This window comes from Metallosphaera javensis (ex Sakai et al. 2022) (genome assembly GCA_021654415.1).
GTDB classification, from domain to species: Archaea; Thermoproteota; Thermoprotei_A; order Sulfolobales; family Sulfolobaceae; genus Metallosphaera; species Metallosphaera javensis.
The window spans coordinates 1,228,644-1,284,067 of record AP024487.1; the positions used below are offsets into that span (position 1 = coordinate 1,228,644).

A 55,424-nucleotide genomic window follows, 5' to 3' on the forward strand; every position below is an offset into this window, starting at 1 on the left:
TGCCAGGGGTAATAGGGAGTCATGGGATAGGAAAGGGGAATAACCTCAACCGAGAACCCTCTGGTCTGAGCCTCTCTAGTGATGAGGTTTCTGGAATCAGGATTACTCTTGTGTATGGAGTATATGACCTTCGCCATATTCATTGCTGTTCTAAGAAACTTAAGATCGATTCCCCTCTTGACCTGTCCAAAAGGAGGATTCTGCACAACGGTGTCAAACTTACCATGAAACTCGGTGCAGTCAGCCTCCACGAAATCAGCCTCTAGTTCCAGTTCTCTAAACGCATCCCTCCCCACCTCAAGGGAATCCCTATCCACATCCACGCAGGTACAGTTCCCCCCAAGCATTGCCACTCCGGCGCAGAGCCTGCCTGTTCCGCATCCCAGGTCAGCAACTCTCCTTTCCTCGATCGCCCCCTGAATGAACGCTGTCCAAACTAGCGCAGATGCAATGGGAGAGGGAGTCAGGTACTGCTCAAGCTCCCATTTGGGCTTTGGATGAGCGGGTATCCTTTCCATTAAAATTTCAATTTTTCTTTTATTAACGCTAGAGCCTGATATAAATCACTCACCTTGTTCTCCCTTACTTCCGGATAGAATCCAAACCTGTCCACTAGAATTGCGTCCAGATAGGCCCTCCTTGCCCCTATGTAATCAATCTCGTAAACATCACCTATATGAATCCCCTCCTCTCCAGCCTCCTTAATTGCGTGATGGAATATCTTAGGATTTGGTTTCATTACTCCCACGTCGCAGGATGCAATAACTCCGTCCAGATACCTGTAGAGATCCAGGGTCTTCAGTATGGTATGAACTTTCCTGGTTGTGTTGGTAACTAGTATTACCTTAAAGCCCATTTTCTTTATCTCGTTCAAGAAGGGCAAGGCATCCTCGTAGAGTTCGAAATGATCTGAGAGGTAATTCCTAGAGGAGAGCCTTTTCACCACGTCAGGATTTGCGGGCTTCCCTATCTCGTAAAGAATGTCATAGAAGTCGAGCTGGGACAGTCCGTCGTGATCTGGATGAGGGAAATTAGCCTTACCCATGTGCTTCATGAGGGCCCTATAGACATCTCTCTCATTTACTTCCAGCCCCTCCTCCATCATGGCTTTGGCAATGCTCTCGTGCATCCTTGGAACGAACTTCACAAGGGTATCTCCCATGTCAACGAAAATCGCTGTCATATCACATCTCATCCCTTCCTCTTATTAAAAACTTAGGCTGAGATATCCTCTCCGACTTGCACTTGGGGCATCTGCTGGGTCTCTTGGGCTTCTCAAGGGATATCTCAGCACCACAGGATTCACATCTGGGAGGATAAAGTATTACCACGTAATCCTTTCTCTTAGATGACAGGGCAATATGGTATATATGGTCGTAAACCTCCTGTTCCCTTCTTATCCCCGTCACCTGCATTATATCCCTGGCTGTTAAGGGCTCTGGGGAAGACCTAAGTAATAACAGTATTCTCTCCCTCGTTGTAAGATATTCCTCCGGCAAAGAGCTCCCTAAACTCATTTCTTAAGGAGAGTTTTATACCAAACGATCGGAGAAGCCAATCATCCATAGAAAAATCGAAGTGTCCTCCCTCCTTCTCCACAACCTGGCCTGGAAAGTACCTGGACATTTCCCTCACGATCTCGCACTGGTTCACCCTGTTACCCATGTTTATCACCCCTGTGGCGCCCTTTCTGAGCAGGGTAGAAACCACTTTACCTATCCCCTTTGTGGAGATGAAGGAAAGGTAGAAGTTTCTGTTACAGATTGCCCTACCCCTTAACACGAGACTTCTCAATTGATTATACAGGAGACCCCTGTAGGAGAGGGAGAAGGGGAAACCTAACCTGAGAACAAGGTAATTACCGAGGGACGCAATACCCGTCTCCCCTGCCAGTTTGGTCATTCCGTAATAGTTAAGAGGGTCAGGGGTGGACGTCTCTCCGTAAAATCCTTTCCTTCCGTTAAATATCATGGACGTAGAAAGGTAGACGTTGAGGGCTCCCACCTTATGTGCAGCCTTACCTATGTTTATGGCCAACCACGTATTAATGTTCCAGGCCCTTGCCCTATCCCAATTTGCCTCGAAATAGGGAACCTCGTAGGTGTGTATTACCACGTTGGGTTTCTCTTGAAGGACCCTGTACGGGGAATCGGTAACCAGTACCTCCCCTGAAAGCTCCCTAGCAATCTCCCTAGCAATCTCCCCTTCATCAGTTACTATGACCTTCATTCATTTAAATTAATGCCTTGCATTAATAAGATCGGAGTAAAATTCATCTATCCTCTTTGCAAGTTCTCCAGAGCTGATGCCGTTTGCCATAGCTAGCGCCATTGATCCTCCTGCGCCTACTCCTTCCTTGACGAATCCACGTTCGTAAACCCTCAACCCCTCATATTGGCTTTGGGATAGATCCACGCTGGCGTGAGACAGCTTGACTCCAAGTGTCTTAGCCAGCTCCACCAGCTTGGCCGTACTATCGTGAATTACCCACTTAGTGGTGATTATTCCAACATTCTGCAGTTTTTTGGGATCGAGCTCCCTTATTAGCGCAGATACGGCAGCCATCTGCGTTCCTCCAGCCAGAATCGTCATACCCCTAAATCCTAGGGCCAGACCGGCCACCGCCAGAATTACCGGATCGGAGAGCCAGTAGATCCTTTCCCTTCCATTTGCGGGGGCGTTCCTCAACGCTTCCTCTATCACTCTCCGTTTAAGGTCCTTTGGGTTATTTGGGGAAGAGGAACTCACAATCTCAACCCCATCAAAACCCAGTCCGGTTAGCACGGCAGCCGCCGTGGTCGTTCCCGCGGGGATAGATTCGCCCACTACAAGAACTTCATCTCTCTGGCTCTCTCCCAGAATCATTGCATTTTCCAGTATCCTCTCCGCTATCTCCCTTCTTATACCTCCCCTTCTTATATCCCTTCCGGGTTCCCCATGAAGTTCCATGAAGGGAATCATGGGAGCAACCCTAGCCCCCGCATTAACTATGATCCTGTTCACGTTTACAAGTGACAGGGATGCCCTCGATAGAAGGGCAGGAGTAGGTATCCCGTCAGGGGTCACGGGTACACCCCTGATCACCCTGCACGCCCCTGTGATGAGGTACTCCGCATCTGCAGCTGGAGTGAACATGGTCAGCTCAGGAGTGGCTCCAGCCACAGTGATCCCGGGTATCAGGCTGACGTCAGTTGTTCCTATCACCAAGACGAAACTTGTTCTTTTTCCTTTCAATTTCTCAGACAGATTACCTATGTGATCCACAATCACGTGCTAAAATTTTTGAAATCCTTAATATCATTTATGTGATGTGAGCTTTAGGGAGCATTACTCTGTCCTGGAGAGGGCTTCTAAAATCACTTTAGAAGATTTCATGAGGGATGAGAAATTAAGAAATGAGACCAGAAGAGCTATAGGTGAGATGCTGAGGGAATTGTATCTGCTGGGTTCCCGGTTAGTTATTGGAAAAGGGGAGGACATAATATGGAACCTTGCCAAGTCAGGGCTAATACAAGCTCCCCTGGCCCAGGAGCTAATTGACGTAATCAACCTTTATAGGTCAGGCTCTGACGAGCTAATTTACGCCTCCTTGGTCAGAATAATGGAGGATATCGAGGAGGCCTATCTGGTTCTAAAGGCTAAACTTGGTTCTTGATCTCGTCTATTGCCCTATCCACTTCTTCCTCCTCGTTGTAGAAGTGGGTGGATATCCTTATCCCTGACCCCCTGGGAGAGACAATTATCCTCTTGGACATGAGATTCTCGGCAACCTTCCTGGGATCCTTGACCTTCACTATCACTATTCCGGCTCGTTTTTCCCTGGGAGTCACCACCTCCAGTCCCTTATCCTCAGCTACATCCATGGCGTGGGCAGAAAGATCGAGCACCCTCCTCTCAACCTCATCGCGTATTGGTGTAAGCCTCTCTGCCACCTTGGTCATTGCCAAGTTGGCTGAAACATCCATGGTCCCTATCTCGAACCTTCTGGGTCCCGTCTCTAGGGAGAAAGACTCAGGGTTAAACTCCATGAAGGTGGAACTGGTTTTCCATCCGTAAAAGGGAGGATCCGGAATTAGGCCCTTTCTCACGAACATGAAACCTGAGCCCTGAGGGGACATCATCCACTTATAGCCTCCAGCCACAAGGAAGTCGACCCCCATTTCCTTGACGTCGATTTTCACTGCCCCAGCAGACTGTATTGCATCCACCAGCAGAAGGGATCCGTTTTTCTTAGCTTTGTCCGCTATTCTCTTAACGTTCAGTCTCACTCCGGTGTTAAAGCTCACGTGACTTATCACTATGAGGCGGACATTATCCGTGATATGTTCCAGAATTGAGCCCTCCAGCTCCTGAGGAGAAGACTTAACCATCTTTATCTCAACCCCACGTTTCGCCAGCTTATACAGCGGGTACACGGTAGCAGGAAACTCCAGGTTGTCAGTAAGTATCTGATCCCCCTTGGAAAGTGGTAATCCGTGGACTATCATGTTTATCCCGTAGCTTGTGTTGGGAATGAAGGAGATCTCCTCAGGAGACGAATTGATGAAATCCGATATTACCCTCCTCATGGAATAAAAGTCGTTGTACTCAACAGCGTTCACGTGCAGGCTTCCCCTGCATGAAACCCCGTAAAGGTAACCAAAACTCTCCATGAGGGCGAAAATGGGAGTTGGAGAGATTGCAGCGTGATTAAGGTAAATATAATCCCGGGTAACAGGTATCTGTTCCCTGAACTCTTTCATGTTAGTCCATATCCAGTAAGCTCATAAAATGTTATGTGTGAAAGTTGTCCTAGGTACTAGTACTCTTTTCTCTTTATAATCCAGTTTGTTAAATCATTTTTGAGAAAGAATACTATAAAACGAGGTATTACTAGAAAATCTTATGAAGATGTACATGTAAATCTAACGTGTCAGTAAAAAACCAGCTCCTTGAACTCATGACAAGATATGGGGGGAATCCCAGGTGTCTGGCCAGCGTTGTTGGTGAATCCTCCAAGATAATTGCAAGGGAAATTCTGGAGATGCAAAGGGAGCATCAGCTGGCTCTCTTTCCCGCCGTGTTTTCGGAGGGGCTTGGGTTGGGTAAGTACTTGATCGTTGTACGTAATTGCCCCATAAAATATGAGACTGCATCCAGACTGTTTCACCCCATAATGAATCTGTTCAGGGGGGATATGGAGGAAAACTTGTTCTCAATCACGCTATTCGCTGATGGGGGAATAGTTGAAGATATAATAAAAGCCCTGAACGCGTTATCCTGCTCCCTCGTCATTGCGACCAGAATTAAGCAAACTAGAAAGTTCGTGAGGGATCCCACATGTTACGACTTTGAGTCCCACAGGTGGATCTGTGTTGATAAACTGGAGATTAGGCAAGGAGAATTTTTGAGGAATCCGCACGAGCAGGACATTAAGGGGGTGGTAAGTCTGCAGGTAAATCCCTTCGCCGACATAAGGATAATAAATCATAGAAATCATGTTTTCAAAATTGTAACAGGTTTCATGTACGTGCTCGGTAAATCCGATTTCGTTGTTCAGGTTATATCCAAGGAGGAGTTGACGGAGTATATACCCGATGTGGTTTGGACGGCCGAGGGAGAGGATATTTTTATCTCTGAGATGCACGTTAATAAGCAAGGGCTAGAGGCGGCGATGAAGAAGGTGAGAGATAGGGCGTCAGAGATCATTATCTCACCAAAATCACCTCTGTACGCCCTGGGCTACTCTTTACCCTATGAAATCTTTAGGAATGGAAAATGGGTTTATCCCAAGATTGAGATAAATAAAACTAGAGCTACGTAGGTTCACTTCTCCCAGTCATTTTCCTCTCTGCTCGGTTCTCATTACACTTTTTCTTACCTTACCACCACAAACAGGGCACTCCTGTTTGGGCTCCCTGAAAGTCCTTCCACATCCCTCGCAGATGTAACTAAAGGTCTTAATCTCCTGTGCCGTCCTTCCAAGTCTCACAGGATTGAACTTTATCCCAAGCTTCATTAACACGTTCTGAACTGCGAAATCGTCCGTGAAGACCACTGCAGGTGATAGATCTATGGCAAGGCCTATCACCGACTTGTCTGTCTTGGTTAGACTGTGATCGTTTATCTCCCTTAGCACCTTCTCAACTGTTTTCATGGCCGATGGAGAGGGTTCCATTGCAATAATCTTGTTAGTTATCATGGAAAGAGAAAGACTCCCCATGGAGTGTAGATCCCTTACCTCCTCTATAACGAGTGGCGTTGTGAATACCTTATCGAAGGAGTTCTGCAGTCCGCTCAAGAAACCGGCGGTATCAAATATCACTTTCTCCAAGGCGCGATACCTCTCAGGGGATCTATTTTAAAGAACCTATACACGATGGCGTTCCTGGAGGGAGCAATCTCCACAACATCTCCAGGCTTAACGTGCCCAATTACGTTTCCATCGGCTACAATTCTAGCCTTTTGATCGTATCCTTTGCTTTCCATTACTAATTTAATGGTAGTTCTGGGGACTATTAAAGATTTTACTGCCGAGAGTATAGGGCTAACCAAGGAAATTTCGAGCGCATTTGGAACACTAAGGTAAACTCCAGTAATGGACATACTCCACCCCGTGGAACCTTGAGGCGTGGAAACGAGGATTCCGTCTCCCTCGGAAGTGAAGCTGGTTTCCTGAAACATTGCTGTCACAATGATACTTTCAGGTTCGTCGTAGAGTACTCCTGCTTCATTGAACACTTCCTTGGATAGGTCGCCGAAGTTAACCCTCAGAAGAGGATACTCGTGGATGTAGTAATCGCCATCCTTGAGCCTCCTCAATATATTCTCTATTTCCTGTGGCTCAACGTCCATCAGAAAGCTTCTTCTTCCAGCCTTAATCGTGACGATGGGTTTCCCAAAATCTATGGCCCTGAGAAGGGTTCCATCACCCCCTATGGCCATCACAACGTCCGGATTCGAGTCAACTATCGTGTATCCCATGGACTCGGCCAAGCTTCTGGCCTTGCTGACCAGAGGGTAGACCTGCGGAGACTCCTTGCTAATGATTTTAAGTTTCATTCATGTTATGGTCACCAGCAACGCATAATAACTCTTTTTTGTCCACTCCGTATGTGAAAGGAACAACCATTCTGTTTTCAAGGACAATTTATGCCATAAGCTGGTTCTACTTGGCCCCCGAGATACCTAGATTACTTGAAGAATTTCATGTGTCCAGCTCCCTGTCTGGGGTAATACCCCTATCCTTCTTTCTGGGGTCAGGTCTCATGCAAATACCCTCAGCCTATCTAGGGACCAGGATTGGCCAGAGGAACTCCCTTATTCTAGGTCTCCTGATCATGTCAGTATCAGCATTCTCTGTTGCTCTCTCGGGTTCATTCGTCTCCATTTCATTGTCCTATTTTCTAGGAGGTATAGGTGCGTCCATGTTCTTCTCTTCGGGCGGAGCAATTCTCTCGGACCTGAACAGGGAGAGGCTGGGCTTCTCTTTAGGTCTCTATAACGCCCTGTTTTGTGTTGGAGGATTTCTTGGGCTGAACTGGGCTCTCATTTATAATATTGTAGGGTTCACCCTAGGCGCCATACTCGTGGGGACTCTCACCCTCATCTCTGCCCTCCTGAACTTTAGGTTACCAAATCCCAGACCCTCATGGAGGGCCATAAGGAACAGGAAGGTCATTATTCTTGGGGTGGCGACTGCAGGGGTATGGGGCGTTTATTACGCTGTTGGAGAGCTATTACCCTCTTTTATGGTGTTTTACGAACATCAGAGAGCCCTTACCAGTTCAGCCGTAACGAGCCTCCTCCTCGTATTTTCAGCCTTAGGAGGGGTTATGGGCTGGCTTGGTGACAGGACAAGTAAGATGAGATTGATGATCGTGAGTGCTGTGATTACCTCGCTTTCTCCACTTCTTATTTACACTCCCTTCTACGTGTTTGCCCTGGTGATTTTGGGAATATTTAACGAGCTAGCCATATCTCTTCTCTACTCTGTGACTGCCCTTGAAGGGGGAATAAGGAATTCCAGTATTACCCTCGCTGTGGTTAATTCCCTAAACATTAGTCTGGGAACTTGGCTCGAATTCCTTGCAGGTTATTTAGGCTTCTCCGCGTGGGCAGTTCTCTCCCTCTCAGGTCTCGTTCCCCTCCTGCTTCTAATGGGTCTTAGGACTCGCACCTGATCAGGAGGGAAACCTGAAAGACCTTGCTCTCGTTCTTCACCTCCACCGTTCCCCTCGCGTTCAGTAACCTAACCTTGAATACTCTCTGGGGAGGACCCCCGTTAACTCTCATGGTAACCCAGCTGGAAACCCCACTAACCACGAGGACGCATTTCCCTTCCACCTTGAACGTCACGGATTGAGAGGGCATGAGGTGTATGGAGTTCTCTTTGAAACTTGTACCAGGAAAGCTCAGAGCCTCCAGCATTATTTTCCTGTAATATCTGAACCATAAACTGCTCAAGGTAATCAAGGGAAGCGTGAGGAGTAAGAGTAATTCAGCTAACATCACGATGAAAGTGCATTATTTGCTAATATCATTTACTTGTGTTGTACAAAAACCACACATCTTTTAAAAATTGATGAATAAGTCATATTTAAACGGACATGAATGCTTTCATTACTATTCATGATTAATGTCGGAAAGTTTAAATAGTATAAATGTCTGAGTCACATGGTTATCATGGCTGAATACGATGTCATAGTAATAGGAGGAGGGCCTGTGGGTCTTTTCGGAACCTTCTACAGCGGGCTCAGGGATATGAAGGTTTTACTCATAGACTCGCAAGATGAGTTAGGAGGACAACTGGTCACCTTGTATCCTGAGAAAATGGTATATGACGTGGGAGGTTTCGCTGGGATACAGGCCTATGATCTTGCGCAGAGACTTATTGAGCAGGCAAAGATGTTCGGCCCCGATATAAGAACAAGGGAGTGGGCGGACATCCTTGAAAAGACCCAGGATGGAATGTGGGTTGTCAAGACGGATAAGGGAGGAGAGTATAAGACAAAGACAGTCATGATTGCTGCGGGAATAGGTAAGATAACACCGAGCAGGCTGGGTGCCAAGGGAGAAGTGGAGTATGAAAACAAGGGAGTTTACTACACTGTGAGGAGGAAGAACGAATTTCAGGGTAAGAGGGTTCTAATAGTGGGAGGAGGAGACTCAGCTGTGGACTGGGCACTTACTCTCGCGCCCATAGCAAAGGAAGTTACACTGATTCACAGAAGGGATCAGTTCAGGGCTCACGAGCGTAGCGTGAAGGAGATGTTTGAGGTGGCTAAGGTATATACCTGGCATGAGCTCAAGGAAGTAAAGGGAGACGGCAACAAGGTTACACAGGCAGTGATATTTGATAATAGGACCAAGGAGGAGAAAACCCTCAACGTTGACGCCGTCATCATCAGCATCGGGCACAAGGGTGACTTGGGTAACATGCTGAAGTGGGGCCTCAACATGAAGGGGAGGGATATTGTGGTGAACGGCAAGATGGAAACTAATCTGCCTGGCGTTTATGCAGTGGGAGATATAGCCTCAGTTGAGGGTATGCCCAAGCTTGCATTAATAGCGGTGGGATTCGGGCAGGCAGCCATAGCGTCCAGTGTGGCGAAAAAGTTTGTGGACCCCAATGCTTCCGTGTTCGCAGGTCACAGCTCCGAAATGGATAAGTTCAAGAAGTGATTTTTCCATCTAGATGAAATGCCTCAAGGTACCCAGGAGGCTCATGGGAGAGATCAGAGTTAAGAGTGTCCCTGGGTACGAGATATTATATGAAGGGGATTACGCACTCATTCCGGTATCAGAGGTTAGGGAAGGCCAAGAGGTGGTGGAGTGTAATCCCCCGGTCAAGAGGGGAACGCCTAAGTTGAACGAAATAGTTCCAGGGGTTTCCTCCTTTTACCTAGTCGGGGATATCATGATAATTTCACCTAGGAGAGAGCTGACTCAGGAGGAGTTAGGAAGGATAATGCGAACCTACAGCAAGGTTAGGGCAATTTACCTGAGAAAGAAGGTAAAGGGAGAGCTTCGGGTGAATGAACTTGTTCATGTGGCAGGTGAGAAGAGAACCACCACAACGTTCAATGAGGGAGGATTGAAGTACTTTGTGGACGTCGCAAAGGTATACGTGAATCCCTCCATGGCCACCGAGAGGTTAAGGGTAGTGGAGAGCGTACCCTCAAGTAGCAGGGTGTTGGATGCGTTCACTGGATATGGGGCACTAGCCCTTCAACTTGCGAGGAAACTGGGGTATGTAGTGGCGGGAGACCTGAACTTGGATGGTCTCCTTATGGCCTCTCTTTCAGCAAAGATGAACTCCAGCAAACTGGTGTTGGATCTGGTTCATTTTGACGCTCAGTACCTTCCCTTCAGGGAGAAGGCTTTCGACCTGGCAATTGGTGATAACCCCACGATGATAGACAGGTTTGTGGAAGAGCTCTGCAGGGTATCACGCTCCGTGATCCTCTACAAGTTGGGAAGGATTCAGGACGGATGGGAAAAGGTTAACGACTATTCGAAGGACCTCGTTATCATGAAGCGGGTCCTGAGATGCAATGAGTAATACCTTCACCTCTCCACGTCTCAGCTTCGGAATCATATCTCTCCTGAGATCCCTGGCAGACTTGTTGGCCTTGATAAGGATTGTTCCGTCAGAGATAAAATCGGACTTCCTAACTATCATCTTGACATCAGAACTGAAGGGTAGATCCCTAGATCCCCTGCCTGTAACAATTTCAATGAGTCCATCCTTCATAATAACAAGGTGGCCATATCCCTCGTTTCTCAGGATGCTCTTTACTTCACTGGACAGGTGAACTGCTCCCTTGTCCGAGTTGATACATATGATGCAATCTCCCCTCTTCGTCAGGAAGTTTTCCCGGGTGATTTCCAAGGTCGTTCTGTGCTTTGCCAGCACGTTCTCGTGTCCATAACAGGTGATGATATCAGTGGCTATCATCTTTCCTCAATATGAAGGTTCTTCCCCTTACCTCAACCAACTCGCTTTCGGTTTCCCTTGCCACCATCTCGGCTAGCTCCCTCCTGTCCATGGACTTATCCAGTAGCCTCACCTTGATGGTACCGTGATCCTTGAGATGTCTCCTTATTTCCTCCTTCATCCCTTCGGTCAGCCCCCTTTTTCCTATCCTTATTTCTGCCCCTCCTCTCACTACGTCCTTCAAGTTTCTTCTCGTCTCTGGTGTCATATCTCCTTATCCAACCACACACTAGGCATGTTCTAATTAAAATCTTTGACTTAATTCTCCTTCTCTCCGTGATTCCCGGTATTAGCGGAGTTAGACACCTTCTACAATACTTTCTCTTGTACTTGAGGGGTAGTTTAACTCTTGCCTTGGACGTATACTGAACCGCCAGTTTCACATATTCCCTGGAGAGGTCCAGTTTTCCCTCTTGTCCCATTTCCACTGCCATGTCCACCAGTTTCATTGCCCTTTCCAGAATTGCGCCCTTCTTCAATGGGTACAACCTGTGAGAACTATTTTTTATCTTTGCGTCAACTCCATGACAAATGGACATCATTCTCCTGGAATCGTCGCTTGAGCTAGTGCCCCCGCAGATTAGGAACCATCCAAGCGTTGTGAAGAATGCGGAGAGGCAGGGAAAGGACCCCTCGCAGGTCCTCCTGGACATTTCCCTTCACTATCACGCGATGCGTAACCTGCCCAACAGGGAGAAGAGGGGCAGACCAGATATAGTTCATACCGCGTTACTTGTGGTGTTGACAGACCCGGAATTTGAGGGAAACCTGTACATTCACACTCTCGACTCTAGGATTATCAAGGTATCCCGGGAAATGAGACCACCAAAGAACTACGCACGATTCGTTGGACTCATGGAACAGCTACTGGTTCATGGTAGGGTCCCCCTAGATGGAGCACCATTAATGGAGGTCACTTCCCTGTCCCTCCGCGAGCTCATTGAAGAAAGGGGTTTAATACTCTTGGATGAGCGAGGGACGAAGGTTTCAAGGAGCTCACTCTGCGAACGAAAGGAGTATATAGGCATTGGAGCTTTCCCCCATGGAGATTTCAGTCCTGAAATCAGGACACTATCAAAGCAGATTTTCTCGATCAGCGATCACGTGCTGGAAACCCAAAACGTTCTTTGCAGGCTGATCTCCTCCTGTATTCAGGATTGACTGGATATTCTTGCCTTGGCGTATATTATTCCTCCAGGCGAAGGTGTAAGTTCAAGAATGGTGAAGCCGTAGCTCTCCACTATTTTCTTAAAAACCATGGATGCACAGAATGTTGACTCAAGACTGAAACCTGTCCCTGCAAGTCTTAGTTCGAAGTCGTCATTCTCCAGCTTCTTTATTTTCAGGTCCTTTATGGGCAGTGCCGATTTCACGCTCTCATAGACACTCATCAATTCCTCCAGCGTAGATGCCCTGGACTTCAGATATGAAGCCACCTGTAGTCCAGCTCCCTCGCAGATTGACTGGAAACCCTTCTGGTCCTTCTCGTAGGCCAGTTTCGCCAAGCTCTCAATATACCACGACGTGACGGGCACTATGTCTAGGTCCTTGAACACCTTGTATAACTCAACAATATCCTGTAGTTTTGTGGAGTCCTCTCCCATTTTTATCATTTCTAGCATTGCCTTCAGCGCTAGGTTTGTTAGTGAGTAAATAGTGTAGCCTCTACTCTTAGCCTCCTTCTCTATCTCCTTAATCAACTCACTATCGGCGGCTATATTTACTCTGCCCAACTATGTTCACAAATATGTACATAATGATACTTTATAAAATCTTTGTAATGTATTTTACTAACGCTATCTAGTTTAGATCTATCTAGTGAGGTGTGAAGGCTATTATATCGAATATAATAAATAATATCAGAGCTATAATGAAGCCTCCTAGATACCAGTTACCATCCCTAAAGAGTGCCTTTATCAAGTCCAATATCCCGTTTATTTCATTCTTATTTTTTTCAGTCATATGTTCTAGTCTGATGGACTCATTAAAAACTTTTCCTCATTAATTCTATAATAACACTATTAACCATGTGAAACGTGAGGTCTGCGAGCTATGTTTCATTACATGTTAGCTTGGTCTTGATAGGGCGATAGCATGCAAGATACCTTGTTCGTCTTTCAACACTTTTTTATATCATTAGCACTGCATTAGTCTTGATCAGGGATGAGTCTTTGACAAATATCTCATAAGTAGGCAGGAACTCAAGGTTCTGCTCAGGGAACTAAAGAAATGGAGTGCACCCGCAACTGTTCTACTCTCCCTATACATTCCTCCAGGTAGACCTGTTTCAGACGTAGTTAACATGCTTAGACAGGAAGCCTCTATCTCTCAAAACATTAAACTGAAGAGAACTAGGGACGCGGTGGAATCTGCCATAACTACAGCAATAGATAGGCTCATAAGTATTAACAAGATCCCAGAGAACGGTCTTGTGCTTTTCTGCGGAGAGAACTTCGATACGGGGGAGTTCAGGTGCTATATGTTCTCGCCTCCAGAGAAGGTCACAGTGTACTTCTATCGCACGGACAAGCAATTTCATACCGAATTCCTTGAGGACATGGTGGAGGTATCGGAGGTTTACGGTCTGCTAATTGTGGAGAGGGATCAGGGAACCATAGGAGTCTTGAGGGGTTCTAGGATAGAGGTTCTGGAGGAGATGGAGGGATACGTTCCAGGGAAGCATATGATGGGAGGGCAAAGCCAGCGCAGAATTGACAGGATCATTGAGGAACTATATCACGACTTCTTGAAGAGCTTCGGAGAGAAGGTGAACAATTACCTTCTACCCTATCTGGAGAGTGGTAAATTGAAGGGAATCCTGCTTGGAGGTCCTGGATACGCTAAGAAGGACTTCTACGACTCAGATTATATTGACTACAGGTTGAAGAAACTGATATTGTTGCCATTGGTTGACATAGGCTATCAGGGAGAGGCGGGGCTTAGGGAGATGGTTATGAAATCCAAGGATTTGCTCAAGAACCAGAAGTACATAGAGGTGGAAGACCTAATAGAGGAGCTCAAGTATCATCTCGCAAAGGATGATGGTCTGGTTGTTTACGGCAAGGAGGAGATAAATAAGGCCCTGCAGATGGGGGCAGTGGACAAGCTCATTGTGTTCGATGATGGAACGGAGGAGAACGAGAAAATGGTTCAGGAGGCAGAAAAGTACGGAACCAAGGTCTACCTAGTGGGTGAGGAAATACCTGAGGCAGAGTGGGTAAGGAAAACCTTCAGTGGCATGGTAGGAAAGCTAAGGTTCAGGATTTAGTTATAATAACGTGAGGCCAGAGGTCAAAAAGGTTAAAGACGTTAGGCCAATGAGAGAAGCGTCAATCCAGTATTTTCCTTCTCTTCATCTCAGATAATATTTTTTCTAATGGAATGGGAGGCGTTATTCCGTAATTCTCCTTGAACCCAGCCTCTATAATCCTCCCATCTACCGAACCCTTCTCGTCAATCAATTTCTTAACCAGGTTAATTTCGTCCTCCCAGTAGTTCCAAGGGTACATGAACCATGCCCAATCAGTAACCAGCTGGGCAAAGAAGTCAGGCTTGAATTTAGATGATGTTTCAATGTGCTGTAGAGTAGCAGTTTTCATTACTCTTGGAGAGAAGTTTTCACCAACGTATTTACTGGTCAGGATCAGGCTATCGCCTGTGTCAGTTATGTCATCCACAATGAGAACCTTCTTGTCGCTAAGGTCAACCTTGTAGGGATACTTAATCCTGGCTTCGGGTGTATGTGATGCGGTGACAATCCAGTGCTCCACCTTAAGGGATAATACATCAATCACGCCCAATGAGTCAGCTAGGAGCCTAGCGGGAACTAGCCCTCCCCTAGCCACAGCGATTATGATGTCAGGAGTGAATTCGGCTTTAATCTTCTCGCTAAGCATTTCGGAAAGCTTAACTATCTCTTCCCAAGTCACCACTTTTACTGGGATTTTAGGCAAGGTTTCAGGAACCCCCTACCCTTTTAGCTCAACTCCTTAATCAAGTTTACTACCGCGGGACATAAACGATCGAAAGGTACCAGGAAGCAACGAGTGATCAAGTTGTATCATGCCCAGACCCGATTGATCTTGGATATCTTACTATCTTTGTATCATTCACAGAACGGGCTTGAAATACTCCAGAGACGTGGTGGTCAATATTACATCTATGTGATTCTTAAGATCGTGGAGCACCTCCATTATTTCCTTTAGATACCTATCTGGGATGGAGAACTCCATAAGGAAACTGGTTCCTTCCCCAAAGCTCAGCCATGCGGTATATCGAATGAAGGGAATGGTCTCCAAGTTTTCCTTTATATCCGTGTAGGGCGTCCTGACCAACAGGACGAAATCTCTTTTCCCGTAATCTACGATGAACCCTTGTATTATTCCCTGATTTAGTGATACCATCATCATCTCGTTCAGCGTTTTGTAGCTCCTGAACCTCGAGAAGGGAAGGGGTTCTGTCTCTCCAGCGTACTGAAACTCGTATACCAAAGGCTCCCATTTGGAGTCGAGAGTCATATCCCACTGGTCTTTCTTTTGGTCATAGGCAAATGGGTTGCCTGAAAAGTTTTCGATCTTGATTACGGGTACTCCCTCTTCCACAAGCGAGAGGGATGACTTACCCTTTAGACTCTGCCTAATGTACTTACCAATCTCACGCTCAAAGGAAATCTTCATGAAGCTGTTCCCTGGGATCGGGGTGAAACACAGTTCCCTGATAGACTCCATGTGCGACAGTAGTTCCTCCTTCCTCTCTCCAAAGATGTTGGCCAGTAGATCTAGATTGGGACCAAATCTGCGCAGGGCTTTAACTAGCTCTGGAAACTTAAGCATCTGAGAATTTTACTCTAAAAAAGATTAAAACCTTGCCACTATCTTAAACCCAATCGAGGACGCGGTCAGCGTAAAGGCAAATCCTCTGCCTTGTGGATCGTCCATATCCGGTCAAATACGAAAACGTTATTATTTGATTTCTGAGGATTAATCAGTAAGCGCGGGGGTGCCCGAGCTAGGCCAAAGGGGGTGGACTGAGGCTCCACTGGAGTAGTCCTGCGCGGGTTCAAATCCCGCCCCCCGCATCCTCTTGTAGGATAGGAGACTTGGAAAACAGAAACTAGGCTAGCTCGCGGGGATAAGGGAATGGTCTACAATACCCATAGCGTCAAGCTCGCATAAATTCGTCTTATAGCATTGTGAGTTAGTACTGAAACTGCTTGAAGCTTAAAATATGCCAACATGACGACACTATGGCTAAATCTCAGAGTTTCTTCCTAAATGGGTAATTAATTACCCACTGGTCTGGTCAGTGGGGCAAGGGCCCTCTCCTCTACCGTATTAAAGAAAAGGTCTTACTTGATTACGTGAAAATCAGCGGGTCTGGCTAGTTCTTCTATGCTGTAAGGATCATTTACCCTGTTGAACCGTCCCCTGTCCAGATTGAGGCTGTGAGGCCGTTTGCTTAGGATAGAGGTATATCTTGTTTCCAAAAACTACGTTGTTGGGTATAATGGCGATTGTATTGTCGTTCTTGGCTATGTAGGTGAAAAGGGTCGTAATCTCCTCTACAATTCCTTCATCGCCAGTAACGCTGATGTGGTCCTTTATTTTGAAGGGCCTAGATAGTAGAAGAAACAGCCCCGATACAGCCTGACCCAACACCTGCTGTGAGGCGAAGCCCACTACTATCCCTATGAATCCGCCCAGAGCAACACCGCTGGCACCACCCGCTACTGCCCCAGCGATGGCTGCTACAAGGACACCCACTCCCACAAGCCTGAATATACTTCTCATTGAGGCTGAGGTGGAATGGTCGTATTTCAATCTAAGGTTCCAATATATTACCGATATGAATCCCTGAATTATCAGATATCCAAAAGCCAGGGATAGCAGGATGTTAACGTAGGGTTGATAGCCTGAAATTGATTGGTTGGAGAGTGAGATGTAAGGTAGCTGAAGCCTTATGGATGCTAGGAACGGGAAGAGAAGATTATTTACCAAGGCCTCTACTACAACAAAAAGAACAATGTAGAGAACCAGTTTTCCTGTGCTTTCTGCGATCTTCTTCCTTATCTCGTTAATTGATGTAATATTTTCCTCCTTCATATCTTTCCCCAAGAAATCTGTTATTTTATATGAGAGAAAATAATAGATCTATCTTTTAAGTTCTCGTATGATTGAGCGAGGTAGACTCAACGTGTAACTTCATGTCCTACAAAAAGGATCAACTGTTGTATAACCCCTGTTATTCAGTTGGCTAACCCCTGGAGAATTTATAATAATGAACTTGGAAGTTAATTAAGATGAGAAATACAGCCCTTGGAGGCGTTCTTCTCGCAATAGGGGTTATACAGTTCTGGATTTTGATGTTGATCGCGGAGGAGCTGTACCCTGGGTACAACTTGGATCATAACTACATCAGCGATCTGGGAGTGGGCAGAACAGCGCCCATCTTCAACTCCTCCATCATAGTTCTCGGGGTGCTGGTTGTAGCCTGCGGGATTCTGATGTCCAAGAGGTCGATTTCTCCACTGTTAATCATAGGCGGATTGGGAATGATAGGTGTGGGGATATTTCCAGAGACAACCGGTACACCACATCTTATCTCAGCGTTAATAGCCTTCCTATTCTCCGGTCTGGCATCATTTCCAGCTTTCAAGCTCTCCAGCACTCCCTTGAGATACTCCTATCCTATCCTAGGGATCATTTCCCTAGTGAGCCTCTTCCTTTTCGTTTCTCACAACTACCTTGGCCTAGGGCCTGGTGGTGTGGAGAGAATGATCGTTCTTCCTGACATTATCTGGGCTATCTCATTTGGTTCTTCGGTGGTGAAGGAAAGATGAGACTAAGGCAACCTCCAAGGATAAAGGTTCTTGAGGCGCTGGGGGCAATAGCTGATCAAAGGGTGAAGAAGGTTAATGAGCATTACGAAGTAGTTTCGTCAGAGGGTGACAGGAAGTACACAGTGAAGGTAGAGGGAGACAATGTGTCCAGCGACGATAACGGGACTAGGTACAGGAACTACGTAGGTTACCCCATCATTGCGGTGTTAATGCTTGAGGGTAGACTTCCATACGACGATGAGCTGGCAAGGGCGTTGGCGGGTATACCATGGAGGAAACTTAATGAGGAGATGAAGGACTACTCCAAGGTTGAGGAAATTGTGTTGGAGAAGGCCGAACAGAAAGGCGTAAAAAGAGAAAGGATAGAAGATTTCGTGAGTAAGGTGATGGAGGACGTTAGAAGACTTAGACTCAACAAAGTTACCTGAACCTCTGCAGAGGATAGATGAGGATGTCATTAGAGAGATTGAATTCTCAATATAACGCCTTCATCACTTTCCAGGAAATGAGAGGAGGGCAGGGACCCCTCTCCGGTTTAACCTTCGGAATAAAGGACGTGATTGAGACTGCTGGAATTAGGACCACGGCAGGATCCAGAATACTCTTGGAATACGTTCCCAGAAGAAGCGCTGACATCGTGGATAGGATTCTGAAGGCCGGGGGAACCATCCTGGGGAAGACTAACACTCACGAGTTCGCCGTTGGGGCCACCAACACTTCCTCCGTGTCGGGTCCCGCAAGGAATCCCAGGGATAGGGAAAGAATTAGCGGAGGGTCAAGCGGAGGTTCTGCGGTGGCAGTTGCCCTCAGGATGATAGATGTTGGGGTGGGGACGGATACTGGTGGTTCAGTCAGGATACCTGCTTCTCTCTGCGGGGTTATAGGTTTCAAGCCCTCCTATGGAATTTTCTCCACGAGGGGAGTTATTCCCTTCAGCTGGTCTCTAGATACCCTCGGCTTTCTCACAAGGGACCATGAGACCCTATGGAGGGTTCTAATGGCCTTAACTCCGGTGGAGAGAAGGAAGGTTTACTTACGCTCTCCGAGGACAAAGCTCCGGGTGGGAGTTTTCCTCTTTGATGAATTCACCTCGGACCTACTGGAAAAGGTAATGGAGTATTTCCCGCAGGCTAAACCTGTTAACCTTCCTAACATGCTGAGATATGGGAGGTGGGCTAGGAGGGTGATAGCTACCAGTGAGGGAGCTTCCTACCACTTAACTTGGATTAGAAGTAAGGAGGACATGTACTTTCCTGACGTAAGGGATCTCCTGAAGTCTGGACTAGATATTAGGGCTGTGGACTACTTGAATGCATTAAGGTTAAGGAGAGTTATCCTAGAGGAATACGTCAATGCCTTTAAGGAAGTGGACGTGATACTCTCCCCTACAACCAGAATACCTGCCCCCAAGATCTCAGATGTGCAGGGAAAAGAGAAGGAGTTTAGGGAGGATCTGGTCGCCAACACAGAGCTGTTTAACCTAGTTGGTGCACCCTCCATAAGTATTCCCTTCTTGGAAAGGGACGGATTGCCCATGGGACTCATGGTAAGCGGAGAGCCGTATAAAGACGGTGTTGTTTTAGAGGTGGCCAAACAACTATTATAAAGATTAGGAAGACCTCGCCTTCAGAGCGGAGTAGTTCATCCAATTGACTTTCTTATTACCGCCATTTCCCTTGCATACTGCTTCACTTCATTGTACTTCTTTTCCTTTAGGGATAGCAGAAGGAGCTGTGACAGCAGGGCATGCTTTTTGGACTCATAACTCCTGGGTCCTATCTTTACGCCCATGCTTTCCAAGTATTTTATGTCCTCCTCCAGCTTCTTGGAGATCTCACCATCCAAGAATCCATACGATACAAGGGTCGAGAGTCCCTCAGGGTTAATGAACTCCGAGGCCTTCTGGAGGTCGTTCTTAAGGAACTTATAGTTCTCCTCCAGGACATTCCATTGAGCCTCGTTTAACCTGTTTAGCGAGGAGATGCCGATTACCTCTGGAGGTAAACCTACGCTGTACAGGGAACCCACGAAGGTGATAGCTCTCGGTAATATCACCTTTCCTGTGCTCCTTGCGTAACCAAACAGACTGATGTGAAGCTTCCTGGCCCTTCTCCTGGGTAAGTGCAGGGCTACCGTGTTGATAAGATTGGCCATACTCTCTATCACTGGTTGATAGGATGAGGTGTAACTCTCGATAATATCCCTTATAACCTTCTTTTCCTCGTCGCTAAGTATTCGCGGTTCCTTCACCTCCTCCCTATTTATGTGGGAGATCGCCCCCTTCACCTGTTCCTCGCTATAATCGTACTTGAAGGCTGATTGAATGGTGAACGTGTAAACGCCTTCATACTCCTCCATCACCCTCTGGTAATTCTCTGGACTCAGGTGGCCCCTGAAGGGTAGGGAACCAACGCCAATAATAGGAAAGATCGGGATTCCCAGTTCCTCCGCCAGTTTACCGGCCTCACTCAGGGCATACTTGGCCAGCAAAACTGCCGTCAGCATGCCGTAATTCATCGCGGGATCAGATCTGGCAACGAAAAGCCTCATGTATGACGGTTTAATGGCGTGGTAATAGCCCTCGATGATGCTTCTGGTGTTGAGAAGGGAGTCCTTGTCCTCTATGAGCGGGATGACCTCTATCCTCTTGGGGTAGATCTCGCCCACCAGATCCCTCACGTAAACCCCATCCTGAAGCTCTATGTTTTCCTCCATGGCGACGGCTCTCTCGTAATATCTAGCCACGGAGATGATATCGCTCGCGTTGGTGGTGAAGGGAAGGATAACCTCAAATACAGGTACAACTTTCCTACCGTAAAACTTCTCAGCAACGTCAAAGGTAATGGGTATACTCTCCATGGTCTCGGCAAACACCTTCCTCTCTGCTCCCTCTATCTTGGGATTTGGCAACCTATAGGTGAGGAAAAGGTCCTCACCTAGGACGTTGGCCTTGAAGTATTCGTCAAAGGATGAAAATAACTTTCTGACCACGTGGGTATCAACGTCCTTGCCCTCAGCATCCCACATTACCTCTTGCACGTTGAGGTTGGAGAAGGCGTAATATGCCTCCACTACTTCTGCCTCTCCCTCAATAACATCTCCCTTTGCCCACTCCGGCACCGTCGCATTATCAGGGTGTTGCGTGGACATAGTCCTGGGTATGGGTCGCATTTCTTGAGAAATACTTATCAATGCTTTTAAGGTTTTACAGTTAAACAACTTAACATGGTGGATGTAGGTCAGCCCGCGCCTGACTTTGAGGCTGAGGGTTCAACGGGAAAGGTTAGCCTCTCCAACCTGAGAGGCAAGAAGGTGGTACTCTATTTCTACCCCAAGTCCTTTACGCCCGGATGTACAAGGGAGATACAGAGGTTCGTGGAACTTTACGATGAGTTCGTGAAGGCCGGGGCGGAAGTTATAGGGGTTAGCGTTGACTCTGTGAGCACCCAGAAGAGGTTCAGCGAGAAGTACAGTGCTAAATTCCCTGTAGTCTCAGATAAGGAGAAGAAAATTTCGTCTTCCTATGGTGTTCTGAACGAGAAGGGAACCAGTGCACAGAGGGTCACATTTGTAATAGACGCACAAGGTGTGGTCAGGGCAGTTCTAAGGAACATGAAGAAGGCCGAGGATCACGCCGACAAGGCCCTTGAGGAAGTTAAGAAGATTTAGATAAATGTAACGTGAAACGCTTCGTGCATGAAGTCACGTTATTTTCTGGTTCGTAGGGCAGGGCTCTGAAGACATGGTGTCTTGGCTATACCTCATGACTATGGAATAGGTTAACCATAATGTTTTGCACGAAGCGACTCAACGAAAGGAAACCAAGGGCCAGGAAGACCTTCTAATCCAAGGATTTTTGCGTAAAATGTCCCGAAGCCCAGTTAACCGGATATTACCCTCCTGTAAACCCTTTCCCTGAAAGCGTTCACTGGATCATTCAACACGTGGGGAATCTTAGACACAACGTCTGAGGCAGTTAGATGTGCGCCCAGCTCCCTATATGCCAGTGTGCCAGAGAGGCTATTCACCAGTGCTCCCAGGCTAGCCGAGGTGAATGGGGGGTACCCCTGGGCCATAAAAGTAGCTATTATCCCGGTCAATGTGTCTCCGGTTCCTCCGGCTGTCATTCCAGGGTTTCCAGCCTTGTTCAGCCTGAATGCATACCCATCACTAATGATATCCAGATAACCCTTCAACAGCACGACGCAGTTACAATCCCTGGCCTTCTCCATCACCTGATTTATCCTTTCCCTTTCACTCTCCCTTGGCTCCTCACCAAAGAAGATCTTGAACTCCCCGGGATGTGGAGTTACTACCACGTTTTTTGAGAGCTTGGAACCCTTCATTATTTTTAGACCGTCTGCGTCCAGCACAAGTGGCTTCCCCAGTTTCATCACCATCTCTACAAAGGTAGGAGTTGCCTTAACTGTCTCCTCCTCTAGGCCCAAACCCGGTCCAAAGACCACCGCATTAGCCTTCTCCACCCACTGTTGCAGTTCCCTGATATTGCCCTCGTTGAAGTTCCTCCCCGAGAGTTTAATGGCGATCAGATCTGGCGAATAACCGGAGATAGCCTCAGCCGTTTTCTCGGGAGACGCCACGTAAACCAGATCTGCGCCCGTTCTCAGGCTGGCCATAGCCGAGAGTGCAGGTGCACCTGAGAAGGTTGAGCTTCCTCCAACTACCAGAACCCTCCCTCCCGCGCCCTTCCTGCTTTTCATCTCCCTCTGTTTCAGTGATAGCAGGTCACCGGGCCCTACGTAAATTGAGGCCTCTGGAGGAATTCCAATTTTCTTCACCACATATCTGAAGTTATACTTCAAAAGTCCTGGTTTAACGTCATGGAAGGTCACCACGAGATCCGGCGACACAAACTCTCCTAGGGCCTCCCCGCTGTCTGGATCTATCCCCGACGGGACGTCAATGGAGACTTTGAACCCCTTGGAGGCATTGAAAAGGGAGATAGCGCGATTGAAGGGATACCTGATCTTTCCCCTCACCCCTGTCCCAAGCATTGCGTCAATCAAAACGTCTCCCTTTACAGGAGAATCGAGGTTATCTATGCTCATAACCCTTACAGAGAAGTCCATGTCTGTTAGCGCCATGTAGTTAACCTGAGCGTCCCTGTGCTTTATCTCTCCCATGGTAATCACTGTAACTTCAGCACCCCTATCTGCAAGATGCCTGGCTGTCACCAGCCCATCCCCTCCCTTTCCACCATGACCAACGAAGATCACCGCTTTGAGCGAGGTAGTCCCCATCTCCCTCTCTATCTCATCAGCCACAGACCTCCCGGCACTTTCCATGAGCTGTAGGGTTGAGACGCCAAGGGCCTCCGAGTTAGCCTCCAGGATCCTCATCTGAGAAGAAGTGATCATGTGAGCATGAGCTCTTCATGGATAATATTTTTTCAGGTTCGAGTTACATTATCATCAATCAAAATTGGAGTCACTCATCATCTAAGTTTAAATAGTTCAACATGAAATTAAGATTGTCTGTAAAAAATCTTTATCTGTGCTGTGCATTTTTAACCTTATTACTGATTTTATGGGATATGTATTATAATGGCCAATAATCAAAGTTTATTAGCTTGTGATAGTTCGTGTATATAGTGATCTATATGACTCTCGGAAAGGAAACCGAAATGGGTCTAAAGGAGCTTTTCAAGGCAAACGCTGAGGATTATATGCTCCTCAGCTTCCTAGCTGATAAGTTAGAGGCTGCGGGCAAGAAGGAGGAGGCAAAGATACTTAGGGAGAAGGCGAGAGTAGAGTTCGGACATGCTAGGGGAATATTTGAGAAGCTTTACCTACACGCAGGTAATTCTATGCTCAACGAGTTCACCAGGGAAGAGGCAGATGAGCACGTCAGCGAGTACAACAACGTGGCCATGAAGGCCAAGGCAGAGGGACACATGGACGTAGAGGCCATGCTGTGCGCCTACGCTGAACAGGAGAAGGACATCGCTGAGGCAACAAAGAGAGTCTCCGCCATGCTCAACGAGTTCACCAGGGAAGAGGCAGATGAGCACGTCAGCGAGTACAACAACGTGGCCATGAAGGCCAAGGCAGAGGGACACATGGACGTAGAGGCCATGCTGTGCGCCTACGCTGAACAGGAGAAGGACATCGCTGAGGCAACAAAGAGAGTCTCCGCCATGCTCAACGAGTTCACCAGGGAAGAGGCAGATGAGCACGTCAGCGAGTACAACAACGTGGCCATGAAGGCCAAGGCAGAGGGACACATGGACGTAGAGGCCATGCTGTGCGCCTACGCTGAACAGGAGAAGGACATCGCTGAGGCAACAAAGAGAGTCGCCAAAGCTCTTTAAATCTATTTCCCTTTTTCTCCTCGTGTATTACCCCTTTATCTACTGAAATCGCTTTTATCCTTCAGAGTCCTTTATCTACTAATGGTTATTGGCTACGTTATAGGCGAAGCCACCCCTCAGGACGCTTTAATGCTTGCTGAAGAGCCGGTGAGGGTGGGACGTTACGTCATTCTTGAGTATGACGGAGTGAAGGTGCTAGGCCTGGTCACTTCTGTAACCAGGGGGAGTCCTCTCCTTGATCTAACCCTTAATGACATAAAGATTGCTCAGAAACTGAAGAACCTTGATACCTCAATTCCACAATTCGTTAAGGCCAGGATTAAGCTCCTCCACGAAATGGGCTCAGGGACAATACCTGATCTTCCACCAGGGCCGGGAACACCAGTTCGATTGGCCGAGGAGGATGAGCTCAGGGACATCTTCTCCGATGGGGATGTGGTGATAGGTTCCATAATTGGGATGAATATCCCAGTGAGAATTAGGGTTAACTCTCTCTCTAGACACCTGGCCATCTTGGCCGCCACGGGTAGCGGAAAGTCAAACACGGTCGCAGTCCTCTCCCAGTCCCTCGCCTCAATTGGCGGGTCAGTGGTTATCTTTGATTATCACGGCGAGTATTATGGCTCCGATATAAAGCCTCTAAACAATATTGAACCCAAGTTAAATCCTTTACATTTAAAGCCCAAAGAGTTTGCAACACTTTTAGAAATTAGACCCAATGCTCATATACAGTATAGATTTTTAAGGCATGCCTTCGTCTCCTACATTGAAAAACTAAGAGAGAAATTGAAAGAAGGGAACGCGGATTACAATGCGCTCAACTCGGAATTTGTGAGTGAACTAGAGAAGGAAATAGATGAGCTACTCGGCGACGAGAAACAAAGGAACCAGAAGGACGCAGCGGACGAGGTTAAGAACAAGCTGGAGGAATTCGTCGATAGATACGGTGACGTAATCGATCTCACAGTCCCTGATATTACCTCCAGGATCAGGCCCTCAACTGTGAACGTGGTTGACATCAGTCATATGGACGAAGATGCCATGGACGCGGTGGTATCTCACTACCTGAGGAGATTGCTGGACTCAAGGAAAGAGTTTAAACATAAGGGGACGGGCTTAGGTTTTCCAGTTGTTGCGGTTATCGAAGAGGCCCATGTGTTTCTGTCAAAGTATCAAGATACCCTCACCAAGTATAACGCCTCCAAGATAGCCAGGGAAGGAAGGAAGTTCGGGGTGAGCATGGTCATAGTTAGCCAGAGGCCGAAGGGACTGGATGAGACCATCCTTAGTCAAATGACCAATAAGATCATCCTGAGAATGGTTGAGCCCACGGACAAAAAGTATGTGCTTGAGGCCAGCGATAATCTGACCGAAGACCTAGTGGACCAGCTTTCCTCCCTGGGAGTTGGGGAGGCCATCATGATAGGTAACTTGGTCAAGTTGCCTGCTTTCATAAAGATTACAAGGTTCACTGGAAGGTTGGGCGGATCAGATCCAGACATAAAGGGGGAATGGAGCCGCTTCCTGAACACAGGAAAGGTGGACGTTGAGTTCGGGTGAGATCGTGATTCTCCACATCTCGGATACTCATCTTGGAAGCAGGAGGTACAACAGGGACTCACGGGAACAGGACGTTTACGACGTTTTTTCTCAGTTAATAGATGTGGCCATAAGGGAACACGTGAGGGCCATAGTGCACTCAGGGGATCTCTTTGACGTGTATAAACCCGGGAACAAGTCACTCAAGTTCTTCGTTGATAAGGTGAAAATTCTCAGGGATAAGGGGATTGATTTCATCAACATCCCTGGAGATCACGATACACCCAAGGTGAGGGATGAGGTATATACCCAGAGGTTGCTGGGGGAATCCCTGGGCCTGATCAAGATGCTCCTGGGGGATCAGGATCCCAGGTACGTGGAGATAGACGACGGTGGAGTTAAGGTCAGGGTTTACGGGATCAGGAGCATGAGCACGGTCTTCAGAGATAACCTCCTGAATCTTTTGAACTCCCTGAAACCAGAGGGAGAGAGGAACGTCCTCATGTTGCATCAAGGCTTCAGGGAAATGTTGCCCTACGACAACGCCTGGCAACTGGAGATAGGCTCCCTCCCAAGGGGGTTTCAGTATTACGCCTGTGGTCACCTCCATTCCAGAGATACAAGAGTCCTACCCTGGGGGGGCATACTTGCGGTGGCCGGTTCACCGGAGATAATAAGGGAGGAAGAGATTGAGGGCTGGATGAAGAACGGTAAGGGAGGTTACCTCGTGGATCTCAGTAAGAAGGAGGTGGAGGTGCACAAGGTTGACGTTGACGTCAGGCCTCAGGAGGTGGTCAGGATAAACACTGCCACAGTGGAGCAGGATATAGAGAACATAAAGAAGAAGTTCAATTCCAAGAGGAAACCGATCCTTCACGTAATCCTGGAGGGGGATTCCAGCAAGAGGGGAATTGCCATGAAGAGACTGAGCCTCCTCACGGAGGTTGCAGAGTTTTACAGGATCTACAAGGACGAGACCACAGATTCCCAGGTGAGGGAGGTTCGAGCAGAGAGCAAGGGAACCATCTCGGAGTTAATAGCCGATTACCTTAGGAAACAAGGCTACAACGACGAGGAGGTGAAGCTAATCCTGGAGGTGATTAGCAAGTATGATTCGGACGAGGCAGATGAAATTCTCAAAAGGTTTGCGGAGATGGAAAGATGAGGCTCGAGAGTGTTTCTCTTAAGGACTTTTTGAGTCATGAGAGGACCACTGTCTCCTTTAAGGGAGATATTAACGTTATAGTGGGACAGAACGGTGCGGGGAAGAGCTCCATCATAGAGGCTATCGTATTTGCCCTGTTCAGGGAAGGGAAGGGGAAGCAGGATGAGATGGTCAAGAAGGGTAAGACCACGGCGGAGGTGGAGTTGCTTCTAAAGGACGTTAACCTTGAGGCAAAGGTGCTGAGGAAGATTCCTCCTGGAGATCTGCTGTACATCAACGGTAAACTGACCGCCAGGGGTACGAAGGAGGTCACGAGAAAGATAGAGGAGCTGGGCCTTAACAGCAAGGTTGTAACTTCCACCATGATAGTGAAGCAGGGAGAAATAGAGACGATTTTCGATAATTTGACGGACGTGCTCAAAAGGGTTATGATGATAGACAACCTTGAGAAACTCACGGAGTCTGGGGGAAGGATCAAGCAACTGATGGACAAGTATGAGATGGAGGTCAGGTCTCACGAGGCATACGCGGAGAACCTCAAGAACTTCCAGGAGGAGAAGAACAAGCTGGAGGGGGAGATTTCTTCTCTGCTGAGAAGGATAGAAGGGATAAGGGAGGAGTATCGTAAGCTGGAGGAGGAGCAGACCAGGGTTAAGGCCGAGGTGAAGGACCTTGAGGAAAAGCAAAGGGTCTATGATACTCTGATCTCCAGGAAAAAGGAAGCGGAGGACGAGTTGCAAAGGATGACGAGGGAACTCAAGAACCTGGAAGGACTTGAGGAGAGGATAGCCAGCCTGCAGTCCAAGGAGAGGGAGCTTGATAGCAAGGTTGCAATGAGGGGTGATATCGTTGACCTAGAGAACAAGGAGAGCAGGTTGGCCGAGAAGAAGAGTGAACTGACGAAGTTGGAGAAACAGAGGGACAGGAAGAACCAAGAACTGGAACTAAAGAGGAGCCTTGAGCCCAAACATGAGGAGTACCTGAGGGTGAAGACTAGGCTAGAGGAACTGGAGGAGTATCACGATAGGTTCACCAAGGTTTCAACCAGTCTCAATGACCTCCTCGAGAGCAAGAAGAGGACTGAGCTGGAACTTGAATCCCTTCCCAGGCTCGAGGTAGAGAAAATTCAGGCACGGCTGGATTCGGTCTCGAGAGAGCTTGATAATGTAACATCACTCTACAACGAGAGAAAGGTGGAACAGGACCAGGTCAGGAAAAGCCTTGACGCTCTCCTTTCAGCCACTGAAGGGAAATGTCCTGTCTGCGGTGGTCCCCTAGATGACCTTCACAGAGAGGAGCTAACTAAAAAGTACAGCAATCGTCTGGGAGAATTGAGCAAGGAGCTCAAGGATCTGGAGAGGAGGCTGGATAGCCTTAGGAGGGAGAAGTACTCACTTGAGGACGAACGAGAGAGGGCCAGGGAGATGGAGGTAAAGAGGAGGAACAAGGAAAATGAACTGGAAAACCTCTCCGCAAGGATCTCTCAACTGCAGACGGAGTTAGCCAAGCTAGGGTCACTGGAGGAAGAGTTCAGAAGATTGCAGCGCGAGAAGAAGGAGCTGGAGAAATACGAGAGTGAATATATGAAGGTTCAAAACGCAAGCAAGACCGAGGTAGAGGAGCTTGAGGATCAAATCGCCGCGTATACCCACGAGATAGCCACACTGGAGGATCAGATTGCCCAACTGAGGGAGAAGGTGGGAAGTCTAACCAAGGAGGAGGTGGAGCAAGCGAGACGCCTCCTTGAGAACATACGTAAGGAGCTCCCGGAGCTACAGAGAAAGACCGGAGAGAAGGCTAACCTTCTCGCAAGGAAGAGGGAACTGGAGAAAAGGATAAACGAGCTGTCCACGCAGATTCAGCTTCTGGGATTCAGGAAGCAGGACCTTGAACTGAAGAAACGTGAGCAGGAGACGTTGAGCAAGCAGATGGCAGACATTCAGCGGGATATTGGAACCTTAGAGGGCAAACTGACACAGCTCAAGGAGAGGTACCAAGTGGTGGAAAACTCGCTGGCTCAGTTGCAACAGAAGGTTAAGGAGGTGGAAAAGATGAGAAGGGCGAAGGAACGCCTGGAAAAGCTTAGAAAGGTACTCTCCGAGGGCATGCTACAGTCCTATCTTATTTCCACGCTTAAGGGAAGAATTGAGAACAACCTTAATGATATAGTATCCATGTTTGACATCTCCTACACAAGGATACTGGTCAACATGACACAGACCAAGACCCTTACCGGAAAGGTGGAGCTCACTGCCCTCAATCAGTCTGGTCAGCAACTTCCCGTAAACATGCTGAGCGGTGGAGAGAAGATAGCGGTAGCTCTGGCTCTGAGGCTGGCAATAGCCAGGGCCCTCACGGGAGAAATGGGTTTCATGATTCTGGATGAACCCACGGTCCACTTAGACTCCATGAGAAGAGCTGAATTGCTTTCCGTGATAAGGGAGTCAATGAATGTCGTTCCGCAGATAATAGTGGTGACCCACGATGACGAGGTACTGAGGATAGCGGATTACGTCATCAGGGTTGAAAAGGCGGGAGACGTCAGCAGGGTTAGGGAGGAGGTGGTCCAATGATAGAGAAGGTCTACCAGGAACTGATAATTAAACGTTCAGAACTGCTAGGAAAGCTGAATATTGTTCAAGCAGATCTCGATAAAAAACTGGAAACATTGGTTAAAAACAACTGGGAAGAGTTCACCCCCTCCTCTACGATAAGGAGGAAAATGGTTGCAGTTGATGGTGGACAATTTGTAAAGGAGTTAAGGACCGGGACGGTGTTTGTGCTGAATGCAGAAGCGCTCATAACTGAGGGAGTGCAGATACTGAACACGGACCAGGAGGTGAAGGCGGGGGTATTCAGGCCAGGTAATAAAGCTAAGGAAAGGGTGGGAGAGCTCATGGCAATCATGGAACTTAAGCTCGCCCTTCAAAACGGGGGTAGCGGAACCTGGATTTTAATGGATGGCAGTCTAAAGAAGAAACTCGGTGAGGTGAAACAGCTGGACGCTAACTTTGAATTCAGGGAAGGCGAGATCACATCCCTGAACCAAGAGGATGAGGACATAATGCTGCTCCATATGGTCTACGAGAAACAGGTATACCTTTCCCAGTTGCTCGATAGATTTGGCTCAAGAACCGTGTGGATTTCCAAGATGAGCAGGACCAAGGACCTCTTTCACCAGGACTTGTCTGATATCACCCTTCTGGAAACCTTCACAAGAGGCCCTGGTTTCTCGACGGTAAAGTGTAGACCTCTATTGAGGAATCAGGTCGAGGACCATGATAGGAGGAAATCCCTGGAAGGGGTGGAGGTGTGCAGTTTTTACGCAAGGCTTGATCAGAACGAGAACGTGCTCAGGATAGACCTGATAGGCAGGCCTACTACAGGTTTCATAAGAGATCTGCTAAATGACCTTTACTCGGTCTCCGTGAAGGGCTATCCATATCCGCTAGTTAGGGTACATTATGACGTGAAGGTGTCTAGGAACGATAGAAAAAGGATAATTGAAATGTTGAACCTTAGAAGGAGGAGAGGCGTAGAGTGGTGGCCCGGCCAGTTCTACTAAAAGTTTCAGGATGTAGTAGGAATCATGCAATGTTCCTAGATTTTCTCAATAAGTTTGGCTAGTTGGGTAAACGTTAAAAATCGGGACCAAAACATTAAGAATAGGTAGGATCACTCCTGTGAGGGTGCCTATCAAGGCAACCGTGAGCAGGAGGCCGGTTTCACATTCTAGGAAAACGGATGTATCACACGTGTACTATCTACTGCGCTACCTTTACTCCTTCAATGCACATGAAAGCACCTTCTCCATCACTTCTGGGAAGCTCAGGGACCTCCTCTTCGTCCGGTCCGTAATTAAGTACCGAGACTGTCTGCTTGATCTCAAAATACTTACCAACTAGGTTCAGGAAGTCATGTCCTGAAATAAATCGAGCCCGAGAGTAATATTTATGGCCCTTCTTACCTAGGTCAGAATAGAACCTTCCCCAGTTCGAGTCAGCCCTCACTATACAACCCACAAACCTGTTTCTGGTAACCCTTTTCACCTCTGCCAGGAACTCCTCCAGCCTCTCAATAAAGCAGATGGTAACGGACGAGAAGACACAGGGGAAGGCATTGTCCCTGAAGGGAAGGTGATGTGCATCCCCCAGCACCCTATCCCCCTCCACGAACTGGAGCATGAACTCCGAGATGTCTAGGGATACCACATTTCCACTCATGGATTCGTGAAACACTGAAGGTCCAGATCCCACATCCAGACAGTCCTGAAGCTTCAGAACTTCAACTGCCCTCCTTTCGTTCTCGTAGGTAATGCGATGAGTATTATACCAGTTTAGGTATCCCTTTGGATCGTCAAATGCGGTCAAGATTATCCTGATATCTAATGAGGACTTTTATTATATTAATCTTAGATTCGATTTCGTTAAGGGTATTTATTAACTCCTGCCTTCTCCTCTTTAGAACCAGTGAGGAGTAAAGCATCTCCCCTATCTTGCTCTCAAGGTTGAAGATCTCTCGCTCTATTCCGTTTTTGATAGAGATGTATTCTCTGAGTAATTGCAGAAGTGAGGTGTTAACGGACCCCTCAATGTTGGATCCGTAATAGGGACATAGGTAACAGAGAATTGGGTGAGGCGAAATGTTCTCCCCCACGCTCCAGGCCTGAAGTATCCAATCCTTGGTTTTTACGAGCCTGCAGTATTTCCCATCAAATTGGTTGCACCTGTTTCTCCTTATCTCTCCGTCCTTGATGGTCCTTTCGTAGTTCGGTATTTTTGAGGAGAGATAGATATCTATTATGAGTCCTCTGAAATCATCCATAACTAAATAAACATCTTCTTCGAGCTAAATTAATCTTCACTAAAACCCCCTGGATCTAGGGCTTCATGAGGTTTCAACACGATAGAAGGCCTTATGGTAGCCCTTCGTGGCTCCTGGAAACATCACCTCACGAGTGAGACAGGATTTTAATCTGGAAATAAACTCTATAACATATGGGAATCGTACGCGAATTTGCGGTTTTGAGGCCTTTCGATACCCTCCTTTACGCCTCAAAGCTCATGGTATTGGAACACGTTCCGAAGTCAATAGTGATAGACGAGAGAGGAGTCCCCGTGGGTACTATCACTCAGAAGGATATAGTGAAGTTCGTATATCAGATGGGCGAGGACAGACCCATGGAGAACGTAATGCTGTCGGAGGTAATGCGAAAGGACGTTACCTGTGTCAGTCCAAATATAGATCCCTTCGACGCGGCACAGATAATGATAGATAAGAAACAGCCACTCTTGGCGGTCTGTGATGATCAGGAGAAGGCCCTTGGTATCATAATAAAGAGCGATCTCAGTAACTTCTACGCCTCTCAGGTAAGGGGATTGCAAAAGGTCAAGGACTACATGAGCTCACCTGTGGTGACCATAGACCCCCAAGCAAAGTTATCTGAGGCTGTGGAGAAAATGGTTGAGAGCAACCTTAGCAGGTTGGTGGTCTTCACTCCAGGTAAGGTATTGGGCGTAGTAACTACCACAGATTTGCTTTACATGGCTGCTGCCCTGAAGTACAGGGACCTTAAGATAGAAGTTAGGGACGTAATGAGCCCCAATGTCATAGTGGTTAACAGTAATGAGGATATGGCCAACGCCGCTAGGTTAATGGCCTCAAGGAAAATAAAAGGGATTCCCGTCATGGATAAGGAAGGGAAACTGGGAGGTATAGTTACCACTACTGACGTTGTTAGAGCCATGATGGATCAGAGCGTTAAAAAGTATCTATATGAGGTGAAAATGTACACCTCCTCCTTCTAGGTTTTTAACATTACGACGAAAAATGTTTTTACCACTTGTCGAGAACCCAGGATATATTCAGTCATCCTAATCCATCACATGATTCCATATGATGACTGGACCGAGTGCGAGAACTAGGCATGATCATTTCCCATGAGCAGGGGTTAGGCCTCTAACCATAACTATCATAAAACTTAACTCATAGCTACGCTCAATACCGCTTTAGTCCTCTTCCTCTCTCGGTTAAGCTTAATTTTAATTACTCCGACTTCGTAATGACTATATAATGGAAGTCGATATAGCTGAAATGCTGAGGAAGAGGGGTTTAAAGGTAACGCCCCAAAGAATAGCGGTGATAAAGACCATGATAAAGGGCGGTCACTTCAGCGGAGAGCAAATTTTCAGCGAGCTGAAAAAGACAGAACCCAGCATAAGTCTTTCCACTGTCTATAATGCGCTTGAAACGCTGGAGAAGGCGGGAATTATAAGGTCGTTTGAAGCTGGAGGAAAGACATGGTATGAAATGAGAATGGAACCACACGTTAACGTATTCTGCGAGGATCTGGGCGACATAGTGGACGTTGACCTAGACCTGAGATTCCTGGAGAGGAACTTAGAGGAGAAGGGGATAGAACCAAAAAATCTCAGCGTGATAGTTTACGCCGAATGCTCTAAGATGAAGAAAGTATAGATGTTAATTTCTCATAAAACTTCTCCGAGTCTGCCTTGAGTACAACGTTAGCGTTTTCACCTCCCTTACTGTACCAATCTACAAGCATTGCCCCACGGGATAAAGAGCACAGCTCCACGTCCACCTTGAACTTCCTCTGTTCTAGAATGGCCGAACCATCAAATGCCAAGTACGTGGTAAGGGAATCTGGGTGAACACTGCCCCTGTTTCCCTGTTTCAGTGAGAATTCCAGTAGCGTTTTGTTCACCCTCTCAAAGAACCTAGATAGCGCGGTATTCATGGATCTGATCCTTTCCCATTTGGCAAGATCCAAGGTACCATACTCCTCTGTGGTCTCCCAGGGGACAATGGTTACGTCAAACCCCGCATCAAGAACTACCTTTGCTGCCTCTGGATCTACCCAGAAGTTGAACTCCGCTATGGGGGTGGTGTTTCCCCGGGTAAATGCCCCTCCCATTATCCAGACCTTCCTTATCCATTTTGTTATGGAGTGTTCCCTTAGATAGGCCAGTGCCAGATTAGTCAAGGGAGATATCGCCAGTATCTCTAGCTCCCCTTGATTTTCCCTGGCGAGCCTTATGATCGCATCTATAGCGTTCTCCTTCTCCGGTCTCTTTGTGGGCTCTGGAATATCCCATTCACCCATGCCGTGTTTACCGTGCACTTCCTCCACTGTTCTCCACTTGTTTAGTATTGGTCTATCCTGCCCTAAGTAAACGGGAACGTCCTTCTTCCCTATATATTCCAGCGTGAATAGCGCGTTTCTGACCTGGTCTTGATATTTGACGTTTCCCGCAACTATGGTTACACCCAAGAGATCAAACAATCTAGAGGCCAAGAGTATGGCGATCGTATCATCAGACGCAGTGTCCGAATCCACTATTACCTTACGTCCCATAACATGACTAGTGCAATGGGGTTAAAATGCGTAATTCAGATCGGGCTCATTAATTGCTTAACTGGGTTTTAATCTTTAGAATTCTTCAATCTCATATTAAACCAGATGAAAACTTTGAGATAATTTTTTTAAAGGATGAAAACACCATTCGTATGATGAGAGTTAGAATTAGCAATATAGGTGGAATAACTAGCCCTCTCGACATTGACCTGAGCAAGGGGGTTAATGTATACACCGCACCTAACGCTTATGGGAAGACATCATTATCTAGAGCTTTGGTTTCCATGTTGACCTCAGAGGTAAAGCCAGAGGACCTCCTTAACGTCTTCTCGGACTCTGGTTACATCGAGGTCAGGTATAATGATAAGGAGTACTACAGGAGGATTAAGAGGGTCAAGAACAAGATAGCTGAAAACGCTAAACTGATCATGGACGATAAGAGGGCACTGCTCCTTTCGTACTTCTCCCCTGAAAACAGGTTACTTAACCAGGTCCTCGGTGGGCAGGAACAGGTAGAGTGGTTCATATCTTCCACATCTGAGATCGAGAAAGTGAAACAACTCAAGATTAACGTTGACGAAAGACTGAAAATCCTGAAGGAAGAGCACGAGGAATTAAAGGGCAAGTATAAGGATGCAGTTACGATCCAGGCTGAAATAAGGAGCATTGAGAACGAGATAGAAACCCTCAAGAAGGAGACCGAGAGTGACAGGTTGATAAACAGTACCACTCAGTCCATTTCCGTAACAAGGCAGAATAAGCTGGCAGAGCTAAACTCAAAGATTGAGCAGAAAAAGAAGGAACTCCTAGACCTTCAGACCAAGCACACTAGACTGGAACTGGATATTCAGCAAAAGGAGAGCATGATAACTCCAGAGATAAAGAAGATATTTGAGGACCAGCTCAACGAAATAAACCAGGAACTCCAAAGGAAATCTGCTCTTAGAAATGAGACAGAGATAGGAATAAGGGTCCTGGAGAGAGTAATGGATGAAATCAAGGACGCGGAGAAGAACCATCTGGACACGTGTTACGTCTGTGGCAGTCACGTAGATCCAGAGATCTGGAGGACTAGGATTGATGTGATCTCAGAACAGCTAAGGATGAGGCAGAACTCCTTTGAGAGTGTGAAGAAGGAAATAGATGAGCTAAACAGGAAGAAGGATGAGATCACTAGGAAATTAGCCGAGTTTGAGAACATAAGAAATGAGGTTGCGAAGTTAAAGACCAAGAAACAGGAGCTCCTAAACAGGATGGAGATGGTGAAGGAGCAAATTGGAGAATTGGAGAGGCAGAAGAGGGAAATGGAGGACAGGTTCAACAAGAATTCGGAGATGATAAGGGTCACGGGTCCCGAGAACGCAGTTACCAAGAGGATAAACGAGTTAATGAACAGAAAGAGTCAGCTGGAGTACGAGTTGGCTAACCTTGGGATTCCAGCTTCCACCCTGAACAAGATTAAGGAGAAGGAAAAGGAGATAGAGGAACTGGAGGCCCAGTCACAGGAATTGCAAAGGGAATATATCAGAAGACTGTCAGTGGCAAAGGAGGAATTTACAAAGCTGGCGAATTCCTTAATGAGGGAACTGGAGTTTAACCTTGAGGCGGAAATAACCCCAGACTTTCAGTTGGTGGTTAAGAAGAATGGGACCCTAATGGACCTGAGAAAGCTCTCATCATCTGAGAGGACATCACTAGCTCTAGTGTTAGTGGTCACGGCAATAAAGTCGTACTTTAAGACTCCATTCTTCATTGTTGACGAGTCATTCATGACCTTCGACCAGAGACGTTTCCAGAAGTTGGTAAACTACCTTTCAGGCCTCACAGACTACATTATAATCACGAGAAGCGACGAAAATGTCAATCTGGTTAAGGAGGAGAGAGAGGAGACTCAGGTTTCGCCGACTCAATGAAAATATATTTTAAACTTCCGACTTCAGCGTTTGTTTATCCCTGATCTTAGTGTCTCTCCATCATTTTCTAGACGTTGAGGAATTTTCCTTTTATATGGTGAGAGACCTAAGCTTCATGGGTAAATACTAGGCCTTTACGCTTCGGGGCATTATGGAGAGAACGGCCTCGCCAAACGCGATAATGTCTTCATAGTTTCATGGTGTCATAGCGTTTAGCCCAGGTAATCGGTGTGAAGTAATAATCAAGATAACATGAATACTAGTCATGAATACTAGTTTGGTAACATGATCGCTTTTACTAGCAATCAATTCTCCATCCAAAACAAAGGTAAAGAAATTGGATGTAAATAAAAAGAAGGGATCTTCATGGGCTCCAGGGTATCTCTAATTTCTTCATTAGCATTTTGTTCAGATCAGTCCTGACAGCATCATTAACCTGCTCCGGAACGTTGGCTATTGGGGTGAACCATCCAACGGAGGTTGACATTCCCAGTTCCTCAGCCCTATCCTTCAACCATATTGCCACAGCCAGCGCTGCCATAGTGGGTTTAAAAATAACAATGGAGGGTCCTATTGACGAACTTGATATCTTGACTGCGTGCCTTGAAATTGTCTTCCACCTAGTTTTGGTTATTATTCTAACTAGCTCCTTGGCCCGGTCTTTTTCTCCTATAGCATAAAATATTATCATATGTAGAAAACAGCTAAAACCGTCTTAAAAAATTAGCTAGACCCTGTTCCGCAATTGCAGTATCCAAACTCATCTATCTCCAGTCCACAGACAGGGCATATAACTCCACTACCCTTAATCTCTGTCCACTCCTTTCCGTACTGTAAAAAATGGGAATCTGACAGTGCTCTGGCTAAATCCCTGATGGAAACAATCCCCACTACTTTCCCATCTTTCCCAACCACAGGAAGATGTCTGAAACCGTTCTCTAGCATGATATTTACCGCCTCCTCCACAGTAGTGTCCTCTGTCACTCCCTTCACGGAGTTAGTCATGTAGTCCCTGACCTTGGCGTCCACTCTCTTATCTGCTAACGCCCTCACCATGTCTCTCTCCGTAATTATTCCCACAACTTGGTTTTTCTCATCAACCACCAACATGGATCCCATGTTATGGTTCTTCATCTCCAATGCCGCTGCAGTTATACTGTCGGATTCCTTGACCACGTGAACAATTTTTGTAGCTATTTCAGAAACAGTTCGACTCATAATCTTTAAATCGATTTAGGTCAATAAAAGCCTTTTTGTACGCATTAAACATGTAGTTAATGCATTGAGATTGCAGGAAAAGAAAATGAAATGGGATATCCGGGAGACTTGAGTGAGAGATATGGTAAAACCTAAGAAGTATATCACCTAATGTCCTGTTTGCTTCCAACGCAAAAATCCTGGTAGTCCCTTTGTTTCACAGTTACTCTTTTCCAGACGCTAGACGTCTCTTACCCTATGATGAACTGATGAGCCTTTATCTTTCCCTTCTCTAGGATTATGTAGGCCGCGTGCAAAATACCCTCGTTATGTTCACTGCCGGGATTAAGAACAAGTGTCCTGCCCAGCTTATCAAACCCCCTTGATTCGTGAATATGACCGTGAAGACCTAGGAGGGGCTGTTCCTCCTCTATCACCTTTCTTACGGAGACGGAACCAACATGCGACATTACCACCTCTCCTCCCTTTATTACAGGTTTCAGGTCAGGGGTTAGAAGGGGGGCACTATCAAGGTTGGTGTTGTAAGGGGGAGCATGTATATTGAAGATGGCTTTCTCGATATCAGAGATCTTCTTTGTCTCCTGCTTCAATGCGGTATAGATTTTTTCCTCTGGCATCTCCCTGGGCGTGTTCCATGGGGTCGGATTAACGTAGCCAAAGGAGATCATTTCATGCTCCCCAAGTTGTACGACCTCTCCCTCGCATTTCTTCATGACCTTGCTCTCCTCGATAACGTCAAACAGATAGAGAGGATCGTCATTGCCCAGGTTAACATATAGGGGAATGTCCACGTCCTTCAACTTCTCCTCAGCTATTTTGGACCAATTTCTCACTACCTCAATCATGGAGGTTTTGAAGGCTTCGTCCACCTTTCGTTTATCCTCCTTCATTTCCTGAAGATCCTTTCTGTCCACGATTACGTAGTAGTTCCCCTGCTTTCTGATCTCATCAGTTATTTCCTTCAATCCCTCTCTTCCCACCACCTTATCATCGATCATGTATTTACCCTCCCCTATGTCCACTATAGGGGTAAGCGACTTACCTGCAATATCGCCACCTATGATGAGGTAATTTACCTTATAAATTTTCCCAGCATTTAGGAATTTCTTGAAAATAACGTCGGATCCGTGAATGTCGGTAGTGTAGAGGATTTTGATCTGACCAGACATCTCCTGATTGTTGTTCCTCTTAAACAGGCCCACGAACAACTTTGCAGTAACGAGGATTTAAAATTATCCTAGAATTCAATGAAAATACTGGTCATAGTTTAACGGGGTTTAATATTCAGGAATGCCTACAATGGTGTATCATTATTTATAACACATTCTAGCTTAAATTAGGATAAAGAATACAGGATGTGAAAGGCTAAATGGCTCAGTTTAATCTTTTTAATACCGCCGTAATAATGAACCACAAATGACGATTATAATATTTATAAGACATGGCCAGAGCACATCTAACGTTGGCAAGATCCTCTCTCATGACGTTAATAACTTCCCCTTAACGGATGAGGGTCGGGAACAGGCAAAAAAGACAGCCCAGGAACTCAAACGAATAAAGGTTGACGCCATCTTCACAAGTCCTATTCTCAGGGCATATCAGACTGCCAGCATTATAGGGGATGAACTTGGAATTATCCCAGTCATAGATGAAAGATTGAGGGAGAGATGGTTGGGAGAACTGAATAACAAGAGATTCGACCCAAGCGATCACTGGAAGCTAAAGATTGCGAGGGGACAGCTTGAGGTGAAGAACCTGGAGCCCTGGGATTCGCTGAAAAGGAGGATGGTGGAATTCATTACCTCTTTGAAGAACGACCAAGTGGTAATAGCGGTCAGTCATTATGATCCAATTCGGGCCGCCATAGGGCACATCCTCGATCTGGATGACATATCAGCGCATGGTATATCCATACCCAACGCCAGCATGACGGTGATCGATTTTTCCTCTTCTCCTAGGATACTGGCCATAGGTTCTCCTATTCTTTCTCCTTCTCTGCTATCTAAACTCGATAGATATATTATTAGAGCTCAGGATACTGGTTAGAATTTCCCTTTTTGCCCTTGGTATACTATCCAGAATAGCGGTTCGAGGTCTCGTAATATTACGTTCCAGAGACTGTAGAATAACATTCGAAGATAATTCTGATATATAATGTTTAGAAATAATATGGGAAATACAGTTGTTCTGGGCCAAAGTTGAGGCTAGCTTAGAGTAATGCGGGCCTCCGTATATTAATATTGTGTTCTGGCACTCCGTTTCCTCTATCATTTCTATGCCCCGTAGAACTGCCTCAACCAGCATCTTCACCAGTTTCTCGTTATTCCACATCTGAGGATCGCTCCCTATTTCCACGAACGTGATAGGTTTGGTTATGCCTGTAGGGCCGTGGTGGGTTGCCTCTATTACTTTATCAATGTTGGCATCAATGCGACTCATGGAACGGAATACTGAGGTAAGCAACTTGGCGTTGGCTATTCCCAGGCTCTCTGGCTCACCGCCCATGGCACTCTTCCCGGGGTTTCCGGGATGGTGCACGGTAAAGGATGGGGTCTTAGAGGAGCTTTCATGTCTGCAGATGATTACGATGGAATCACCCCTTGAGTACGAGAATTCTGTTACGTCCTCATCGATCTCCTCGAAACTGTATCCTAGCCTCTTTATGGTTTGCCCTACGGGATCCTTTGAGGATATGATTACACTGACATCCATCGGGATCCTAAACCCTCACTTCATAATAATCCTACCGTGACATCATTAAGCTTCGATCAGACTCTTCACTTTCCTGGCTAAGATCGGGGCCATAGCCCAACCGAATCTGTGACCCGTCGCCACTATGGCATTATCATAAATCTTCTTGATGAGGGGAGACTCAGCGGTTACTGCCCTGAATCCTACCCTGATCTCAAGCGGATGGATCACTTTCCCCGTATATCTCCTGAAAACTTCAATGGTTCTTTCCACTTGGTTCATTTCCACGCCTGGATTGGAGGAAGGGTATGAGTCTCCGTTCAGAAGGGCATAGGAATCTCCCTCAACTCCGAGCCTGTCCTCGAGCATCAGAATGTTTCTTATCCCCAGGGGAGAGGTCTTCACAATATGTCCCTTGTAGCTCGATACTCTCAAGTTGCTCAGTATGCCCTCTGGGTCGTTACCCACGGCTAGAACGTAGACGTCAGCCCTTATCATTCCCTCATCCGTTTTCAACCCTGTCACACTATTACCTTCTACTTCTAGGGAAGTTACCCTGACTCTCTTCACCACACTGTTAAGTTTCTTTAGTAAGTCCTCCCCATTCACATGTAACCCCTTTCCCAGTACTTCACTTTCGTGGTGCAGGCAGGGTTCTATCTCTGCAGTCTCCCTTGAAGTCAACACCCTGTCACCCTTGGGAGGTACCCTAATGATATCCTTCCAGAATACCCTTACCCCAAGCTCCTCTGACAGTTTAACATATTCTTGTGCCGATTCCTCACATTCCTTTCTTAGGTCTCCACACAGCGGTGGCATCACGTTCCATAAACTGCTCATGGAATTTCTGGGGGGAACATCCCTGTCCACGACCGTCACGTCATCTCCCAAGATATGACTCACCAGAAGACCCGTGATGCCCCCTCCCACCACAACTATTCTTTGCATATGATTTTGTTTCTTTCTTCAATATAAACTTTTTAAACTCGATTTCATTAAAGTGATTTATGAGCGTAGAAAACGATCCTGAACTTGAAGCATTAATACGGAAAAAGATTAAACAGATGATGAAACAAGGAAAGGACATGGAAAAAGAACAAAGGGAATTAATAGCCCACCTAGATTCAAGTAATTTTGATGAGTTCCTCAAGAAGAATAAAGTTGCAGTGGTTGACTTTTGGGCTGAGTGGTGCGCTCCATGCCTCATATTAGCTCCTGTGATAGAGGAGCTTGCAAGGGATTACCCACAGGTAGGATTCGGCAAGCTGAATTCTGACGAAAACCAGAGTATTGCCGGAAGGTATGGGGTTATGAGTCTGCCCACAGTAATATTCTTCAAGGACGGTGAGCCTGTGGATGAAGTCATAGGTGCGGTTCCAAGGGAGGAACTGGAGATCAGGTTGAAGTCATTGCTAGGCGAGTGACATGAAAGCTTTGTTGCTAGGTGTGGACGGGTTAAGTTACAGTAGCTTCATGAAGTGCAATCCTAGGTTTCTTCTTACGCTATTCAGCAGTACCTTTAGAGGTGTGGTAGTTAACAGGAGACCACAGCATCCTGCCTCCTCATGGATGTCTGTCTTGGAAATGAAGGAGGTTCCCTTAAGTGGTTTCACCACGATATCAGTGAAACCCTCCCTCGTTCAGGAGACCGGTTCCATCCCGATTAATCTACCAATCTCGAACCCGACCTATGGGGAAATAAGCCTGAAATATGGAGAACTGACCTTGCAGGAGGAAATAAACAAGGTAACGGAGGGAATCCTGAGCTCCCTGGATGACGGACCAGTAATAGCTGGCGTAAGCGGACTGGATGTACTCCTTCACAGGGGAGGGGATAAGTGTCAGGCCTACTCCGCGGTGGATACCATGCTGAGGAAGCTGGTTAATGCAGTGGATGAGTTCATCCTTTTCTCTCCCTTTGGGGAGCCCAAGTCAGGGAATGAGGAGGACCATGAGGATTACGGGATATACCTGGGAACTGTTCAGAGACCGGCGGAACATGACACGGTGAAGTTACCTGAGATAGGTTACCTATTTCTGAAACTAATCAAGGGGTAAATCCAAACAACTCCTGTCAATGCAACAATCTGTTTCTTCACTAGGCCCTAAAGTGTTCTCCTACCAGATTCAGCTCGCAGTTCCTCACCTATGTAAAAGGGATAGAGCGCCAGTATCACGGCATCCTTGTAAAGTCTCTTTCTGTCGACGATCCCCGTAAGCATGCCCACAGCACCCTCACCGTGTTTCGTATTTGTTTTTCCGTAAACCATGTCAGTGGCCTCTCCCAGTTCCTTTCCCCTTACTACCAGCTTCGCCAGCTCGTTGGAGAGCGTGAAAGCAGGAGAGTATGAAAAATTCTCCCTCTCCCTGCTCATGGCATATATCACCGCATACGCAATGACTCTCCCTCTTTCCCAGCAAACCCCTCCCTCTATTCCCACGCCAATATCACAACCTTCTTGACTCAACGCGCCGAGAGCCCTATTTCTCGCCCCTGCCAAGGTTTCGTTACACCAGGGTTGCTCGCTGACATTGGAGTCAGCCTTCACGGCCCTCACCTCCCATCCCTTCCCTATCTCCTTAACTGCCTCCCTAACTGCCTCAAGTTTAACTGGATTTGTTGAACCCACACAAACCAACATTTTTATCCGCCAACGGAAAAAGGGTAAGTCATGGCAACAATAAAGATTGGCGCCCTAGCCGATTCAGGTGACCTGTACCCCTTCATTCCCATGATGGAAGGTTGGGTGAAGGAGGACGGAATAAACCTAGAATTCCAGGTAATACCAACCGTTCAGGACGTGAATATGAGCGTATTGAGCAAAGTGGTGGACGTCTCGGTACCCTCGGCTGCCATGTATCCATACATCCAGGATGACTACTTCATTCTAGGTAACGCTGTTGCCACTGCCATAGACGGCATAACGGGGATGCCTGTCCTCTCCACAGCGGAGATGAAGATAGAGGACCTGAAGAAATCCACACTCATTGTTCATGGGCCAAATACCTCAGCCTTTACCCTTTACAGACTTCTAGTTGGCAAATACGGTAAACTGGTGATAATCCCGAGAGTTCTGGACGAGATTAAGGCCTTGGGAAAGAATGGGGACGTACTTGTTGCAGTTCATGAGATCAAGATGATGTACGCCATGAGGAAGCTGGGCATAAGGCCCTACGTCATCACCAGTATGTGGGAAATGTGGTCCAAGATTTCTGGAGGGGCACCAATGCCCATGGGAACAGTGGTGGTATCCAAGGATCTGGGCAGGGATCTGGCCCTAAAGTTCAAGGAGTTATACGAGAGGAGTAAGAAGTTTGCGGAGAAGAACCTAGACAAGGTGATTCCCAGGGATGTGGAGATAATGAGCGAGGCTCAGGGGGTCAACATGGATAGGGAGATCGTGGAGAAGACAATCTGGGCTGACATTCAGGAGTATAACGTTCCTCAGGAGAAGGTGATGGAGGGGCTGAGCAAGTTCTACAGCTTGACCCATGAGAGAGGACTTCTACCCCTTGTTAAGAGCATAGATGTAATTTAGGCCTTCAGTGAAACATGGTAGAGTACAGCTTGACCTATCAAAATTTTGGTTTAAGGTCAAAAACTAAAAATTTTGTTCACTTTAGCTTCTCGTCCAGCCACTGCTCCCATTTAGTTCCGTTCTCGTCCATTCCACTCTCAACCTCGTATCCCATGGACATCCATCCAACTATTCCACCTATCATGTAAATTGCCTTCTTTTTGTAAAGATGGGGCATTCCGTAAGTGGCATACCTGGCCCTGTTCCCGTGTTCACATACCACCGCTACTTCCTTGTCGCTGAAATACTCCTGCAGGACCTCCAGATAGTCCATTGGAATGAGGAGCGAGCCCGGGATGTGATGCTCCACGTATTCCTGCGGAGTCCTTATGTCCAGAATCAGAATGTTGTTCTTTTTCCACAACTTTCTAACCATTGAGGGGGGCATATCAATGATATTCTTATAGAACGGAGTTGAATACTGCTCTATTATCTGCATGGGTTAACATTGTTAAAAGAGGTTTAAATATTTACTTTCTACTCAATTCTAATATGGAGATTTTAAAAAATACTCGAAATTATATTAAATGTTTTTATTTAAAGAATTCATATTAAAGGTAACTTTTTAAAATGTGGAAACCATTCTACCAAATAGTGTTGTGATTTGACTGACCTATTTGAAAGGTTCAGAAACAATCTAAACAAGTACAAGAAGATGGGCTTGAATCCTTTATCCTTGGCCACAGGATGTGCGGTTAAGGTTGATCTAATTGATACCGTATATCCTGCACTGGAGAAACTGAAGGATAGGTTAAGGGAGAACAACATTGAGGTGATGCCAAGGGAGGATACTGACATCTTTGTGAGCAGGGAGTCGGAGGTAATAAAAAGGGTAATAAATGGGGGAGAGTTCGACGCCGATAGAGCGGTTAGTCTTATCCAGGTTAACCAGGAGACTGCTGGTAACCCTGAGAAGTTTGCCAATTTCCTCCTCAAGATCTACACGGGTGTGAAGACCAAGAGGAAGCTTGTGGTGGGCAAGGGCCATTCCATTGTGACCACTAACCCCAAGGCTGAGGTTGGGGTTCTGGATCTCATCAAGTTGGACGGAGCTACCTTGAGATCATACACCTTGGCCAATAATGACACCATACAGATAGTGGATCCACTTGACGATCCAGGATCACAGATGCAGGTAGATGTGGGAGTATCTAACTCCTTGAATGATCTCTTCACTAAGGGGGCATTCCAGGACCTTCGCATGATACCTGTGGCAGATGCTCCAGATCCGGAACTGAAGGAGACCTTGATGAGGAACTTCGAATCGTTCAGCAGGAGGTACAACGTGGAATTATTGCAGGACATTCAGCCTGAGACCGGTACCCTGATGATAGGAGCGACCGTTGTGGGTAGATCTGACCACGAGTTGCCGGTGTTTTACGATAAGGTGGACGAGAACATGGAGATCCTTGTTACCAGACCTGTGGGTGAGTTGACCCCCATCAACGTTCACATGTGGTTGCTCACTGTTCCAGAACTTCTCGAAACCCTGGAGGAGAGGGGAATTACCCTGCAGAGAGTGGAGGAGGCGAAGAAGAGGGCTCTAGACTATATGACTAGGCCCAACTTTGATACCGCTAAGGTAATATATGAACACCTTCCCGAGTTTGGAAAGGATTTCGATCCTCAGGCCCACATTGCCATGACCACTGACGTCACGGGACCGGGAATTTTCGTAATAAAGGAGTTCGCAGATAAGGCGTCTGTTGATGTGGAGCTCTACGATGTACCGGTCATTGACAGGGAGATAAACGAGTTTGCCACAGAGAACTTCATCATACCCAACTCCACAGCAGGGACCAATGGGGCGATTGTCATGTTTGCGTCTAGGAAAGTGATAGATGATGTTGCTCAGTCCCTTAGCAAGAGAGGACTAGAACCCAGGGTTATAGGAAGGGTGCTCAGGAAGGGGAATGGTACAGTTTACGTGAAGAGGGAAGTGTGCAAGCTTATACATAGGGAAAATATTCTGAAGTACTTTAAGGTGAAAGATCCTCAGGCCTGACCGGGAGTCTGGTCAGTTTTTTACCTGTGGCATTCTCCAGAGCCCTCAACAATGCCGGGGGAGTCCCTATGGTCGCTCCTTCGCCTATTCCCTTGGCGGGCAGTGGAGCGTCGGATTTCCCTGTCTCGGAGTATTCCCACCTTATGTTAAAGCCTTCCACAGCAGTGGGGATAGCGTAATCCGAGAAATTACCTGAGAGTAAAGATCCGTTCTCGTCGTACACTATCTCCTCCAGAACCGTCTCTCCAAATCCCTGAATTACTCCTCCACGTACCTGGCCCTCGGCCAGCATTGGATTGACGACCTTTCCTATGTCGTCTATAGCGTAGTACTCAAGGACCCTTGGCCTTCCATCCACGACCTCAACCATGACCACATGACTGCCGTAAGGATAGGTGTAATTGTTAAGTCCAAAATAGGCTGTTGCCTCCAATCCCGGTTCCTCCCTGTACTTCCAGACCCCTCCAAGGCTGGACATGGATTTTGATGCTATCTCCTTCAAGGTCATGAACTTCCCGGTCTTCACATTGGTAACTTTGCCCTGTTCATATCTGAGTTCCTCCACGTCACTCTTCATGAACTGAGCTGCCAGCCTCACCGCCTTCTCCTTCACCTTTCTGGAGGCCATTATAGCAGCGTTTCCTGCAAGGGTTAAGCTCCTGCTCCCATAGGTACCGTAAGCCTCGCCTATCATGGAAGTATCTCCCCACCTTACGTCTATGTCCTCCATCTCAACGCCAAGCTCATCTGCAACTATCTGTGCAATCCCTGTTGCAGTACCCTGACCGTGAGGTGCCGCTCCTATGATTACAATTATTTTCCCATCTCCCCTTACTCTGACAGAGGCACTCTCCCATGGGCCGAAGTTGTTCTGTTCCAGGTAGAAATCAAATCCAACTCCCACCCTTCTCCCCGCTTTCTGAAGTTCCTTCGCTCTTGCCTCCATATCCCTGTAAACTCTTTCTGCTCTCTCCAGTAGTTGCATATAGTTCCCCGAGTCATACTGAAGGCCGAACGGGTTCCTATAGGGAAGCTCCCTCAGGAGGTTCCTCTTCCTGAACTCAACGGGATCCATTCCAATCTCATCGGCCAGCGAATCCATAATCCTCTCTATAACGAATGAAGCCTCTGGCCTGCCAGCGCCCCTATATTGATCCAGAGGTGTCTTGTTGGTTCTAACGCCGTAGACGTTAACTACCACGTCCCTCACAGCGTAGGGCCCCGGAAGCATGGTGGCAGCTATGTCCGCTAGGTAGGTTCCATGACTGGCCGCTCCCAGATCGATGTAGAGGTCATCCATTATCCCGGTCAACGTTCCGTCCCTTCTGGCCCCAGCCTTAACCTTGTGTATTTGCCCTCTCGCGTGATACGTCGATCTCATATCCTCACTTCTTGTGGATATCCACTTGACGGATCTCTTGGTTCTAAGTGAGGCGTAAACGGTTATGTAATCCTCAGGGTAAGGAAATAGTTTGGAGCCAAATGCGCCTCCCACATCGGGCTGAATAACCCTTATGTCCTGTATGTCCCTGCCAAAGGCCTCCAATAAATACCTTCTCATGAAGTGGGGCGATTGTGTAGGGGCGTACACGGTAAGCAGATTCGGTGTATATGTGACAAGTAAGCCCCTGGTCTCCATGGCAGCCGGATACACTCTTGAGATGTCCAGCTGAAGTTCCACGACCCTGTCAGACTTTTCCAGTGCCTGCTGGGGATTACCGGAGGAATAGATCCTGTTGTAAACTAGGTTTTTCTCGCCCTCCACCGCTGACATCTTTTCCTTCGCTGCCTCCAGCGGATCGGTCACGGCGGGCAGTTGCTCGTATTCCACCTGAACTCTCTCTAATGCGTCATATGCCGTGTATCTGTCAGTAGCGACAACGCAGGCAAGCGGATGTCCTTCATAAAGGATCTCTGTGGAGGCCATGGGGAAGTTTCTGGGCCTGTTCTCCACTCTCACGTTAAGGCCGGAGAAGGCGTCAACAACCCCTGGTACTTTGAGCGCGTCCGAAACGTCAACTTTGGTCAGCCTGGCATGCGCGACATTACTCCTCAGAATGGCGAGAAACAGTGTGCCGGGCAGATCCAGGTCATCTATGTACTGACCCTTTCCGGTGATTAGCCTTTGATCCTCAATTCTCCTTACTCTGGATCCCACGAGAGTCATGGGTAAGTCATGAGCTGAAATCATATTTAACCTTAGGTGGTTTTGATTTTTTGTAGAGAAAAGATTATAATACGAAACGAGTTACGGATGCCAGTTTTATGGTTCCCGGAGAGATCTCATTGATAGCTCAGGATTTGGTCCCTTGGGGAGATCCTCTTCCTTCCCCTAAAACCCTCCTCCACGTAATGCCAGTACATTATATCCTCCTCGTCAGCCTTCCAGCAGAGATAGGCAGGTCTATCATTTATCACGGCTGGAAAATCCACCAGTCCCATGTCCACGTCCCTCACTATAATTCCCTTATCCGTGATCTCCTTCAGGATCGACTCAACCTCAATGGAGTAAAGCCTTATGTACTCCTTCTTGCCGTTGATCAGGGCATCCTGTGCGTTAATCTCGGCAGTCTTCAGCATCTTCAGCTTCTCCTTCACCCACGGAAGCAGTTCCCTGGCGGTCTTGAGGTCGAAGTAGGAGTAACTCATAGATTTACATGGTAACACGAAATTAAAAGAATGTAGAAAACCTTCCTTGCTGATAACCTCATCGCACGGGATATGGGATCAGTCTGCCTTTATCTTCATCCCCTCTGCCCTTGTAAGGCTCATCATTCATATGATTATACATCCTTCCAGTTGTGCAGAGAAGATAAAAGGTTAGAGATGCGATCAAATTCGAATTGAAGAAGCTCGCAAGGGAATTATCATCTCTATATCAGGGAGGGAAGGCACTCCTTGTCGTTCCGGGTTACCACCAGGGGTTCCTGGGATATCTGGAACAGGAGATTGACTCCTCAAGGATAATCTCCAGTTATTCCTCAGGGGTAAGGGTGGGCATCACCACATACCCCTTTACATCGGACCTGCGTAAAATGGAGAACCTGATCATAGTGTCCAACTTTGCCACCCCAAGCCTTGTCAGGTGGGCAGATCTGGTAATTGTAAGAAAGTCAGAGGAGTTAATGAGGGAGAAGTATCTCAGTCCTTTCAGGTTTCTCAGCTATGCAATTGATTGTCCAGCGTATAAGGTGTGCAGGGCAAGAGTTGATTTCCTCCTATCCCTTGGGGACATCACGGTTGTTCCAGCAAACCTTGAGGAGGCTAAGGTTCTAGCCCCTAAGGTCAATGTTGTGACGGACATCTTTCAGGTGAAACCCACAAGAAGGCTGGTGATAGCTAGAAGGATGGGGGAACTTGAGTACCTGCAGGTAAGGAGCGCAATCCTTCATGGGGGAGAGTTAATTGACCTGGGAGGAAACTGGAACCTGGAGAGCTGGACCCAAGTGGCGTTGCGAGAGCTGGGTTACTTCAATCTTAAACTCACGGAGGTTTTGAACGGATCAGGTCTCGACGATAGGAACCTTCAGCCCAAACAGGTAGCTGAAAGGGTTGTGACTCCCAGGGATGTGGGAGTAAGGGTTGAGATGGTCAATGGGAATTTTCTCCTCAACGGCAATACAGTGGGAGAGTACTGGGTTAGGGGAGGGAAACTTCACGTTAAACTGAACTGTGGGTCCTTCAGGGAACTGATTGGTGATTTACCCTCCTTAGCTGATTTCATTTCTCCAATGTCCACGGGAAGATGTTCCTTATTCTTCTCCTGCATGAGGCTGGTGAAGGATCAGGAAAGGTGCAGGGAAATGTCCATGGAGGCATATCTACTGGCTAGAAATTATGTGAAAGCCATATCGAGGATCAATTTCTCTCAGGTGATTAGAACTGCGTTAAGGAAAGTTACCGTGAAGTCCTTGATGGAGGGAATAACGCTAGACCTCAGGGTAATGGATCAGCGCATTCAGGTTGAGGTTAAGGGAGAGGCGGATAAGCTCCACGTGAAGTGCCTCTCATGCGAGAAGTTCAAGGAAACATCAATCAGGGTGAGGTCCATCAAGGATAACTACACCAAGTTAGAAAAAGTGTTGAAGGATCTTCTACTGAAGGAGATGATAACCTTCAGGCACGGGATTCAGCAAAGGGCTAGGGGCGGGTAAATTGTCAGCTACTTTGTCAAAGCCTGATTTCCTCTCCTCCAAAGGTGTTGAATCGTGACACGAAGACCACACTTCCCCTAAACCTGTCAAACCACCTCCTAACCTCCTCGACTGTTTCCGGGGAGAGGTGGGCCTCAGGGTCCTCAACAATCAGAACCGAGCCCTCAGGGGCCATGTCCAGGGATAATCTCAGGCTGAGCAGGCTAAGCAACTCTGGATCCACATTGTAGAGCGGTTCACCGTCAAGGAAAAGGCCTTCCTTCTCGTCTGTGGATAGGGTTCTTCCCCTCACTGAGGTAGTGTAGCCCTGCGGTAGGACTATGGAATTAATGAATTCGGAGACCATCCCCAACGTCTTGGGTATCCCCGATGCGCTCTCGGTCTGGAGAACCAGAAACCTGTGAAAACCAGCCAGGAAACCGTCCTTAGAGCCGGGCACGAAGAAGGGCCTGGGCCTCTCTAGATCGGAGAAGTAAAAGGAGTCAACCTCGACCATCCCCCTGAGCCCCTGGAATACGTTTTCAGGTTTCTGTACCAGTTCCACATTGACCTTCATCTGCCCCCTGCTCACCTTTCCTGATACAAGGAACTTACCTAGGTTCAGCTTGAACTCGCCCTCCAGCCTTATCTTCCCAGGTTCCAGATGAGATGACATTATTGAAGCGAACTTGGTCTCAAAGTTCCTCTTCCATCCTGAGATGGGGTCAGACTCGACAACACCGTATAACCTGGGCATCTGATGCAGAGTCTTCAGGACAAAGTAGAGAAGCCTACCTGCCATGTACATGCCTTCTCCAGTTAGAACTATCCTCCTCTCAAGAGGTATCTCTCTTCCGTTTATCGTTACTTGGATCTTCACGGTCACCCATTTGGAAAGTTGATTTTAACTTTTGTTAATGAAGAACGTCAGGTGAAACAACCCCTCATCACGAATCAGGTAAGGTTGGGTTCCTCATCCATGGCGGGTATTCCTCTTACATTAAATTGTTTTTCTGCAAGTTTCACCCCACCCTCCCCCTATTTTCAGGTTACCATGTGACGTGCACAGAACTCTGTTGCTATTAATTCCATTGCTCCTAGCTCAGGCCACGCATGCTGTGACAGTACACGTTTACATTTATGGAGGTCAAGCTGACGCCCTTCTTTACGTTAACGGTAGCTTAATTTACGTCAATGGTAATCAGACCGTTAACGTTCCCAATTCCACCCTTCAGGTTTACGTGGAGTCCCCTCTACAATACAGGGTTTTCGTAAACGGAGTCGAGAGCGATAATCTTTCCCTCAACCCATGGACAAGCGATACGATCAACATCACGGTGAGGCCAATCCTTTACCAGCTTAACGTGACTGTAAAGGGTCCTGGGACCTTGAGCCTGAGGTTCCCCAACTCAACTCAGGTTAAGGTAAACGAATCGGCCTCCCTGCAGGTTCAGGCGGGAACGTTGATTACCATAGTGGCTATTCCCAAACCTGGTTATTCCGTGGGAAACTGGAGTAACGGGTTTGTGGGGAATGAGGTTTGGTACCTGGTGTATAATGACACCAACATCACCGTATACTTTGTGAAGTCTCCACAGACCTCCAGGACAGTTCCCGCAGTGAGTTACTCGGGGCTAGGTCTTCTTGCTGTCCTTGGTGGGGTCTACTGGTTTACCAGAAGGAGATAGTTCAGAGCTGAAGACTCTCCTCACCCATCCGGAGCCCGAATTGTCAACATCATCACATTTTTCCTAAACCCTGTTTAAAAGCTCAGAGTTTCATTTAGCGTATGAACAGGCTTAAGGATAGTAGTAGTGCCTTTCTGAGGGAATCTGCAGAACAGGAAATAGACTGGTATCCATGGTCAGATGAGGCCTTCCAGAGGGCCAAGCAGGACGACAAACCCATCCTCGTGGATGTTGGTGCGGTCTGGTGTCACTGGTGTCATGTAATGGACAGGGAGACATACTCCAGACGTGATATAGCTGAGCTAGTGAACAGGCACTTTGTGGCCATCAAGGTTGACAGGGACGAGATGCCGGAACTGGACAGGAAGTTGCAGAGGGCGGTATCCAGCATTACCGGAGAGTCTGGCTGGCCCCTCACCGTATTTATGACTCCAGAGGGAGAGGTATTCTTCGGTGGGACCTTTTTCCCTCCGGAGGACTCTTACGGCAGGGTAGGGATGAAGAGACTTCTCCTTGAGATCGTGAGGCTCTGGAGCCAGGATAGGGAGAGACTCAAGAGGTCAGCCCTCTCCCTGGCTGATTACGCGCCTTCAACTTCCTCTCCCCTTGACCTTGAGATAGTGGACACCGCATTCTCGTCCATAGTGTCAACCTTTGACATAGAGCAGGGTGGCCTTTCAGGAACCATGAAGTTTCCCCATCCCCTGGTGGACCAATTCCTCACCGCTTACTCCTTCTGGATCGGGGATCACGTGGGAATTAAGCTCTCCATCTTCACCCTGAAGAAGATGTTTCAGGGCGGGATTTTCGACCAGCTGGGAGGTGGCTTTCACAGGTATGCTGTGGACAGGGAGTGGAACGTTCCCCATTTCGAGAAATTGCTCATAGACAACGCGGAACTCCTGGAGGACTATTTCGTGAACTACCTGGCAAGTGGTGATCCTCAACTTCGTGACGCCGTAGAGATGACCTCACAGTTTGTCCTTAGGGATATGTGGGTTGGAGAGGGTTTTGCCTCATCCCTGGACGCTGATGTTGATGGAAAGGAGGGCGGATTCTACACCTGGGACTGGGACGAACTTCTCTCTAACTCCGGTGAGTGGAGATCCCTCATTGAGAGAACCTTCACCCTGGTGGGGGAGGGAGCCCTCGAGGGAGGTGTTCTCAGGGTAAGGGATGACCTTGGGGAGATAGCTAAGACGCTCAACATGGATGTGAAGACCTTCCTGGAAAACCTGCGTAAGGCTAGGGAGAGACTCAGGGCTTACAGGGATTCCACAAGGAGGAAGCCCTTCAGGGACGATAACCTTTACACCTATCCCAACTGTAGAATGGCCGACTCACTCCTTCGCTCATCAGTCCTTACCGGGAAGGGGAGGGAGGAGGGTGTTAGGGTTGCATCCAAGCTCTCCAGAAGGGTAACGAGGAGGCTTCAGGGAGGAGGTGAGGGACTCCTCGAGGATTACTCCTCTGCTCTTCTCCTTGCCTTGAGAGCGTATGAGGTATCAGGCGATCTCAGGTTCAAGGATCTGGCTCTAGAGTTAGGAAAGGAGGTCTTGGACTTTATGACACCCAGCGGTTTCGTGGAGAAGAGAGGGTCATCCGAGGTCCCCAATATGGACACTCCCAATGAGTCGCCCAACTCCCTGGCACTGAGAGGGTTACTCTCCCTTTCCCTTCTGGACGATCAAATCAAGGTTCCTGAAAACGTGATCTCCTCCATCTTGGGCGATTACATGCAGGGTCCTCCCTTCTATGCTGGCTCCATTCTCAGCGCTGGTGCCCTGCTCAAGGGAATGGCCCACATAGTCGTGGTGGACGCTGACGAGAAGGCCAGTTCACTTCACAGAGAGTCACTCCTCCTCTATCACCCCTTCAAGGTTGTGGAACTGGTAAAGGAGGAAAACAGGGACATGGTAGTTCCCCTGATCAGGTCCATGATAAATCAGGGACAGGGAAGCAGGGTCTTCGTCTGCGTGGGTAACACCTGCAGTATTCCTGTAAGGGAACCGGAGAAGATTAAATTGCTACTTAAATCCAAGCTTCCGCAATAGTATACCATGAAATTCTCGGGTAAGACCTTTCTTCTCCTTGGGGTAAGTAAGGGACTTGGTTACGCTATGGCTTACTTCCTAGCCAGGGAAGGAGCTACTGTGATAGTGTCATCTAGGAGCGCTGAGAAGTTAAGAGAAATGGAGGCTACTCTCAGGAGGTACGGGAACGTGATAGCCATTCCTGGAGAGGTCAAGTCCAGGGAATCCGTGGAGGAGCTCAAGTCTAGAGTGATGAAGGTCACCAGGACTCTGAACGGCCTTGCAGTTATGATTGGAGGTTATGAAGAGGACACTGTTGAGGATCTGAAAGGCCTTGATACAATGATAAACAATCACCTCAGGTATCCCCTCCTAGCGGTTTCGGTGTTTCTAGAAATGATGAGTAAGGGGAGCACCATCCTGCTGGTCTCAGCCCTCAGGGGTATAGATAGGCCGGCCTCAACCCAGCTCTCCTACGCCTCGGCAAAGGCGGGACTTGCCAAGGCGGTCGAGGTGCTTGCGCTTGAACTGTTGGACAGGGGAATCAGAGTAGTGGGAATAGCACCCAGCTGGATAGACGGCGAATTCCAGCCAGAGAGAGATTGGAAAAGTTTGAGGAACCTCGGGGATGAGAAGGCTCCACCAGAGGACTTTGCACTTGTGGCGACCTGGCTCATGAGCGAGGACGCGGAATGGGTTAACGGCGTGGTAATACCAGTGGATGGAGGTACTAGACTCAAGTGGGGATAGATTCGCATGGGTGAGTGGATTAGGGAAACCAGTTTCAGGCTGGTGGCCACCCAGGGAAATCTGATCCTCCAATGTAACTGCAGGGGGAAGATCCTAGAGGTCCAGAAGGTTGAGAGTAAGTTCAATATTAAGTACTTCACCAACGAGAGAAGAATAAGTTACGAGAACGGTAAGTTATTTGATTTTCACGGTCTGACCGTTTTAAAGGGAGAGCAGGCCTCTTCACAGATGATTGAAACCTTAAGTTCCATGGTCTCCGAGGTAGAGGAAGACCTCTCAGCCGTCTCCAGGGAGGCAGGGATACCTGTAACCGTTGCCCTAACCTCCATTCAAGACGTTGGAAAGCTCTACCTAGATGAGAGGAGATACCTGGATTTCTCCACTACGTACCTGGAATATGATCTGGGCCGTGAATACCTTAAGGATAGACCTGGGTTTGCCAGCGAAAGGAGATTCAGGCTAACTCTGCACCTTCAGGGCCAAGGTCTGAAAACGGTGCACTGGCTTGAGAGTGGTCGAGGGGAGATATATGCCAGCCCCGACATCACGAATTGGGGATCTGATATTCAGGAGTTTCGCAGGATTATGGGGGGATTCAGACCAACGTCTCAGGCTTTCCAGGAGATAAGGGAATACATGAGCGCGTTCGTATCCCAATAATCCCCAAACCTGTAGGCGAATTTTTACCCTATGGCGTTTTCTACCACAAGTGCCACAGTTCCTGTTAATATTACCCGTCCTGGCAGATCTCATCCTTCTGTTGCAGATCTGGAAAGAGAACTCCATCTTTAAGTTAAATGGTAGGTTCTGTGCCCCAGCCTCCATCATTGTTCCAATTAGGGGGCTTGATCCTGGACTGGAAAGGAATGTGGAGTCGCTCAAGAACCAGGATTTCCCCTGTCTCTTCGAGATTATTTACGTGGTGGATCCAGATCAACCATGGCTAGCAGAACGTCTGAAACAGCTTGGAGTTAAGGTCGTTATCACCAGTGCCTCCTGTTCATGCAGTGGAAAGATAAGGGCACAGCTAACAGGGCTCAGGGAGTCCACCAATGAGGTGGTGGTTTTCGCTGATTCGGACACCCTGTATCCCAGAAACTGGTTACGGGAAATGGTGGGGAATCTGGATCGCTATACAGCGGTAACCACGTTCTCATGGCCTGCTCCACTCAGGATAACGTGGAGGAAC

Annotated in this window: 62 protein-coding genes and 1 tRNA gene (2 of these 63 cut by a window edge); 31 read left to right on the top strand and 32 right to left on the bottom strand. The window is 47.5% G+C overall.

Going from position 1 to position 55,424, the window contains the following annotated elements:
- The 5 genes in view from QVC96_RS07180 to cobT are tightly spaced (at most 9 nt apart) and all read right to left on the bottom strand, a layout consistent with a single transcriptional unit that may run on beyond the window.
- Positions 1-518 carry the 5' portion of an METTL5 family protein gene (locus tag QVC96_RS07180; RefSeq protein WP_238025605.1) on the bottom strand. Its footprint begins 61 nt before the window's first position, so 518 of the gene's 579 nt are visible here — the first part of the coding sequence; it begins with the start codon at positions 516-518; the stop codon falls past the left edge of the window.
- A complete protein-coding gene (locus tag QVC96_RS07185) occupies positions 518-1,183 on the bottom strand; it encodes an HAD family hydrolase (RefSeq protein WP_287690398.1) in 666 nt (221 codons plus the stop codon). Before QVC96_RS07185 ends, QVC96_RS07180 begins: the two co-directional genes overlap by 1 nt.
- A 1-nt stretch (position 1,184) precedes the next feature.
- Positions 1,185-1,499: a transcriptional regulator gene (locus QVC96_RS07190; protein ID WP_238025607.1), complete on the bottom strand. Its 315-nt coding sequence runs from the start codon at positions 1,497-1,499 to the stop codon at positions 1,185-1,187.
- Positions 1,450-2,229, bottom strand: a complete 780-nt coding sequence (locus tag QVC96_RS07195; RefSeq protein ID WP_238025608.1) for a sugar nucleotide-binding protein — start codon at positions 2,227-2,229, stop codon at positions 1,450-1,452. The genes QVC96_RS07190 and QVC96_RS07195 overlap by 50 nt, the downstream gene beginning before the upstream one ends.
- 9 nt (positions 2,230-2,238) lie before the next feature.
- Entirely contained in the window at positions 2,239-3,267 is a 1,029-nt protein-coding gene (gene cobT / locus QVC96_RS07200; RefSeq protein ID WP_238025650.1) for a nicotinate mononucleotide-dependent phosphoribosyltransferase CobT, read from the bottom strand.
- A gap of 43 nt (positions 3,268-3,310) precedes the next feature.
- Between cobT and QVC96_RS07205 the strand changes: the two genes are divergently transcribed.
- Positions 3,311-3,655 carry a hypothetical protein gene (locus tag QVC96_RS07205; protein ID WP_238025610.1) on the top strand — a complete coding sequence of 115 codons (345 nt, stop codon included), beginning with the start codon at positions 3,311-3,313 and terminating at the stop codon, positions 3,653-3,655.
- On the opposite strand, the gene QVC96_RS07210 is transcribed toward QVC96_RS07205, so the two are convergent.
- A complete protein-coding gene (locus QVC96_RS07210; RefSeq protein WP_238025612.1) occupies positions 3,639-4,742 on the bottom strand; it encodes an aminotransferase class V-fold PLP-dependent enzyme in 1,104 nt (367 codons plus the stop codon). The two genes, QVC96_RS07205 and QVC96_RS07210, sit on opposite strands and share 17 nt — an antisense overlap.
- A gap of 167 nt (positions 4,743-4,909) precedes the next feature.
- On the opposite strand from QVC96_RS07210, the gene QVC96_RS07215 reads away from it, so the two are divergent.
- Positions 4,910-5,803 (top strand): hypothetical protein, encoded by an 894-nt coding sequence (locus QVC96_RS07215; protein WP_287688736.1) that lies wholly within the window; start codon positions 4,910-4,912, stop codon positions 5,801-5,803.
- Positions 5,804-5,818: 15 nt separating this feature from the next.
- Here QVC96_RS07215 and QVC96_RS07220 read toward each other — a convergent pair whose 3' ends face one another.
- Positions 5,819-6,304 carry an NOB1 family endonuclease gene (locus tag QVC96_RS07220; protein WP_238025651.1) on the bottom strand — a complete coding sequence of 162 codons (486 nt, stop codon included), beginning with the start codon at positions 6,302-6,304 and terminating at the stop codon, positions 5,819-5,821.
- A complete protein-coding gene (locus QVC96_RS07225; protein ID WP_238025614.1) occupies positions 6,301-7,041 on the bottom strand; it encodes an NAD(+)/NADH kinase in 741 nt (246 codons plus the stop codon). Before QVC96_RS07225 ends, QVC96_RS07220 begins: the two co-directional genes overlap by 4 nt.
- Before the next feature lie 53 nt (positions 7,042-7,094).
- Here QVC96_RS07225 and QVC96_RS07230 point away from each other — a divergent pair, with 53 nt between their 5' ends.
- Positions 7,095-8,162, top strand: coding sequence for an MFS transporter (locus QVC96_RS07230; protein WP_287688737.1), 1,068 nt, complete (start codon positions 7,095-7,097; stop codon positions 8,160-8,162).
- Here QVC96_RS07230 and QVC96_RS07235 read toward each other — a convergent pair.
- On the bottom strand, positions 8,146-8,490 hold the full coding sequence (locus QVC96_RS07235) for a hypothetical protein (RefSeq protein ID WP_238025616.1): 345 nt from the start codon (positions 8,488-8,490) through the stop codon (positions 8,146-8,148). The two genes, QVC96_RS07230 and QVC96_RS07235, sit on opposite strands and share 17 nt — an antisense overlap.
- Positions 8,491-8,664: 174 nt before the next feature.
- Here QVC96_RS07235 and QVC96_RS07240 point away from each other — a divergent pair, with 174 nt between their 5' ends.
- Positions 8,665-9,663 (top strand): NAD(P)/FAD-dependent oxidoreductase, encoded by a 999-nt coding sequence (locus tag QVC96_RS07240; protein WP_238025617.1) that lies wholly within the window; start codon positions 8,665-8,667, stop codon positions 9,661-9,663.
- A gap of 13 nt (positions 9,664-9,676) precedes the next feature.
- On the top strand, positions 9,677-10,543 hold the full coding sequence (locus tag QVC96_RS07245; protein ID WP_238025618.1) for a class I SAM-dependent methyltransferase: 867 nt from the start codon (positions 9,677-9,679) through the stop codon (positions 10,541-10,543).
- Here QVC96_RS07245 and QVC96_RS07250 read toward each other — a convergent pair.
- The 3 genes from QVC96_RS07250 to QVC96_RS13885 are packed head-to-tail and all read right to left on the bottom strand — an operon-like array spanning position 10,430 to position 11,427.
- Positions 10,430-10,939: a DUF371 domain-containing protein gene (locus QVC96_RS07250; RefSeq protein WP_238025619.1), complete on the bottom strand. Its 510-nt coding sequence runs from the start codon at positions 10,937-10,939 to the stop codon at positions 10,430-10,432. The two genes, QVC96_RS07245 and QVC96_RS07250, sit on opposite strands and share 114 nt — an antisense overlap.
- The gene (locus tag QVC96_RS07255) at positions 10,926-11,132 is read right to left on the bottom strand and encodes a YhbY family RNA-binding protein (protein WP_320056939.1); all 207 of its coding nucleotides are present in this window, start codon (positions 11,130-11,132) and stop codon (positions 10,926-10,928) included. Before QVC96_RS07255 ends, QVC96_RS07250 begins: the two co-directional genes overlap by 14 nt.
- Positions 11,035-11,427 (bottom strand): RNAse P, Rpr2/Rpp21 subunit, encoded by a 393-nt coding sequence (locus tag QVC96_RS13885; RefSeq protein ID WP_320056940.1) that lies wholly within the window; start codon positions 11,425-11,427, stop codon positions 11,035-11,037. The genes QVC96_RS07255 and QVC96_RS13885 overlap by 98 nt, the downstream gene beginning before the upstream one ends.
- Positions 11,428-11,509: 82 nt before the next feature.
- Between QVC96_RS13885 and QVC96_RS07265 the strand changes: the two genes are divergently transcribed.
- Complete coding sequence (locus tag QVC96_RS07265) at positions 11,510-12,139, top strand: 16S rRNA methyltransferase (RefSeq protein ID WP_238025621.1); 630 nt, start codon at positions 11,510-11,512, stop codon at positions 12,137-12,139.
- Here QVC96_RS07265 and QVC96_RS07270 read toward each other — a convergent pair.
- Complete coding sequence (locus QVC96_RS07270; protein ID WP_238025623.1) at positions 12,130-12,711, bottom strand: hypothetical protein; 582 nt, start codon at positions 12,709-12,711, stop codon at positions 12,130-12,132. The genes QVC96_RS07265 and QVC96_RS07270 overlap by 10 nt on opposite strands.
- Before the next feature lie 82 nt (positions 12,712-12,793).
- Positions 12,794-12,940: a hypothetical protein gene (locus QVC96_RS07275; RefSeq protein ID WP_287688738.1), complete on the bottom strand. Its 147-nt coding sequence runs from the start codon at positions 12,938-12,940 to the stop codon at positions 12,794-12,796.
- Between the two features lie 223 nt (positions 12,941-13,163).
- Between QVC96_RS07275 and prf1 the strand changes: the two genes are divergently transcribed.
- A complete protein-coding gene (gene prf1, locus QVC96_RS07280; protein ID WP_287690446.1) occupies positions 13,164-14,246 on the top strand; it encodes a peptide chain release factor aRF-1 in 1,083 nt (360 codons plus the stop codon).
- Between the two features lie 61 nt (positions 14,247-14,307).
- On the opposite strand, the gene QVC96_RS07285 is transcribed toward prf1, so the two are convergent.
- On the bottom strand, positions 14,308-14,931 hold the full coding sequence (locus QVC96_RS07285) for a phosphoribosyltransferase (protein WP_287688739.1): 624 nt from the start codon (positions 14,929-14,931) through the stop codon (positions 14,308-14,310).
- A gap of 156 nt (positions 14,932-15,087) precedes the next feature.
- The gene (locus QVC96_RS07290; RefSeq protein ID WP_287688740.1) at positions 15,088-15,810 is read right to left on the bottom strand and encodes a hypothetical protein; all 723 of its coding nucleotides are present in this window, start codon (positions 15,808-15,810) and stop codon (positions 15,088-15,090) included.
- Positions 15,811-15,970: 160 nt separating this feature from the next.
- Between QVC96_RS07290 and QVC96_RS07295 the strand changes: the two genes are divergently transcribed.
- Positions 15,971-16,055, top strand: a tRNA-Leu gene (locus QVC96_RS07295).
- A 325-nt stretch (positions 16,056-16,380) separates the two neighbouring features.
- Here the strand turns inward: QVC96_RS07295 and QVC96_RS07300 are convergent.
- Positions 16,381-17,079 (bottom strand): mechanosensitive ion channel domain-containing protein, encoded by a 699-nt coding sequence (locus tag QVC96_RS07300; protein ID WP_287688741.1) that lies wholly within the window; start codon positions 17,077-17,079, stop codon positions 16,381-16,383.
- Positions 17,080-17,276: 197 nt separating this feature from the next.
- Here QVC96_RS07300 and QVC96_RS07305 point away from each other — a divergent pair, with 197 nt between their 5' ends.
- Genes QVC96_RS07305 through QVC96_RS07315 form a run of 3 tightly spaced genes read left to right on the top strand, consistent with a single transcriptional unit; the run spans position 17,277 to position 19,422 of the window.
- A complete protein-coding gene (locus QVC96_RS07305) occupies positions 17,277-17,816 on the top strand; it encodes a DUF998 domain-containing protein (protein ID WP_238025628.1) in 540 nt (179 codons plus the stop codon).
- The gene (locus QVC96_RS07310; protein ID WP_238025629.1) at positions 17,813-18,244 is read left to right on the top strand and encodes a hypothetical protein; all 432 of its coding nucleotides are present in this window, start codon (positions 17,813-17,815) and stop codon (positions 18,242-18,244) included. The genes QVC96_RS07305 and QVC96_RS07310 overlap by 4 nt, the downstream gene beginning before the upstream one ends.
- A 23-nt stretch (positions 18,245-18,267) precedes the next feature.
- Entirely contained in the window at positions 18,268-19,422 is a 1,155-nt protein-coding gene (locus QVC96_RS07315; RefSeq protein ID WP_287690448.1) for an amidase, read from the top strand.
- Between the two features lie 35 nt (positions 19,423-19,457).
- On the opposite strand, the gene ppcA is transcribed toward QVC96_RS07315, so the two are convergent.
- Positions 19,458-20,987 carry a phosphoenolpyruvate carboxylase gene (gene ppcA / locus QVC96_RS07320; RefSeq protein ID WP_238025633.1) on the bottom strand — a complete coding sequence of 510 codons (1,530 nt, stop codon included), beginning with the start codon at positions 20,985-20,987 and terminating at the stop codon, positions 19,458-19,460.
- Positions 20,988-21,044: 57 nt separating this feature from the next.
- Between ppcA and QVC96_RS07325 the strand changes: the two genes are divergently transcribed.
- Positions 21,045-21,485 (top strand): peroxiredoxin, encoded by a 441-nt coding sequence (locus QVC96_RS07325; RefSeq protein ID WP_238025653.1) that lies wholly within the window; start codon positions 21,045-21,047, stop codon positions 21,483-21,485.
- A 212-nt stretch (positions 21,486-21,697) separates the two neighbouring features.
- Here QVC96_RS07325 and QVC96_RS07330 read toward each other — a convergent pair whose 3' ends face one another.
- On the bottom strand, positions 21,698-23,194 hold the full coding sequence (locus QVC96_RS07330; protein ID WP_287688742.1) for an NAD(P)H-hydrate dehydratase: 1,497 nt from the start codon (positions 23,192-23,194) through the stop codon (positions 21,698-21,700).
- 242 nt (positions 23,195-23,436) lie between these two features.
- Here QVC96_RS07330 and QVC96_RS07335 point away from each other — a divergent pair, with 242 nt between their 5' ends.
- The 5 genes from QVC96_RS07335 to nurA all read left to right on the top strand — a co-directional run bounded on the left by QVC96_RS07335 (position 23,437) and on the right by nurA (position 30,416).
- On the top strand, positions 23,437-24,147 hold the full coding sequence (locus QVC96_RS07335; RefSeq protein ID WP_287688743.1) for a rubrerythrin: 711 nt from the start codon (positions 23,437-23,439) through the stop codon (positions 24,145-24,147).
- A gap of 81 nt (positions 24,148-24,228) precedes the next feature.
- A complete protein-coding gene (gene herA, locus QVC96_RS07340; protein WP_287688744.1) occupies positions 24,229-25,707 on the top strand; it encodes a DNA double-strand break repair helicase HerA in 1,479 nt (492 codons plus the stop codon).
- 4 nt (positions 25,708-25,711) lie between these two features.
- Entirely contained in the window at positions 25,712-26,851 is a 1,140-nt protein-coding gene (gene mre11 / locus QVC96_RS07345) for a DNA double-strand break repair protein Mre11 (RefSeq protein WP_287688745.1), read from the top strand.
- Complete coding sequence (locus tag QVC96_RS07350; protein WP_287688746.1) at positions 26,848-29,424, top strand: AAA family ATPase; 2,577 nt, start codon at positions 26,848-26,850, stop codon at positions 29,422-29,424. Before mre11 ends, QVC96_RS07350 begins: the two co-directional genes overlap by 4 nt.
- Entirely contained in the window at positions 29,421-30,416 is a 996-nt protein-coding gene (gene nurA, locus QVC96_RS07355; RefSeq protein WP_287688747.1) for a DNA double-strand break repair nuclease NurA, read from the top strand. Before QVC96_RS07350 ends, nurA begins: the two co-directional genes overlap by 4 nt.
- A 199-nt stretch (positions 30,417-30,615) precedes the next feature.
- Here nurA and QVC96_RS07360 read toward each other — a convergent pair whose 3' ends face one another.
- Together QVC96_RS07360 and QVC96_RS07365 are read right to left on the bottom strand one after the other, a co-directional pair.
- Positions 30,616-31,221 carry a class I SAM-dependent methyltransferase gene (locus QVC96_RS07360; protein ID WP_238026466.1) on the bottom strand — a complete coding sequence of 202 codons (606 nt, stop codon included), beginning with the start codon at positions 31,219-31,221 and terminating at the stop codon, positions 30,616-30,618.
- Complete coding sequence (locus tag QVC96_RS07365) at positions 31,208-31,675, bottom strand: hypothetical protein (RefSeq protein ID WP_238026468.1); 468 nt, start codon at positions 31,673-31,675, stop codon at positions 31,208-31,210. The genes QVC96_RS07360 and QVC96_RS07365 overlap by 14 nt, the downstream gene beginning before the upstream one ends.
- A gap of 173 nt (positions 31,676-31,848) precedes the next feature.
- Between QVC96_RS07365 and QVC96_RS07370 the strand changes: the two genes are divergently transcribed.
- Positions 31,849-32,658 carry a CBS domain-containing protein gene (locus QVC96_RS07370; RefSeq protein WP_238026469.1) on the top strand — a complete coding sequence of 270 codons (810 nt, stop codon included), beginning with the start codon at positions 31,849-31,851 and terminating at the stop codon, positions 32,656-32,658.
- Between the two features lie 265 nt (positions 32,659-32,923).
- Positions 32,924-33,328 carry a Fur family transcriptional regulator gene (locus QVC96_RS07375; protein WP_238026470.1) on the top strand — a complete coding sequence of 135 codons (405 nt, stop codon included), beginning with the start codon at positions 32,924-32,926 and terminating at the stop codon, positions 33,326-33,328.
- Here QVC96_RS07375 and QVC96_RS07380 read toward each other — a convergent pair.
- The gene (locus tag QVC96_RS07380) at positions 33,309-34,226 is read right to left on the bottom strand and encodes a nucleoside hydrolase (RefSeq protein ID WP_238026471.1); all 918 of its coding nucleotides are present in this window, start codon (positions 34,224-34,226) and stop codon (positions 33,309-33,311) included. The genes QVC96_RS07375 and QVC96_RS07380 overlap by 20 nt on opposite strands.
- Positions 34,227-34,378: 152 nt before the next feature.
- Here QVC96_RS07380 and QVC96_RS07385 point away from each other — a divergent pair, with 152 nt between their 5' ends.
- Entirely contained in the window at positions 34,379-36,139 is a 1,761-nt protein-coding gene (locus tag QVC96_RS07385) for an ATP-binding protein (protein ID WP_425597943.1), read from the top strand.
- 364 nt (positions 36,140-36,503) lie between these two features.
- Here the strand turns inward: QVC96_RS07385 and QVC96_RS07390 are convergent, their stop codons facing one another.
- The 3 genes from QVC96_RS07390 to QVC96_RS07400 form a co-directional block, all read right to left on the bottom strand.
- Entirely contained in the window at positions 36,504-36,830 is a 327-nt protein-coding gene (locus QVC96_RS07390; RefSeq protein WP_238026473.1) for a hypothetical protein, read from the bottom strand.
- Positions 36,831-36,862: 32 nt separating this feature from the next.
- Positions 36,863-37,357 carry a CBS domain-containing protein gene (locus QVC96_RS07395; RefSeq protein WP_238026474.1) on the bottom strand — a complete coding sequence of 165 codons (495 nt, stop codon included), beginning with the start codon at positions 37,355-37,357 and terminating at the stop codon, positions 36,863-36,865.
- Between the two features lie 230 nt (positions 37,358-37,587).
- Positions 37,588-38,559 (bottom strand): metallophosphoesterase family protein, encoded by a 972-nt coding sequence (locus QVC96_RS07400; RefSeq protein WP_287688748.1) that lies wholly within the window; start codon positions 38,557-38,559, stop codon positions 37,588-37,590.
- 214 nt (positions 38,560-38,773) lie between these two features.
- Here QVC96_RS07400 and QVC96_RS07405 point away from each other — a divergent pair, with 214 nt between their 5' ends.
- Positions 38,774-39,403 carry a 2,3-diphosphoglycerate-dependent phosphoglycerate mutase gene (locus tag QVC96_RS07405; protein WP_287688749.1) on the top strand — a complete coding sequence of 210 codons (630 nt, stop codon included), beginning with the start codon at positions 38,774-38,776 and terminating at the stop codon, positions 39,401-39,403.
- Here the strand turns inward: QVC96_RS07405 and QVC96_RS07410 are convergent.
- Together QVC96_RS07410 and QVC96_RS07415 are read right to left on the bottom strand one after the other, a co-directional pair.
- Positions 39,356-40,069, bottom strand: coding sequence for a D-aminoacyl-tRNA deacylase (locus QVC96_RS07410; RefSeq protein WP_238026478.1), 714 nt, complete (start codon positions 40,067-40,069; stop codon positions 39,356-39,358). The two genes, QVC96_RS07405 and QVC96_RS07410, sit on opposite strands and share 48 nt — an antisense overlap.
- A gap of 45 nt (positions 40,070-40,114) precedes the next feature.
- A complete protein-coding gene (locus QVC96_RS07415; protein WP_238026480.1) occupies positions 40,115-40,996 on the bottom strand; it encodes an NAD(P)/FAD-dependent oxidoreductase in 882 nt (293 codons plus the stop codon).
- A gap of 59 nt (positions 40,997-41,055) precedes the next feature.
- On the opposite strand from QVC96_RS07415, the gene trxA reads away from it, so the two are divergent.
- Positions 41,056-41,472: a thioredoxin gene (gene trxA, locus QVC96_RS07420; RefSeq protein ID WP_238026481.1), complete on the top strand. Its 417-nt coding sequence runs from the start codon at positions 41,056-41,058 to the stop codon at positions 41,470-41,472.
- Position 41,473: 1 nt separating this feature from the next.
- Positions 41,474-42,106 carry a hypothetical protein gene (locus QVC96_RS07425; RefSeq protein ID WP_287688750.1) on the top strand — a complete coding sequence of 211 codons (633 nt, stop codon included), beginning with the start codon at positions 41,474-41,476 and terminating at the stop codon, positions 42,104-42,106.
- Between the two features lie 47 nt (positions 42,107-42,153).
- Here the strand turns inward: QVC96_RS07425 and QVC96_RS07430 are convergent, their stop codons facing one another.
- On the bottom strand, positions 42,154-42,690 hold the full coding sequence (locus QVC96_RS07430; RefSeq protein ID WP_238026483.1) for a DUF84 family protein: 537 nt from the start codon (positions 42,688-42,690) through the stop codon (positions 42,154-42,156).
- 30 nt (positions 42,691-42,720) lie between these two features.
- On the opposite strand from QVC96_RS07430, the gene QVC96_RS07435 reads away from it, so the two are divergent.
- On the top strand, positions 42,721-43,587 hold the full coding sequence (locus QVC96_RS07435) for a menaquinone biosynthesis family protein (protein WP_238026484.1): 867 nt from the start codon (positions 42,721-42,723) through the stop codon (positions 43,585-43,587).
- 76 nt (positions 43,588-43,663) lie between these two features.
- Here the strand turns inward: QVC96_RS07435 and QVC96_RS07440 are convergent, their stop codons facing one another.
- Entirely contained in the window at positions 43,664-44,065 is a 402-nt protein-coding gene (locus QVC96_RS07440; protein ID WP_238026485.1) for a rhodanese-like domain-containing protein, read from the bottom strand.
- Positions 44,066-44,281: 216 nt separating this feature from the next.
- On the opposite strand from QVC96_RS07440, the gene QVC96_RS07445 reads away from it, so the two are divergent.
- On the top strand, positions 44,282-45,631 hold the full coding sequence (locus QVC96_RS07445) for a SelD-related putative sulfur metabolism protein (RefSeq protein ID WP_287690449.1): 1,350 nt from the start codon (positions 44,282-44,284) through the stop codon (positions 45,629-45,631).
- Here the strand turns inward: QVC96_RS07445 and cutA are convergent.
- Both cutA and QVC96_RS07455 read right to left on the bottom strand, forming a co-directional pair.
- Positions 45,606-47,798 (bottom strand): glyceraldehyde dehydrogenase subunit alpha, encoded by a 2,193-nt coding sequence (cutA, locus tag QVC96_RS07450; RefSeq protein WP_287688751.1) that lies wholly within the window; start codon positions 47,796-47,798, stop codon positions 45,606-45,608. The two genes, QVC96_RS07445 and cutA, sit on opposite strands and share 26 nt — an antisense overlap.
- A gap of 116 nt (positions 47,799-47,914) precedes the next feature.
- Positions 47,915-48,280 (bottom strand): DUF2203 domain-containing protein, encoded by a 366-nt coding sequence (locus tag QVC96_RS07455; protein ID WP_287688752.1) that lies wholly within the window; start codon positions 48,278-48,280, stop codon positions 47,915-47,917.
- A 194-nt stretch (positions 48,281-48,474) separates the two neighbouring features.
- On the opposite strand from QVC96_RS07455, the gene QVC96_RS07460 reads away from it, so the two are divergent.
- Entirely contained in the window at positions 48,475-49,785 is a 1,311-nt protein-coding gene (locus QVC96_RS07460; protein WP_287688753.1) for a hypothetical protein, read from the top strand.
- 16 nt (positions 49,786-49,801) lie between these two features.
- On the opposite strand, the gene QVC96_RS07465 is transcribed toward QVC96_RS07460, so the two are convergent.
- Entirely contained in the window at positions 49,802-50,644 is an 843-nt protein-coding gene (locus QVC96_RS07465) for a hypothetical protein (RefSeq protein WP_287688754.1), read from the bottom strand.
- Positions 50,645-50,840: 196 nt separating this feature from the next.
- Between QVC96_RS07465 and QVC96_RS07470 the strand changes: the two genes are divergently transcribed.
- From QVC96_RS07470 to QVC96_RS07490, 5 genes are all read left to right on the top strand, one after another.
- Positions 50,841-51,452, top strand: coding sequence for an InlB B-repeat-containing protein (locus QVC96_RS07470; protein WP_287688755.1), 612 nt, complete (start codon positions 50,841-50,843; stop codon positions 51,450-51,452).
- Between the two features lie 101 nt (positions 51,453-51,553).
- A complete protein-coding gene (locus QVC96_RS07475) occupies positions 51,554-53,506 on the top strand; it encodes a thioredoxin domain-containing protein (RefSeq protein ID WP_287688756.1) in 1,953 nt (650 codons plus the stop codon).
- A gap of 6 nt (positions 53,507-53,512) precedes the next feature.
- Positions 53,513-54,235: an SDR family NAD(P)-dependent oxidoreductase gene (locus QVC96_RS07480; RefSeq protein ID WP_287688757.1), complete on the top strand. Its 723-nt coding sequence runs from the start codon at positions 53,513-53,515 to the stop codon at positions 54,233-54,235.
- Positions 54,236-54,241: 6 nt separating this feature from the next.
- Positions 54,242-54,895, top strand: a complete 654-nt coding sequence (locus QVC96_RS07485; RefSeq protein ID WP_287688758.1) for a hypothetical protein — start codon at positions 54,242-54,244, stop codon at positions 54,893-54,895.
- Between the two features lie 49 nt (positions 54,896-54,944).
- Positions 54,945-55,424 carry the start of a glycosyltransferase gene (locus tag QVC96_RS07490; RefSeq protein ID WP_287688759.1) on the top strand. 546 nt of this gene lie beyond the right edge of the window, so 480 of the gene's 1,026 nt are visible here — the first part of the coding sequence; it begins with the start codon at positions 54,945-54,947; its stop codon lies off the right edge, out of view.

Excerpts from the sequence above, each read along its gene's own strand:
- QVC96_RS07185 (WP_287690398.1), bottom strand. The coding sequence starts at position 1,183 with ATGACAGCGATTTTCGTTGACATGGGAGATACCCTTGTGAAGTTCGTT.
- QVC96_RS07195 (WP_238025608.1), bottom strand. The coding sequence starts at position 2,229 with ATGAAGGTCATAGTAACTGATGAAGGGGAGATTGCTAGGGAGATTGCT.
- QVC96_RS07210 (WP_238025612.1), bottom strand. The coding sequence starts at position 4,742 with ATGAAAGAGTTCAGGGAACAGATACCTGTTACCCGGGATTATATTTAC.
- QVC96_RS07225 (WP_238025614.1), bottom strand. The coding sequence starts at position 7,041 with ATGAAACTTAAAATCATTAGCAAGGAGTCTCCGCAGGTCTACCCTCTG.
- QVC96_RS07235 (WP_238025616.1), bottom strand. The coding sequence starts at position 8,490 with ATGTTAGCTGAATTACTCTTACTCCTCACGCTTCCCTTGATTACCTTG.
- QVC96_RS07240 (WP_238025617.1), top strand. The coding sequence starts at position 8,665 with ATGGCTGAATACGATGTCATAGTAATAGGAGGAGGGCCTGTGGGTCTT.
- QVC96_RS07245 (WP_238025618.1), top strand. The coding sequence starts at position 9,677 with ATGAAATGCCTCAAGGTACCCAGGAGGCTCATGGGAGAGATCAGAGTT.
- QVC96_RS07250 (WP_238025619.1), bottom strand. The coding sequence starts at position 10,939 with ATGATAGCCACTGATATCATCACCTGTTATGGACACGAGAACGTGCTG.
- QVC96_RS13885 (WP_320056940.1), bottom strand. The coding sequence starts at position 11,427 with ATGAAACTGGTGGACATGGCAGTGGAAATGGGACAAGAGGGAAAACTG.
- QVC96_RS07265 (WP_238025621.1), top strand. The coding sequence starts at position 11,510 with ATGGACATCATTCTCCTGGAATCGTCGCTTGAGCTAGTGCCCCCGCAG.
- QVC96_RS07275 (WP_287688738.1), bottom strand. The coding sequence starts at position 12,940 with ATGACTGAAAAAAATAAGAATGAAATAAACGGGATATTGGACTTGATA.
- QVC96_RS07290 (WP_287688740.1), bottom strand. The coding sequence starts at position 15,810 with ATGCTTAAGTTTCCAGAGCTAGTTAAAGCCCTGCGCAGATTTGGTCCC.
- QVC96_RS07300 (WP_287688741.1), bottom strand. The coding sequence starts at position 17,079 with ATGAAGGAGGAAAATATTACATCAATTAACGAGATAAGGAAGAAGATC.
- QVC96_RS07305 (WP_238025628.1), top strand. The coding sequence starts at position 17,277 with ATGAGAAATACAGCCCTTGGAGGCGTTCTTCTCGCAATAGGGGTTATA.
- QVC96_RS07310 (WP_238025629.1), top strand. The coding sequence starts at position 17,813 with ATGAGACTAAGGCAACCTCCAAGGATAAAGGTTCTTGAGGCGCTGGGG.
- QVC96_RS07315 (WP_287690448.1), top strand. The coding sequence starts at position 18,268 with ATGTCATTAGAGAGATTGAATTCTCAATATAACGCCTTCATCACTTTC.
- ppcA (WP_238025633.1), bottom strand. The coding sequence starts at position 20,987 with ATGCGACCCATACCCAGGACTATGTCCACGCAACACCCTGATAATGCG.
- QVC96_RS07330 (WP_287688742.1), bottom strand. The coding sequence starts at position 23,194 with ATGATCACTTCTTCTCAGATGAGGATCCTGGAGGCTAACTCGGAGGCC.
- QVC96_RS07335 (WP_287688743.1), top strand. The coding sequence starts at position 23,437 with ATGACTCTCGGAAAGGAAACCGAAATGGGTCTAAAGGAGCTTTTCAAG.
- herA (WP_287688744.1), top strand. The coding sequence starts at position 24,229 with ATGGTTATTGGCTACGTTATAGGCGAAGCCACCCCTCAGGACGCTTTA.
- QVC96_RS07350 (WP_287688746.1), top strand. The coding sequence starts at position 26,848 with ATGAGGCTCGAGAGTGTTTCTCTTAAGGACTTTTTGAGTCATGAGAGG.
- nurA (WP_287688747.1), top strand. The coding sequence starts at position 29,421 with ATGATAGAGAAGGTCTACCAGGAACTGATAATTAAACGTTCAGAACTG.
- QVC96_RS07365 (WP_238026468.1), bottom strand. The coding sequence starts at position 31,675 with ATGGATGATTTCAGAGGACTCATAATAGATATCTATCTCTCCTCAAAA.
- QVC96_RS07370 (WP_238026469.1), top strand. The coding sequence starts at position 31,849 with ATGGGAATCGTACGCGAATTTGCGGTTTTGAGGCCTTTCGATACCCTC.
- QVC96_RS07375 (WP_238026470.1), top strand. The coding sequence starts at position 32,924 with ATGGAAGTCGATATAGCTGAAATGCTGAGGAAGAGGGGTTTAAAGGTA.
- QVC96_RS07380 (WP_238026471.1), bottom strand. The coding sequence starts at position 34,226 with ATGGGACGTAAGGTAATAGTGGATTCGGACACTGCGTCTGATGATACG.
- QVC96_RS07385 (WP_425597943.1), top strand. The coding sequence starts at position 34,379 with ATGATGAGAGTTAGAATTAGCAATATAGGTGGAATAACTAGCCCTCTC.
- QVC96_RS07390 (WP_238026473.1), bottom strand. The coding sequence starts at position 36,830 with ATGATAATATTTTATGCTATAGGAGAAAAAGACCGGGCCAAGGAGCTA.
- QVC96_RS07395 (WP_238026474.1), bottom strand. The coding sequence starts at position 37,357 with ATGAGTCGAACTGTTTCTGAAATAGCTACAAAAATTGTTCACGTGGTC.
- QVC96_RS07405 (WP_287688749.1), top strand. The coding sequence starts at position 38,774 with ATGACGATTATAATATTTATAAGACATGGCCAGAGCACATCTAACGTT.
- QVC96_RS07410 (WP_238026478.1), bottom strand. The coding sequence starts at position 40,069 with ATGGATGTCAGTGTAATCATATCCTCAAAGGATCCCGTAGGGCAAACC.
- QVC96_RS07415 (WP_238026480.1), bottom strand. The coding sequence starts at position 40,996 with ATGCAAAGAATAGTTGTGGTGGGAGGGGGCATCACGGGTCTTCTGGTG.
- trxA (WP_238026481.1), top strand. The coding sequence starts at position 41,056 with ATGAGCGTAGAAAACGATCCTGAACTTGAAGCATTAATACGGAAAAAG.
- QVC96_RS07425 (WP_287688750.1), top strand. The coding sequence starts at position 41,474 with ATGAAAGCTTTGTTGCTAGGTGTGGACGGGTTAAGTTACAGTAGCTTC.
- QVC96_RS07430 (WP_238026483.1), bottom strand. The coding sequence starts at position 42,690 with ATGTTGGTTTGTGTGGGTTCAACAAATCCAGTTAAACTTGAGGCAGTT.
- QVC96_RS07435 (WP_238026484.1), top strand. The coding sequence starts at position 42,721 with ATGGCAACAATAAAGATTGGCGCCCTAGCCGATTCAGGTGACCTGTAC.
- QVC96_RS07440 (WP_238026485.1), bottom strand. The coding sequence starts at position 44,065 with ATGCAGATAATAGAGCAGTATTCAACTCCGTTCTATAAGAATATCATT.
- QVC96_RS07445 (WP_287690449.1), top strand. The coding sequence starts at position 44,282 with ATGGGCTTGAATCCTTTATCCTTGGCCACAGGATGTGCGGTTAAGGTT.
- cutA (WP_287688751.1), bottom strand. The coding sequence starts at position 47,798 with ATGACTCTCGTGGGATCCAGAGTAAGGAGAATTGAGGATCAAAGGCTA.
- QVC96_RS07455 (WP_287688752.1), bottom strand. The coding sequence starts at position 48,280 with ATGAGTTACTCCTACTTCGACCTCAAGACCGCCAGGGAACTGCTTCCG.
- QVC96_RS07475 (WP_287688756.1), top strand. The coding sequence starts at position 51,554 with ATGAACAGGCTTAAGGATAGTAGTAGTGCCTTTCTGAGGGAATCTGCA.
- QVC96_RS07480 (WP_287688757.1), top strand. The coding sequence starts at position 53,513 with ATGAAATTCTCGGGTAAGACCTTTCTTCTCCTTGGGGTAAGTAAGGGA.
- QVC96_RS07485 (WP_287688758.1), top strand. The coding sequence starts at position 54,242 with ATGGGTGAGTGGATTAGGGAAACCAGTTTCAGGCTGGTGGCCACCCAG.